Consider the following 57,671-nt stretch of genomic DNA (forward strand, 5'->3'; position numbering starts at 1 on the left):
AACGGGCTGCCAAGGCAAACAAATAGTAAATAACTTTATAAACAACTTAAATCCGATTCTTCCTGATAATTTCTTTCATATTCATTCCAAAAAGGAGTATTCCCGACCGCGGGTGGCTCCTTTTTGCGTTTAAAGACTTTCCAATGTAGTAAGACTTGCAAAATCGCCATAAATCAACGAAAATAAAACTAATTATTTCTTGCAGAAAGAAAAGGAATTACTATGAGTAATGAACCAGATTTAACTAAATTAAATATTGTATTTAACGGGCAAAAAACGCCCCCATTAAAAATTAACCAGCTATTTGACTCCCGGCGGTTCAACCACTTCACGGCAATCACGGGCCACGTAGAAGCTGACTTTGTCAACCAGTACCTCAGCAAGTTTATCCAGGCCGAGGTCGTGATCGGTGCCCAAGAGAACACACGTGGCAAGAGTGCCGAGGAAGTCATCACCAAGGTGGCCTTGACAGATGCGCTGCTGGCCGTGGCTAACAAGAAGCCCGCAAAGCTTTTTGAGGCGCTGAGCAGTAGTAACCAGGCCAACATTTTAAACGGCCTCTTCCAATTTGAATATGCTCCTGTCCAGGCGATCTACTCCCGTTTTTACCTATTAAGCAATCCGGATACTGGTGACACACGGGTTATCCTCGGGAGCATCGATTTAGATCAGGCCTCATTCGACGATAAGCATAACCAGTACAGCGAAATCCTAATTTTTGACAATGATAAGCGCCTGTTTGAAAACTTGATGAACCACTTTAAACATGACGTTAAGCCGGTCTTACGGCCATACTTCTCTGACAACCTTTTGCAGGCGGCCCAGAAGCAGCTTGACGAGAGTGCTAAGGATAAGAGTGCTGGCAGTAGTGTCGTTATTTTGGATAATGATACAACGGACGCAATTGCCGCAGCAGACATGACGGACATCATTAGCCACGACGTCCAGCAGCAAATGGACACTGACATCATCCCCCATGACACCACGATTGCCATGCGGAACGTGACAATGGACCGTTCCCAGGTTAAGGAGGCAATCGAACGGGACACTAAGCAGCACGATACTGTTTACACCCTTCAGAAGACTTCCGTTTCACCACGGGCCGCAAAGCCAAAGATCAAGAGCCGTGAGAAGATATATGAGCAGGTGAAGGAGGCCCTGGTCAGCGGGATGTCGCCACAACAGCGGTCTGCCGAGAAGAAGTACACAACCTTCCTGTATGACCGCCCAATGGAACGTAACCTGGTCAATAATAATAGTGGCCTCTACGTTCCCAACGATGCGGGTACCCACCCGATTCCGTTCGGTAAGCTGGCAACAATTAGCCAGATCCGTGAAAGCCTCAAGAGCATTGACGACGTGATGAAGGGCTACCAAAAGTACGTGATTGATTACAATGACGACTATGGCAAACGCTTCTATGAGGCAATCCTTTACTGTTTTACCGCCCCATTCCTGTGGGAAATCCGGACTAAGGCCAGTCTCAACCCAGAAGATGGTAATGATGTTCCAAACTTCCTGATCTTGGGTGCAACGGCCGGGTCAGGGAAGTCGACCTTACTGAGAATTATCAACCAGTTGACCTGGAATACCGACCGCTCCCTGATTGACTTTGGGACGATCTATCCAGAGGAAACCACCCAGAAGAAGAACAAGACGGTCGAAGCAATTGAGCACTACGTGAAGGAGGGGAGTTCGTACCCCGTCCTCCTCGACGAGATTGAACCCTACTTCTTCCAGCAGGACCAGTACAGTCGGCACCTGGTGGTTGATACGATGAACGAACTCATCAACCATCCCCAAGCAGTCGCTCCCCTGATTGGAACGACAAACTACGACTCTGGGTTCACGATGCTGCGGGAAACGGCCCGCCGGACCTATTACCTGCAAATCGATAAGGTGATTGATGACCGGCTGAAGGGCGAGGCCAACCGTTATATCTATAATGTTCGTCAGACCCTTAACAACACCTTGTTCAAGGATTTCGTGATGCGGATGGCAAACTTACTTGAAGATGACGATACTGCCTGGCGGATGTTTGACCAGAAGACGGGACGCCTGGACTTCCTAGCAAATACCCGGAAGATCTTCAAGTCATACTACGAAATGGCGGGAATTGAAATTCCACCTTACTTTGCCGATACCATCTGTGATGACTTCAAGGAAAGTTCCCGGAACACCTGGGCTAAGCTCTACCTTACCCAGGAAGATGACTTTAAATACCGCAAGGAAGACGACAGTCTCCTCTTCGATATTTCCAAGCTGAATACCTTCAACGGCTTTACCGCTGACAGTATTGAGAAGTACCGGAACGCTTTGCCAATTGAGCTCTGTGTTGACGGCATTAATGGTAAGCGGGGGAAGTTTGTCGAGATTAAGGCACCAGACTTCTTCAAGTGGATTGGTGAACACAACCCTTACGAGGAAGAAGAACAGGCTCAAGAAGATAAAAAAGAAAAGACTGCTGAGAAGCCCGTAAAGAAGCCGAAAAAGAAGAAGGGCTTCTGGGCCCGGTTATTTGGCTAGGACGGTAGCCGTTGGTGAGTTTATTTAGGTTTTCAGGGGATGACCACGATGAAGAAATTATTGAAGATCTTGTTGGGTCTCCTAGTTGGGATTGTTATTATTGGTGCCGGAATTCAGACCTATCTTTTAAGGGGAACAAGGGGGGTTCCGCTAACCAAGGCGGCGTACCGGTCCGATGTTCACTACTCTTCAACCCCCACCATCCTTATTCCTGGCTGGGGCGGCAACACGGTGACTTACCAGAAACTGATTAATTACTATCAAAAGCGCCACATCGCGCAGAAGACCCTTACCGTCTGGATTTCACCATGGGGAAACATCCGGGTCGCTGGCCACCTAAATAAGGGAGATAAGAATGCCCTGATCCAGGTCTTATACGACTGGAACTACGATTCAACATTCCATCCCCAGGTAAAGCAGCTTTCCAAGGCACTAACTTACTTGCATGACCACTATCACCTTGACCGGGCGAACGTGATTGCCCATTCGTACGGCGGAACGGAATTTATGCATGCCTACCTAAGTTCTCCCCAGCTGCAAAAGCACCTGCAGTTGAACAAGGTCGTCTTTTTAGGGGTACCAGTGGAGGAAAGTCTTTCGTCACGGCTGAACTACCACTACCATTTGATCAAGCATTCGCGGGATAAGAACTTTATCTGCCTGCGCAAACAAGCAAAGGAGTGGCAGCCAACCGGGAAGTTAACAATCTATAATTTCATGGGGACTAAGCCCGGGAGTACCCGTACCGACGGCGAAGTACCATTAATCCAGTCGGAAATGCTGAAGTCCTTAGTTAAAGACCACCCGACGATTCAGTACCATCAAAAGGTTTATTCCCAGACCACCCACCGTCAACTGCATGACCGGAAGGTGATTCTTAACCGAATTGCCGACGAATTATGGATGAAGGAGTAAAAGATGAAAAAAGAACATGGTCAGGTAACCGGGGTAATTTGGCGGGGCCCCGCTGATCTAGCAACCTACCAAAAGCTCCGTCAATACGCCCTTAAGAAGGGAATTAGCGTTTCGGCTGCAGCTAAGTTGATTATTAGTCAAACGTTGAACGCAATTGAAAAGTAACTTTAGTAAAGAGAGGATATTGTAAGAGATGACAAAGAGCAAGACTGTTTACTTTTGTGCCGGCTGGTTTACTGATAAGCAGAACAAAGCTTACCAGGACGCCATGGCCGCTATCAAGAAGAACCCAACCATTGATCTGGAGAACTCCTATGTTCCTTTGCAGCACCAGTACAAGGGGCTGCGGGTGGATGAACACCCTGAACTGTTGAAGGACCGGGAGTGGGCAACGGCGACTTACAATGGCGACCGGGTCGGTGTCGCAACGTCTGACATGCTGCTTGCTGTCTATATTCCGGAAGAGGAAGACATCGGCATGGGGGTTGAGCTTGGCATGGCCCAGGCACTTGGTAAGTACATTACGGTCGTCATTCCTGATGAAGACTACGGCAAGCCAATCAACCTAATGAGCTGGGGGATTGCTGACAACTTCATTAAGATGTCAGAATTAGTAGACTATGACTTTAATAAACCAGGCTTCGACTTTTACGCGGGAGCAGTATATTAATAGATATGAGCGGGGAACGATCCCCGCTTTTTTGTTGATCCCTTAATTATAGATATTTTTGTATAATAAGTAATAATACTAATTGACACTGTCGTGGACAACGCTTACAATGTAAGCAGGTGATAGATGAAGAAGGGAGGTAGCTCACCCACAATTCTAGGGGTTGAGCGTTGAATTATGGATAACCAACCACGCGTGTGCATTTTTTCATCATGTCTAGTTGATTTACTTTTTCCAAATGTTGGTAAGGCAATGGTACAGGTTTTGGAACGACTGGGGTGTAAGACCTTTCTGCCAGAAAAGCAGGTTTGTTGCGGTCAGCCAACTTATAACAGTGGTTATGCTAAGGGGTCGTTAAAGACATTCAAAAACGAGATTGATGCCCTCTTAAGCATTGATGCCGACTATATCGTGGGGCCAACAGGTTCTTGTGTCTTCATGATTAAGGAGTATGCCGGGATCTTAGCAGATGACCCGGTCTACGGTCCCCGGGCGAAGAAGCTGGCAGATAAGATTTACGAATTTAGTCAATTTATTTATCGGGTGCTCGGCGTTATTGACTGTGGGGCGGAGTTAAATGCCACCATCACGGTCCACCGTTCCTGTCACATGACCCGCTTACTTGGTGAACGAACAGCACCGTTTGTCCTCTTGGACCATGTCAAGGGAATTAAGCGGGTTCCTCTGCACAACGTTCAACTATGCTGCGGCTTCGGGGGAACGTTCTCGGCTAAGGAGCCGGAATTGTCAACCGCGATGGTCCAAGACAAGGTTAAGAACATCATGGATACGAAGGCCGATATCCTTGTGGGAATGGAAACTTCGTGCCTAATGAATATTGCTGGCTACATGAACCGGCATGGTGACCACATTAAGGTGATGCATATCGCAGAAGTGCTTAACCACGATGTTGACCCAAGTCGGATCAAGTACATCAAAGATACTAACGAACCAGTAGTTCCAGCCAATGGGGAAGGAGTGTTTTAGACGATGGGAATTTCAACAAGTGATAAGCCGTTCATAACCCGGGTTAAGGATGCCGAAGCCGACCACTTCATGCGGGCAGCCGTTGCCAAGGCCCAGGATGCACAGTTCGTCAAGCGGACGCAGGCCCGGCGTGAACTTGGCAACTGGAACGAGTGGCGTGATTTAGCCGAACAGATTCGTCAACACGTCTTAAAATACCTGCCGGACTACCTGGAAGAGTTTGCTGACAATGTCGAAAAGCAGGGTGGCCACGTTTTCTTTGCCAAGGATGAAGATGAAGCTCATAACTTTATCAAGGAATTGGCGATTGCCAAGAAGGCAAAGAACATCGTCAAGTCTAAGTCAATGGTCACTACCGAAATTGATCTTGATAAGATGTTGCTTTCAATTCCGGGCGCTAACCTGTTAGAGAGTGACCTCGCTGAATTCATTCTCCAGGAGGATAACTGGGATGAGCCAACTCACATTGTCTTCCCCACCCTCCACAAAAACCGGGACCAGATTCAAAAGGAGTTCCAAAAGCTTGGCTATGATGGTGATGACGATCCCCAACATGAAGCCCGCTTTGTCCGGGGCTACCTCCGAAAGTACTTTATGAAGGCCGACTTTGGAATCACCGGGTGCAACTTTGCTATTGCCGATAACGGAATGATTAACCTGGATACCAACGAAGGTAACGCCGACATCACGATGGCCATTCCTAAAACCCAAGTGGTTGTAATGGGGATGGAGCGAATCGTCCCAAGTATGAAGGAAGCAGAAGTTCTCGACAACATGCTGGCCCGCAGTGCCGTAGGACAAAAGCTCACTACCTACTGTACCTTCACCGGTCGGAAGAAGGACGGCGAAGTTGATGGCCCAGATGATTTCTGGGTTGTAATTGTCGACGACGGTCGTTCCAAGGCACTGGGAACTGAATTTGAACCAATCCTTCAGTGTATTCGTTGTGGAGCCTGCATGAACGTTTGCCCAGTTTACCGTCAAGTTGGTGGGAAGGGCTATGGATCGATTTACCCTGGTCCGTTAGGAGAAGTCCTTTCTCCAATCTTGGGAGGTTATGAGAAGTTTAAGGACCTTCCTTATGCTTGTTCCCTTTGCGCAGCCTGCACCGAGACTTGTCCGGTGAAGATCCCGCTCCAGCACCTAATCCGTGAGCACCGGATCGTTGAGATGGATGGCAAGCACATGGATCACAGCATGACCAACCTGATCCTAAATATGGTTGGTAAGGGAACCCAATCCCCATTCCTATTCGGTTCTGCCATGAAGATGGCCCATCCCGCAAGCAACATGTTCTCACAAACGGAACAGCCCGGGGCCGTTGAGGGCATGTATGATGAAGGCAAGATTGACTACGTACCAAAGACTGTGCCAAAGTTGATTCATGGTTGGATTGATACGCGGGACGTCCCGCAGCCGGTTAAGGCAAAGGAGAACTTCCGGCATTGGTTTAAAGACCATAAACCAGAAGAGACGGCACCGGTAGTAAAAAAGGAAGGGGGTCATGCTAATGACTAGTCTGCTTGACCAAGCAAATAATAAGGATAATCGTGAACAGTTCTTGAACCGGATTGCAAAGGCCGCTGGCCGGCCGCGTCATGCACTGAAGGACCACCCGTTTAAGCCCCTCAACACCCTTTCTGATGACTTATTAGCGGACAAGAGTCCGGAAGAACTGCTTAACATTGCTATTAAGAACAGTGAATCGGTAAATGCCCAGCTGGTATTAAAACCGGCCGCCCAACTAGCTGATTTTCTTACCACGTATGCTAAGCAGGAAAAGATTAGTCACCTTTTGCTGCCAAACAATACCCCAGAAGAATGGAAAAAGTATGGGCTGACGGAATGGAGCAAGAATCCAGGCGTTGAAAATGTCGCTGTCTGGTCAGATAAACTGAGTCGGCAGGAAAATGAAGAGAACGCCAACCAGGCTGACCTGGCCGTGGGAATGGGTGATTATCTAATTGCTTCCACCGGAACCGTAACAGTAGTTAACCGGCCAGCCCAGGGGCGGGGCTTCGATTACCTTCCAACCCGGTTGCTTTTAATTGTGCCAAAGAGTGGCCTCGTTAAGTCCACACGGGAGGCGGTTAACAAGTATAATGAGCAAACCGCCAATGGCCTGTCGACATCTACGTTTAATTTTATTTCGGGCCCTTCCAATTCGGGTGATATTGAAATGGAATTAGTCGTGGGAGTCCATGGTCCCGTTGAATGTACCTACCTTGTTGTTGAAGATCGGTAAAACAAAATCCCCGGTACCTGTATAATGGATACCAGGGATTTTATTTTGCCCAAATGGAGGAAAAATTAATGTCAAGAACTAATAATCACTCTGAAAAAGATGTAAACCAGCTCTTCTCACGGATTGCTGGGCGTTATGATTTGATGAACAACGTAATTAGCTTGGGAACCCAGGAACTCTGGCGGAAAAAGCTCTTTCAACAATTAAAGGTTAACCCAGGAGCAGACTGTTTGGACCTGTGTTGCGGAACCGGTGACTTAACGATTGAACTGGCGCGGCGGTCAGGGCCGAGTGGCCGGGTAATCGGTCTTGACTTTAACGCTGCCATGCTGGCAATTGCGGATAAGAAGATCCGCCAATTAGACCTCAGCAAGGACATTGAACTGGTCCAGGCCGATGCCATGCACCTGCCATTCCCCGATAACTCCTTCTCAGTAGTGACAATTGGCTTTGGCCTGCGTAATGTTCCGGATGCGGACCAGGTATTAAGGGAGAGTTACCGGGTACTCAAAAAGGGGGGCCAATTTGCCTGCCTCGAGATGTCCCAGCCAACTAATCCTCTTGTAAAGGCTGGCTGGCGGGCATACTTCAGGTTCTTCCCTTGGCTCGCCCAGTTGGCAGGAGCCAGTCGTAAGGACTACCGCTACCTCAAGCAAACGGCCCAGGAGTTTGTATCCGCTAAGCAACTGCTTGCTATGATGGAGGCGGCTGGCTTCAAGGATTGCACCTATTCGCCGCTTAACCTGGGGGCTGCTGCCTTACATATCGGTTATAAGTGAAAGAGATGTTCGATTGCTTCCAACAATCCAGCATGATTATTATCGAACGCGGTGACCTGGTCAGCAACCGCTAGGAGGTCCGGGGTGGCGTTCTTCATTGCTATGCCGCACCCGGCCGCCCGGACCATCTCAATATCGTTTGAGGTGTCCCCAAACGCGGCCACTTCCTGGAGCGAGCCGCCAGTTTGTTTTACAAATTTTTCTAAGCCAGCGGCCTTGTTTACGCCGGCAGGGAGGATGTCGATCCCAAACGCCCCACTGTAGGTGGCGTTAACCTGTGGGAAGGCCCGGTTAATTTTTCGAACAATACTGTTAATCTTTTCCAGACGGGGCCGCTGTTTAAACCAGCTGACGTTGAAATTATAGATGGGCTCCGTAACGTCGGCTAACTGGTGGAAGTATGCATGATGGGGATAAAAGGGGACCGGGACCTTAACGTATTGGTCAGCAATGTACGTTTGGCTAGCTCCCGAAACCGACAGCAGATCTGGGGTCGGAATGGTACCAATGAACCTGAGTAATTCCTTAAGAACAGGGCGCTGGTGGGGATAATCACTGGTCTCCTGACCATTGACGAAGATCCGCCCACCATTTTCAGCCACGAAGTTATTCACTTTTCCCTTGAACATGGTCAGTAAGGCATCTAAACTGTTTCCGCTGGCGATAACGAAGGTGATGCCGCGCTGCTGAAGGGCAGTAATATCTTTAACTAGTCGTTGTTCGTCGTAGTGATCATGATCGTCTAACAGGGTCCCATCAACATCCACGGCAATGTATTTAATCTTCATCATTAGTCCTCCTTATTAGGTTGATTATAACAGGGGAGGCACTTGTTTGCTTTATCTTTTGAAGTGGGGTGCTATAATTAAACTGTTGAGCGCCCTTAGTGTAACGGATAGCACATGAGATTTCGGTCCTCATAATCCGAGTTCGAGTCTCGGGGGGCGCATTTTTTAAGAATTGTGAAGAGTCTTGTGAAATCGTAGAACCGCTGTAAACGCCGTAATGACGGTGCTTTGCAGCGTTTTTTTATTTTATAAGAATTTGATATATTAAAATTCTAATTCCCAGAGTAAAAATCATCAGGCAGGTTATAATATGCTTTTCCTTTATCATTAAACCTACCATCTGGACCAATCAAGCCGTTTTCTTGGTCAAATTGTTCTTCATCGATTTGCCGTTGTACCCACGCATCAGGAGTTCCATCTGGATTAGATCCTGCAGCATGATCTTGCCCAGGTAAAAGAGGATTTCCATTAGGATCATAGCCGTGTACCCGATTATTTTCCTCCTGGGATTTACCAGAGGCGTGTGAAATCTTTGTTGACGAACCATTAGTTTCACTTTGAACGCCTTGATGGCTACTGGTACTGCTCTTCTTATTTGCTTTTTTTCTGTGAATGGACTTTTTCAGACGACTATTTGCTTTAATGAGGCTACTTTCTTCACGTGATTCCGAATTAGTCTTCTGAGACTGTGCTGGTGATTGACATGCCGTAAGCATTGTTAAAGCAAGAGACGCTATCATTAAAGAATGTATTTTCTTCATTCAATTTCTCCTAAAACTATTGACTGTTTTCACTTGATTGAAAGATTTGTTGTTGATGAACTAATGAGTGACCAGGACGTTGATATTGGCGCTGTATAAATGCGGATCGGTACAAAATCTTCATTAAATCCGCTCTGAATTCTGTTTAATTATTCGGTTGTTTTATAATGATGCCGAAAGTTTTTACCGATAATGTGATCTGGATTGTCTTTATTGTGAACAATTGAGCCATAATTCTTAGTTACAGCAGAAGAAATTAGTATAAGCTATTTTTTATTGAGCTTCTTGTCCATCTGTACCACCACTTGTAGCGTTAATATTGTCATTAACATTATAGCTTCCATAATCAGTAGAATTGCTTGGTGAACTAGATGGTTGTTGAATTAAATGCCATTCATACAGCCCGGGTGCGTACATAAAATCCTCATTGCTGCCGTAAGCAGTATGATGTGCCCAATATTGCTGTTCTTCTGGAGATGAATTGTCCCACCACTCTGGATCATAGTCATGCATTGCTTTAGCCGCTTGCTCTTCTTTAGAATCCTTTGCAGTACTTTTGCTCGAAGATGCCTTTGTCCCCGTTTTAACAACAGGAACACTTTTTGCGGACTGACTATCTTGACTTGCTTTGTTTTCTTTGCGCTTATGTTTACTGCTTTTCTTAGCTTTTAACCTTGAGTTCTCAGCTTTAAGTTTACTTATTTTTGAAGACTCCGAGTCTTCCTTTTGCTGATTGCGATTACCACATCCGGATAACGTACCACATAATAAGATAGAGACACAGATTAAAGATATCTTTTTCATTTTCTTTCTCCTCCAGATTTTCTTTCTTTTCGGAATATATTTTTGAATCTTCCAATAATTCTTTAGCTCGTTCAACTTCATCAGCCTGTGCTTGTGCCGCTCCTTGTACTAGGGCTTGTGCATCAGTCGTAAGCGTAGCAAGCTTATAGTTGTTTTGATTGCCGATAACTTTTAACAACGTCTTATTATTTAAACCACGCGAGGACTTTATATAATAAGGGGCACTATTAATAGTTTCTGCGACTTCATTTTCGCATTTAACGTCATTTGCATCTGCAAAGTAAATCTGAAATTCACCTTTTTCAGTATCTAAAGGAACCGTTCCATCACATTTACCTCCTCTAAAGTCGATGAAATAAGGGCCTTGAAAAAGAATGATGATGCCGTGTCCTGATGAAACATTCGGTGTGGATAGTTTGGTGAGAATAAGAGGGTGCGTTGTATAAATTTGTAACGCTGACAAATTATGTTCAATTTTCTTCTTAAATTCATCACTAATTTTCCCCAGGCCAATTTCTTCTCTTGAACAGCCTTATCAAACTCTTCAAAGTTCATAATAATCTTCCCAATAGCTTTTACCGTCAATCACGTTTGGACTTACTATAATTAGTAGCTTGCAATAACTTCTTTTACAATGTTTTCGTTACGCACAGGAGTGTTGTTCTGCCTCATAAATTCCAAGTATTTTACCGAGTATGACTCATTCCCCATGTAATCGAGATAAAAGTTGAATATAGGTAGTTAATCATGAAACGGTTAGCCATGTATTCCATTTTTAACTTCATAACCACTATTCTATTGTATAAGCCCTTCTCATCACAATATGACCCAGTTCGTGAAGAATAACCGTTTTACTTTGCTAAGTATTAATTCCTTATTTACATATAGCTCTGGAAATGAGACATGTCCAGGTGCATCAGCTTGCTAAAGAATTATTGCATTTAATTTTTTAGCAAGCTCTGTTATTTTGTCATTGGCGACCACCAACTACTCCTTATTTTTAAGATAGCTAACCAGTAAGTCTTTCATAACCTTTTTGTCATGGTCGGTGACCGGCTTTCCATTGAATGACGTAATTGGGTCTAAAGCCTTGTCTATCGTCATAACATCTAACTTTTGAGATGTCGGCTTACTATTTGACGTAAGAAGTTTCTCAGGCTTTACATCTAAGACTTTTGATATCTTCCTAAGGGTCTCCATCGTTGGCTCAGTTTTCCCATTATATTGGTAAATGAGATTTCGACTGAGGCCAGCCTTCTTTGCAACTTCTTGCAATGAAAGTCCCTTACTTTTAGAAATTTTTTTTATGTTATCAAATGCTGTCATATAAAGAATTCTCCTGTACTATGGCGGCGATAATCACAGATTTTCCTGTAAAAATGTCGTTATTTACAATAAATTTATTTTTACAATGCCGTTAAATTACTTTGATACAAATGAAAAAGCTAAGCCATAGATATCTGGTAGACACATAATGATTTGCTTTTTCCTTTGTCGCATTTTTATTTTATAGTTGTTCTGTAAATAATACAATTTATTATAGGAAAAATTACAGAAAAGAGGTGCACTTTTTGTCTAAAAAACAGGAACTGAATAAATTAATAGTAAAATTGAAACTGCAATTAAGATAAAGTGATTGGAACGAAAGATGCGACAGAATAAAGATGCTGATCTGCCCACGATTTCTCTGCAATTGATTAACCGAACTATCAAGGGCCAGAACGTTCCCAATTCGTTACTAAATCTACCGTGTCCTAAGCATGAGTCAGTAAGTGATTTTTAAGAATAAAATAGAACCGCTGTCTAGTGATTTAACTAAGCTCATTACTGCAATTAACACATATTAGTCAATTGGTGGTCACGTAATCTTTGAAATTTATCGGCGACTTAATTTGATAAAATAAAGCAACCTTTTTATGAAATTTCAGCAAGCTCGATCTATTTTGCTCCCGGTACTAATCTTTTCTGCCTAATTCCCCAAGAAGAGGATGAATTATGCTAAACTATTGAAGTTAAAGGGAGGGGTATTTTAATGAGTATTGACCTAACGCAAATCAAGAAACAGGCCAAGCAAGGCCTTACTGAGCTGCTCAACCAGGCCCACCTCCAGCAAGGGGATGTCCTCGCAGTGGGCTTGAGTACGAGTGAGGTGCGCGCCGAACGAATTGGTGAAGCCCCAAGTATGGAAATTGGCCGGGCCATCATCAAAACAATCATTGAAACCCTGCGACCGTTAGGCATTCACCTTGCTGTTCAGGGCTGCCAGCACCTGAACCGCGCCCTCGTTGTCGAACGGGCCGTTGCCAAGGAACGCGGGCTCGAAATCGTGATGGTGTACCCGCAGATTCATGCTGGTGGTGCGGGACAAATTGCGGCTTTTGAAAATATGGACGACCCAGTCGAAGTCGAGCACATTCAGGCCGAGGCGGGGATGGACATTGGTGATACGTCCATTGGGATGCAGGTCAAGTTTGTTCAGGTTCCGGTCAGAACCTCAATTAAGGAAATTGGCAATGCTCACACAACCTACCTGCGTTCTCGTCCAAAATATATTGGGGGACCACGAGCAAAATATGAGTGGGATCCCTTCAACAAGAAAAGTTTTGCTAATAACTAGAACTTTTCTTGAATAATTCGTGATAAAATAGAAAAAGATATCTTAAAAATGAATGGTGTTATATAAAAATGAATACAATGAATATCCTAATAATAATTGCGGTTGTCGTCGTAATTATTTTATTGTTTGAGTTCCTACGGCAAGTTCATAATATCCGCAACGGGCGGAATAACGTTAGTAGCGGAAGAGTATTTTTGAACCGGTTCTTGGTTCTGGTCCTGTTAGTAAGCCTGGTTGGTATGGGTGTCTCCGCATATGCGGACCACCACCAAGCGAAAACGGAAGAAGCAACTCCTGCTCCAGCAAAGACCGTTTCTAGTTCTACTCAAGATGACCAGATTATGCTTGACTTTGACAATAAGGTTAGTCTCAACGATAACAATGAGGCCAAGGTCAAGATTAAGGTCTCCCCGGACACCAAAGTTGTTATTCGGGGTAAGCGGACCGACACCAAGTACGCTGAGTTTAAATCTTCAAAGAGTGATGGTACCTTTACGAAGACCGTTACCCTTGATTACTCCGGTGATTACAAAGTGATTGCGACCCGCGGAGACAAGAAGGTCGTCAAGCACTTGACTGTTGAGGACAGCGACTCAGACAGCTCATCGTCGTCTTCTTCTGAGTCATCATCATCTTCTTCCAGCTCTGCAAGCAGTCACAGTTCTTCGACAAGCTCAACGAGCAGCCATAGTAGTAATAACAACAACAGTTCTGCCAATAACTCGACTGGTTCATCAAACAGTTCTAACCGGGCACAAAGCAGTAACGCGGGGGCAAATTACTACCGGCCATCACGGCCAGCAAGTTCGAATAACTACCGGCCAAGCGCACCTGCACAGCAGCCAAATTACTCAGTTAACACTACCGTTGGCGAATAAGCTTATATAATAAAAGTCACCTATCAGTTAATAGGTGGCTTTTTTGTATGAATAAAAAAGAGGCCGACATCAAAGAGGGATGATGTCGACCAGGTGAGATAGGGAAGTCTCACACTAAGTAACACTCAAATGGTTTCTAGGAAAGAGCATTATTTAGATTCTGGGGGAGTTAAGTAGTAAATCCATAAACTACCCTAACACACTTATTATATGATTATTAAAATAAAAGTAAAATTATTTCATTAAATAATATTAAAACCTTTTAAAAGCCGTAAATACAGTATTTTCTCAATGAACTATCGATAAACAAATTGTAAATAATGTCTTACATTCGCCAATCATTTTGCAATCTAGTAGAATAAGAGGGGAATATAAATGGGAGGATCCACGATGCTGACAATATATGATTTCAATAAGCAGCAGATGCTTAACCAACCCGACTTCTTTTCACTGCTGGATGGTTACGATTACTTTGAAGGGGTGTCTTTCGTAAGTAGCTTTAAGATTATTGATCGGGAGCTATTGTCCCGGTTTAAACAAGTTAACCTAATCTTGGGCCTGGAAGATCAGCAGACCAGTCAAGCGATGAACCAATTCTTTAATATCAGTCAACGTGCGAAGGCGTTAGCAAACACCAGTGATAATTTCATTAACCGCCTGGCGGACCAGCCCCTCCATCTTATGTTTACTAAGGGGCCGCTCTTTCACAGCAAGTACTTCATCCTTCGCCAGGAGGGACCACTTCCGCTTATTTAACGGATCAATGAATTTAACGAGGCGGGCAACGAGTTCCAACCACGAATTAATGTGGATGTATTCCGGGGCAACTGACAATCCATTATATCAAGCTCACCATCTGAAGCCGGCTGGCTGGAAATGGACCAGCAGAAGTACAACTTCGAAATTTTGGTCAACAATACGAACGACCATATTTACCGTTACGTCACCCATGAATTAAATGACCGACTGAATAACCTTTCCGGGATCGACGAAAGTAACCTGATAGACGACTATCTAAGCCAAACGAAGGCCATCGTAAAAGACCTGCTTACTCATTTCAACCTAGAAGGGGAGCTCGCAGACATTATCGACGAGAACTACAACTACAAGGTTGATCGTAACCGAATCACCTGGAAGATGCTGATTAGAGATGATGGCTTCCAGCACGTTGCCTTTACATCAGGGGACGATCGTCAGTTTACGGTCTCCAAGGCTATCTTCAACAATCTGAAGGGGAGTGCCTACGAAAATATTAACCAAACCCTCGATAACTATTTCAATATGTTCCCCCGGGAATTAGGAATTGCTATCTACCAGTATGATAATGGGATGATTTTAAATATTGATAAGTTTGACCACTACATTGGTGAACCCCTTATCCGCAACTATTACAACAAGGTTCATAAGAGTGAACGCCAAGATGACCAACTAGTGGAGATGCTCAAGCTCCAGAAAAAGCGCGATGAGCAGAACGCCCAGGTTATTCAGGACCAGACGAAAATTATGAACCAAATGATGAAACAGATGAAGAACCAACAATATACAAAGAAGAAGGGGCTGTTCTCGCGGTTATTCCGGAAATGAATTCAGGAAAATTAGGTAGACTAAAACTAATGTGATCTTAGGTAACAACGTCACTTGGCCGACTTTCAAAAGGAGTTATTATCATGGCCGTCAACCTTATTTATACCGCGAAGAGCGGTAATCAAACCTACTGGACCACTAACAATAGTTTCTCGCGAAAAGACCTTGCCCGCCAGGAATGGCCGGAGCAGCCAGCATTGGAACAGGACGTCTTAGAGCTAATGAGAAAGTTTCCGACGGTCTTTAGGAACCGCCGCCGCGAGCGATTAGCTGCTTTTGACCTTGAAAGAGGGACAATTAGGCCGTTAAAGCTGAGGATTGAACAGTCACAAAAGGACAAATTACCGCAGATTTACCCAATTTCGTTAGCTGATAATAAGGTTTTTGCAATCGCAATTGATAATGCTTCATGTCGGTTTTTCTACAACAGCAGTGGCCGGGACGGATCACTCGTCAGCACCCTCAACCAGACTGTTAAACGGTGGAACGACCAACGAAAGGCGGAGGTGACGGCCGCTAATGTTCAAAATAACCAGCGACTATGGAAAAAATACCCTGCCTTAGATTCCACCCAACTTACGGTGATTGACTTGAGTACCGGGCTCACCGTTTGGCCACGCGATATTGATCACGGGGCCAATCCAAAAGTAGCTGATTTTGATACCAAGCTGGTGATGCGTCTCCATACGCAGCTCTCTGATCACTTTGATCCGGCGGTAAATAATTTGCCAGTCAGTCGGCAACTATGTAGTGACCCCTTACCTGTGGTCGATTTTACTGAATATAATGCGCAGAAGGTCTTTGATGCTTTGTCCTATCTTGCATTGGCACTAACTCAGAAGGAGCAAGTTAACCAGTTGTTGGCCCAATACGACGGTGATATTCTTCAAGACTATCTCCATACAGTGGAAATGGTTGATGTCAGTCAGTTGGACACCGAAAAATTTGCGGAGCACTTGCACCAAGTCCGGCTAAAGCGCCGTCAGGTCAAGGACCTTGCTATTATGTTAGCGGCACTCGCCGACAATTTTGCCCCCGAGAAGATTCTCAAGGCTCTGTGGGGGAACCCGTCACTAAAGAACCAGTATTATATCCGCAACCAGGAGGTCGGGGATGAACTTTTAGAAATGATCCAGAATTAACATTTAGGAGGATTTTGATGCGATTTTTACATACGGCAGATTGGCACATTGGTAAAACCCTCAACGGCTTTAGCTTACTGGATGACCAGCGTGAACTTTTCAAGCAAATTGAGGGCGTAGCAAAGGCAGAACAGGTTGATGCCATTGTCATTGCTGGGGACCTGTATGATTCGAGCATCCCCAACGAGTCAGCCGTTCGTGTTTTAAACAACATGCTTAAGCAGCTCAACCTCACTGATAAATTTCCGGTCCTGGCAATCAGTGGGAACCATGATTCGGCCCCCCGCCTGAGTACGGGAGCCGACTGGTTTTCATTCCAGAACTTCTTCTTACAGACTAGCCTTGAAGGAGCCTTTAACCCGGTAGTCCTGGGAAATACCCAGTTCTTCCTTCTCCCCTTCTTTGGCATCCAAACAGTTCGCAATTATTTCAACGATCCGAAGATTAAGAATGTTGACCTGGCAATGCAGCGAATCGTGGCTGAAATGAAGAAGGCGTTTGCCCCAGATAAGAAGCATGTGCTCGTTGCCCATTTCTTTGCCGCCGGGAGTAAAAGAACAGCGGATTCGGAAACGTTAATTGAGGTTGGGGGGCTTAGTCCAGTTTCGACGGAAACACTGGCACCATTTGATTACGTTGCCCTGGGCCACCTTCACAATAAAAACGCCCTCCATGATGGGCGAATCAAGTATAGCGGTTCACCGATGAAGTTTTCCGTCTCGGAGGCTAAGCAGGAGAAGGGGATGTGGTTAGTGGATACTGAACCCTTCCAGGTCAAGTGGATCCCCCTAAAGCCAGTCCACGATATCCACCTCTTGAAGGGAAGCTTTGCTGATCTTGTTAAAGATGCTGCACAGCAACCGACTGACGATTTCTATGACATTGAATTGACTGATAAGGGAAGAATTCCCGACGTACTTAACCGCTTGCGAGCTTATTATCCTAAGATAGTGGCCCTTCACCGGACTGTTTTCGCACAAATGATCCGTAACCAGGCCAACGCCAAGCGGGCTCAAGCGGCGCCTTTAGACCTTTTAACCGACTTCTATAGCGAAACAACCGGGGACCAGCTATCACCGACCCAATTAAGGGTGGCTAAGTCAACATTAAGTGAAATTGAAGGGAGGAAGTAGGATGCGACCAGAGAATATCATTCTTGACTACTTTGGGCCATATAAGCATGAAGCAATTGACTTTACCCAGTTCTATGACCGCCCCCTTTTTCTTGTCGCCGGAAACACTGGAGCGGGGAAGACGACAATCTTTGATGCTATGTGCTACGCCCTTTTTGGCCAAACAACAAACGATCGTGACCGCTCCGCAACGGACCTGCGTTCCGACTTTGCTCCCGCCGATCAGGAAACCAAGGTATCGTTCACCTTCAACCACCAGGGGACAAGTTATCGGATAACCCGGCGCCCCAAACAGGTTCTTCAAGGCAAGCGGGGGAAATTGATCCAGCACAATCAGGCCGTTAGCCTCATCTACCCGCTAAACTCTTCTGCACCCCACGAGCTAACTAAGGTAAAGGATGTTGATTCTTTTATCGTGGACCTTCTCAACATGACTAAGGACCAGTTTAAGCAGATTGTCCTCTTACCCCAGGGCAAGTTCCGTCAATTCTTAGACTCCAATAGTAATGATAAGGAAGCACTCTTGCGGGACCTCTTCGGGACCAGTCTATACGCTAAATGGTCTGACCAGCTCAAGGGCCAACTCAGGGGCCAGAAAAACAACTGGGAAAAGCAGCGAACACAAATCCAGTCGGCCAAGGAATCCCTTACCCAGGTCGATCCCCAGTTACCAAATAGTCAGTGGGGTAGCGCTGCAGCGGAGTATTCCGCATCGTTGGGCCAACAGCTCAGTAGTTTAAAAGCCAGCCAGCAGCAGCTACAAAAGGATGTTGATGGGTACAATGATCAATTACACAGTGAGCAACAACTCAAAAAGGCATTCCAGGAGCTAGCGGAGGTCAAAAAGAAGGAGAAAGCCCTGCTTGAACAGCGGCCCAGCATTGAGGAGATTTCCCACCGAGTAAACGACCTCCAGTGGTTTCAAAAGCATCAGTTGCTCTATCACCAGTGGCGGTCTGACAAGAAACGTAACGACCAGCTGGAAGACAAAATAGGGGAGTTAAGTACAGAATTAGCCGATACGCATACTAAGCATGCGGCGATGGCTGCAGAGTTGGATAGTCTTCAGGGCCAGGAAGCAAAGATTAACAACTTGAAACGTCAGCATGATCAGCTAAAAGAAGTGCTTCCGCTATTTCAAGATGTTGATGCGGCACGGACAAAGTTGGCGGCACTGACTAAGGAAGTTACGGATAACCGAAAACAGGAAAAAGCTGTCCAGGATAATGTAATCCATTTGACTAGTCAACAGGCACGGCTTACTGACCAACTGAAAATCAAGGACCAGTTGGCTGCAGAAGAGGTCGAAATTGCCAAGAAGCAGGCCGCATACCAGCGCCTGCTTCAGGAAAGCCAGGAACTTAAATTACTGGTCAACAAGCAACTAGCACTTCAGGAGCAGAATAAAGAACTAGCGGATAAACTCCAACGTCAAAAGACTGCTACCGATGACCAAAAGGGCCAATACGCAGATCTTAACGACGCGTACGCCCGCCAGCAAATTGCTGAATTAGCTAGCCGTTTAAAACCGGGTAGTCCATGTCCAGTTTGTGGTGCACTTGACCACCCCCAGCCAGCCCATTTTTCCCAAAACGGACCAGTGGTCACCGAAGGGCAAGTCAAACAGGCCCTTGCCGAGCTACAAAGCTTGCGAACCACTGTTGCCAAACTTAGTGAGCAGCTGCGGCAGGGAGAACGGACCGCTAGTGAGCTGAGTACCCAGATTAATCAATCACGTACGGGGGTTAGTAAGGGTCTCGGTGTTGATAGGCTCCCGAAAGACGATGGGAAGAAACTAATTGCTGACTACGGCGACCAACTCGCACAACAGGAGAAAGACCTGCGAGACCAGCAGAAACAGGTTCACGACTGGCAACATCAATTAAGCGCCGTCAATGATCAGCTAACAGGGCAACAAGATAAGCTCAGCCGGGTCCAGGCGGCCGGTACCCAATTAAGCCGGGATTTAGCGACGAGTCAAACCAGGCTGGACGAAAAGCAGGGGAGGTTGCCGGCTAATTTCACCGACAGTGAAGTCGCTAAAAATCAGCTTAAAAAATGGCAACGAGAAATTGATAAGCATAAGGAACACCTATTAAGTTGCCAGAGTAAAGAACAGGATTTGGCCGAAGAGGTTGCCGTTGTCCGCAGCCAAATTAGTCAAGCAAAGGAAAATCAATCAAAGTTGAAAGAAGAGGTTGGAAAAGCTCATACGGAACTTACCAACGCCCTAAATGATTACCGCCGTGACCTGTCCTGGTCTTTCCTTCAGGAAGCCGCAGAAGACTTAAACGAACTGGAACAATATCAACAAAGGGTTCAAACGTACCAGGGTGCCTTGCACGATACACAAGTCCAGCAGGACCGTCTCCAGGCCCAGATAAAGGGGAAAAAGCAGCCAGATATTGAGAAGACTAAGGCCTCCTTGTCGGCGACCCAACGGCAAGCAGCGGCCATTCAAGAAAAAATTGGCCAAGTGCGGGGACAGCAAAAACTAGCCCAGGAAATCACGGGTAGGTTTGCCCGGCTAATGAGTAATAATCAACAATTAGATGAGCGTATCGGTGAATTACAAGCACTTACCGACGTTGTTGCGGGAAATACAAGTACCCACATCAGTCTGGAGCGCTATGTCCTTCAATCTTATTTCCGGGACGTCTTAATTGTGGCCAATTCGCAATTGGCTCAACTTACGAACGGCCGGTACCAATTTGAGCTTGCTAACGAGAGTCATGGGGCCGGTGCAAAGTGGACGGGCTTAGAGGTCAATATTTACGATGATAATGCCGGTAAAACGCGTAGTGCCCGGACATTATCAGGGGGTGAGAGCTTTATGGCTTCACTGGCCCTTTCCCTAGCTCTCTGTCAGATTATCCAAGAGCAGAGTGGTGGAATCAGCATTGACGCCTTCTTTATTGATGAAGGCTTCGGTTCTTTGGATCAGCAGGCACTGATGGATGCCCTACGCTCATTACAGACGCTTGGTGGCCACCGGATGACTGGGATCATCAGTCACGTTACTGAACTAGAAGACCAGATTCCTGACCAGCTGATTGTCACCGCGCACCAGGGAAGGAGCACGGTCAGCTACCGACATGATTTCTAACGACAAAAGCCACTGCAATCAATTGCTGACTGCAGTGGCTTTTGCTATTCATCGTCGTCTTTTGTTACTTTGCGGGAGACGTTCTTTGCCTGGTCCTCATTGTAGCGGGCTAATAGTATCTGCTGGTACTTGTCCTCAATCACGCTATTAAGGTCCTCATCAGAATCTATCTGTGGTTTTTCTTCCCTAATTTTGTTGAGTACATCATCCGCAAAGCTAAAATTGGGTTTAACCGCCAGTTTGCCGTTCAAGACATCCATTGTTTGATCATAGTCCAACACCGTGAGGTCCCAGGCCGAGCGATCGGCATCCGGTTGGTGCAAAACGTCCTTACTGTTTTTAAGATCCTCGCGAAAACCATTCTCATCATATTCTGCTTCTGCCATTTGTCCGTCAGCCTCCTTATTTCGCTAGTAAATTATATCATTTTATAAGGTCTTCTCCCAGAACGGGTAGGAGTCACAGGTTAAGCGAAGGTGGTAGGGCAATTTCCCCGGTTCTTCACCGTCAAGTTGACAATCCTGCGAGCTACTGATTTGGTATTCAAGCTTACGCGCACGAATTACCCGTGCCTGGCGCGAATAGATCAAGCGACCGCTAGCAAACATTAACATGGCAGCCAGCAGGGACCACCAGTTTATCTTTTCAACGACCACCAGCTCCAGCTCATGGTGGTTAATTTGAGCGTCGGGAGCAAGGACAATGCCGCCCCCGATGTAAGGGTGGTTGCTGGTAATCAGTAGGAACGTCCGGGAAAGAGTAACCACCCCAGTCCCACCTTTAATTACTGTTTGAAAGGTCGGCTGGGTAAAAAACACCCGAATTGCCTTGGCAATGTAGGAAAGCGTTCCGAGATGGTGGTGGTTCAGAAAGCTTTTTAGCCGGGAATGGTTAGTGGCGTGAACAATGGCTGCATCAAAACCAATACCAATGTTGTTTAAGAAGATCCCGTGCTTGCCTGAAGTTAGCTCCTGAAAGCAGCCAATGTTAATTTCCCGCGGTCGGTCGTTTTTTAGAACCTGTTGAAGGGCAATCTGAGGGTCGGTCGATATCCCGTACCCCCGCGCAAAGTCATTACCGGTACCCGCGGGGATGTAGGCCACCATCAACTTTTCATGTTTTGCCTGCTGGTAAAGGCCATCAATTGCCTCATGTAGTGTCCCGTCACCACCGACCACCACCAGACAGTCGTATTTTCGATGTTTGCCGGTCACTCTGGCGATTGCGCGGGGATGGCCGGGATGCTTACTGAAGCAAAAATCATAGTCAACGTTTTCCTTAGCCAGCAAAGTTTGCAACATACGCCAGACATTCGCTGCCTTGCCACTTCCCGCAGCAGGGTTAATTAGGAATAAGTACTTTTTCATGCGCGACGAAACCACTTCCTTTAGCTTAAATTAAACCGGGCCCTTACCGAATCAAAATTCTTAACTGGAGCGGGCGTCTTTTCATGCGAACCAATGAATTTTTCCATCCAAATCATATCATACCAACGATCGAACCTGTAACCGCAACTATGAAAGTGGCCAGCAAGTTGGAAGCCGCGGTGGCGATGGAAAGCAGCGCTGTTTGTATCTAGGTATGGATCATCGTCGCTTTGCGGGTAGCCAATGCAGGCATTGAGGTTTGTAATATTCATTGAACGACAGACGGCCTAAATTTTGTCATATAGTTGTTTACCGATTCCGTGGTGGCGGACAGTTGGCGCAACGTAAATTGATGTCTCAACCGACCAATCATAAGCTTTTCGAGCATGAAATGGTCTGACATAAGCGTATCCGACCAGGCGACCACCTTCAATGGCAACCAGGTACGGGTACCGTTTCAGGGTTTGAACCATCCTTCTTCGGAACTCCATCACCGTGGGAACCGTGTATTCAAAAGTAATCGCCGTCTTCTCGACATAAGGCGCATAAATTGCTAATAACTGCTCAGCATCAGCTGGCTGGGCAACGCGAATCTGTATTGAACGCATGGATAGGCACTTCCTTTTGCAACAATTAAAAATAGTATACATTTCCTAAGTAGGATGTCCAGTAATTACTAATGAAGACGTTGAAGAGGAGGGCCAAAGCTTTAAAATCAACCTGTCATTAAAATTATAGTTTTAATGCAATTCAAAAAACGAACCGCCCCGAAAATATGCTTATTTGCTGCCCATCAGCAAGCTACATTTTAACCATTATCTTGCATTTTCTGTGCACGACACAAAATTATTTTCCCCAGTCTATGCTAAACTTTAAAAGAATAACGGATAAAAATGGAGGCTCTTATGGCAAACAAAAGTAATAACAGAACTTTGATTATGGATGCCGTTGCCAAAATCATCACTAATGATGGCTATGGTAGCGTTTCAATGAGTCAAGTTGCCAAGCTGACTGGATTATCAGTGGCAACTGCTTATAATTACTTTGCGAATAAGCAAGACATGATTATCACTACATACCACGAAGCATGCGAGCGCCTTAATCAGTATATCATCGACCACGTCAGCAAAAACGGTGCCCCGGACGTTAAATTGGCTTCTTATATGCACGCCATCTATGATTTCTCAAAGATACAGCCGACGACTTTTCTGTTCACTAATAGTATCTTCAATAGTCCCATCAACCCTGAAATATCGCAATCTGACCAATGGATTGACTCAATCATGCAGCCCTGGATCAAAATAGCACGTGATGGTATTCAGCAAGGCTATTTTCGGCAAATGGACCCGCTCACATTGATCTACTTAGCATATAGTAACGTGAGCTGTTTTATCGTTGATACCTTTAACCACAACATTTCTCCAGATAGTACATCAATTGATGAAATCATCATTATTTTCTTAAACGGTATTCAAAATCCCAAATATATTAATAATCATTAATCCCAGTATTTGCTGATTATAAAGCAATTATAGGCATGTGACCATTCTCACATTGACATAATATTAATATTCATTTATAATTTATTTGTGAAATAAATGTAAGCGCTTATGTTTAGTTAATTACCACATGTTTATCGATTGCAGGAGGCAACTACTATGAATTCCTTATTTGATCGAACAAGACTAGGAACAATGCGGCTTAAGAACCGCGTGTTCATGTCACCGATGGGCACCACTGGCGAAGCGGATGGCTCCTATAACAATGAAGCCATCAATTACTTTGAAGAACGTGCCAAGGGTGGTGTCGGAATGATCATTACCGGCGCTAACGTCATTTCAACTAAGTTTGAACCCCGGCCATGTACCGAACTCTCTAATTTTCACCATGTGGAAAGGCTTAATATGCTAATTGACCGTTGTCACCACTACGGGGCAAAAGTTTGTGTCCAGCTCTCCCCTGGCCTCGGTCGGCAACAATTCACGGACCCCTTCACCCCACCTTATAGTGCAGGAAGTGTACCGTCCTTCTGGTTTCCAGACCTTAAATGCAAGCCGTTTAGTGAGGAAGATATCCAATACCTAGTTAAAAGGATGGGTTACTCCGCAAGTTTAGCCATTAATGCTGGTGCGGATGCGATTGAGCTTCACGATTACGGTGGCTACTTATTAGATCAGTTTCAGTCCAAGCAGTGGAATAACCGGACTGACGAATACGGCGGCTCGCTCGAAAATCGGATGCGTTTCACCTTACAATGTATTAAGGCCATTCAGGATAATGTACCAGATGGTTTCCCAGTTATTGTTAAGTTCACGCCTGATCAGCGGGTTAAAGGCTTCCGGACCCTGGACGAGGGTCTAAAGATTGCTAAAATCCTTGAAAATGCTGGGGTAACCGCCCTCCACGTTGATACTGGGTGCTATGAACAATGGTATCAGGCAATCACAACGGTTTATAGTCCCGAGGCAAGTAAGCTTGATGTCCAGAAAGCCGTCAAAGAAGTTGTTAGCATCCCCGTCCTTGGTGACGGGAAGCTAAAGAATCCGTTAACTGCCAAGAAGGTCGTAGCCGATGGTGACCTAGACTACGTTGGCCTGGCAAAGCAGATGCTTGCGGACCCGTTCTGGGTTAAGAAGGTCAAGTCCGGCCACACGGACGACATTGTACCTTGCATTGGCTGTAACGAATGTCTTGCTGCCGGCTTTTCTGGAAAGCACTACTACTGCACAGTAAACCCGCTATGTTACGCTGAAAAATCCTTCCGCCTGCCACAAAGAGACGACAAAAAGCGTGCAGTACTCGTAATCGGTGGTGGACCCGCTGGCATGGAAGCGGCAATTACTGCCAAGAAACGCGGGTTTGAGGCAACTATTTGGGAGAAATCCGACCGTCTCGGCGGACTGCTGTGGGCCGCTGGCGCTCCGGAATTTAAGCACGATGTTAAGAACCTGCTTAACTACCTAGTTACCCAATGTAATAAGGACGGGGTAAACGTTATTTACGATAAAGAGGCAACAAAAGCCGACCTTAAACAGGCCCAAGGTCGGTTTGATGAAGTAATCCTTGCTACGGGATCCTCACCAGTCACGACTTCTATCTCCGGAATGAAGGAAAACGCGGCTTTCGCGGTTGAATATCTTAACCACCGTATTGATCGTGGTCACCACGTTGCAGTGATTGGTGCAGGGCTTACGGGAACCGAAACTGCCTGCGATTTGGCCGAACAAGGCTATCAGGTGGACCTGTTCGAACAGCTACCGAATATCCTGCAAAACGCTAACGAGTGCTTAAACAACGAACAACATTTAAAGGCGAAGGTTGCCGCAGATAATATTACCGTCCACACGAGTGCGACAGTTAAAGAGGTCCAAAATGGTCAAGTCACATACCTTGATGACCAACAGCAAGCGCAAACACTGAACTGTGATACTGTTCTGAACGCGATTGGTTTTCAATCAAACGACCAGCTCAGCAATGACCTCTATGCTCTCTTTGACGACCACGCAAATGTTATCGGTGACGCATTGCAGCCACGTAAGATCATGAACGCGATCCACGAAGGTTACCACACTATTAGGACAATGGAATAAAAGCGAAACCCCAGAAAGCACAAAGAGGGCGCTAGCGTTCGGAAAATTCGAACACTAGCGCCCTCTTTATATACTAATACACTATAGCATTTTCAACTATCCAGGAGACTGCCATAGCCTCTCTGGATTCACTTTACCCAAACAACAGATCTAAAACTTGTTCGGTAGTAATATTTTGAATTGGGGTTTTCTGCAACCACTGGTCCAACACCGGACGAATTGTTGCAGGCTGAAACATTTTCCCAGCCAGCGCCTTCTCTAGTCCCTGGACATCCAGGTTACTGAAAAAGTCACCAGTAATATGAATCTGCTTTAAATAACCATGGTCGACGTTCACCGCAAGCTTAACAAGGCCCCCACCTGTAAAGTACTTTTCCTTCGTAATTGCTGTCTGTGGAGTTTGCCCGTAGACAAAGGACGGATTAGCAAAGAGTTTTACCTTGATCGCCTGAATCTCGTCCCGGTCAGTACTAGTCAGCGAATAATTCACTACGTTACCGGCCTGGTTAAGAACCGCCTGCTTTAACTTACTGGCAAACTCTTCCGCAGATAAGCCAGGAAGAAAGTCCCGCAGGTTGAGAACCCGCTGGTGAACAGAAGAGATCTTCTTAGCCTTCAGCTTCATTGGGTCAACATGGAGGGCCGCAGTCATTTCATCTATGTTGGCAGCGAAAAGGAGACTACCGTGGTGAACCACGTAACCATTTCGGTTGTATTGAGCATTCCCGGAAAACTTGCGCCCGTTGATTGTCAGGTCATTTCGACTGGAGCGCTTCAGCGGCAGACCCAGTGCGGTCAAAGCGTTACAGATAATCGTCAGGAAACTATCAAAGTCAATCGTTTGCTTTACTGACGGCTTAATGAAGGAGTATTGGAAGCTCCCCCGATCCGTAAAGATAGTTCCCCCGCCCGATAACCGGCGGGCCACCGTCAAGTGGTGTAAGTCAGCATATTCCAGGTTGACCTCGGCTAACGCGTCCTGGTATTTGCCCAGCATAATGGTGGGGTCAGTTGACCATAGTAAGAAAACGAGGTTGTCAAACCCCTTCTTAGTGAGCCAGTATTCCAAAGCAAAGTTATCAGCTGCCTGGTGCCCCATGCTTTGAATGAAAATCATTACCGGCTTACCCCAACGGAGGCTAATTCAGCACTAGCCTTGTAGGAACTCCGGACAAGTGGTGAACTGGCAACGAACTTGAAGCCCTTATCCATCGCAACGTTATAGTACTTCTGGTAGCGCTCCACGGGGACCCATTCCTTGAGTGGGTAGTGTTTTGGTGAAGGCTGGACATACTGGCCAATGGAAAGGAAGTCAACACCAGCATCAATCAGGTCATCCATCGTCTGGTAAACTTCATCGTCTTTTTCACCCAGGCCCAGCATGATCCCGGTCTTAACGTAGGTTCCTTCATGAGCGTGTTCGTGAGCGTAACGTAAGACGTTCAATGAGTGATCATACGTTGCCCGGTGGTCACGAACCAGTGGTGTAACCCGGCGAACCGTTTCGATGTTGTGGTTAAAGACATCCGGCTGGGCATCCAAGACCCGTTGTACAAGATCGGTCTTGCCCTGGAAATCGGGTGTCAAGACTTCAATTGTCGTGTGGGGTGACAGCTCCCGAATTGCCTTAATAACCCGCACAAACTGGTCAGCCCCGAGGTCGGGAAGGTCATCCCGGTCAGTACTGGTAACACAGACGTGCTTCAGACCTAATTCTTTGATCGCCTTAGCAACCCGCATTGGTTCCTTCAAGTCAACGGGTGCTGGGCGCTTATGGGGAACATCGCAGAAGCGACAGTTCCGCGTACAGTAAGGTCCTAAAATCATAAATGCCGCTGTTCCCGTCCCGAAGCACTCACCAACGTTTGGGCAGTTTGCTTCGGCACAGACGGTATTCAAGTTGAGCTTGTTTAACAGCTTACTAACGTGCTCAACCTTTTCTTCATCATAGCGAACTTTTAACCAACTTGGCTTTTTTGAAGCTAAACTTTCGGTCATAGATAATAGCCAGCCTTTCTATTCATCAACTTCGATTGTTGCAACAACATCCCCAACAGAGACGGGATCGCCTTCGCTGACTTTTTGCTCCTTAAGTACTCCAGCAAAGTCGCTTGGAACTTCGCTAATTACCTTTTCGGTTTCCACTTCAAAGAGCGGGTCACCCTTCTTAATTTGGTCACCGGGTTGTTTCTTCCAAGTACCGAAAAAGTAATCATCAGACTTGGGACTTAACTTGGGCATTTCAATATTCTTTAGCATAATATTCACTTCCATCCATTTTGTCCAATAACAATCCGCCTAAAGTATAGCACCAATCCTTTCTGAACAGTAACCGCTTTCAAAATTAACTGCTTTTTACTTATAATAAAAAGCTAATCAAGGGAATTTGTCCGGATATTTATATGAACGACTTTGGAATAATTAGTTAGCTCACAACTACACTAGTCTCTTAATTGATATTCACATTGTTGGCTGTAAAATGCTAAAATATTAGTATTTGAAATATTGAGATGGAGTTATTATATAATGAATTTTTCATTTGAAAATAAGCGCCCATTAAAGATGCTCTACCTGAAGTACACCCTGGTGTTCATCTTCTTGGCGGCTTGTATTTTTGGGACATACCTGGTGACTGGACACACCTTTATCCTTAGTAAGGATGCTTTGAACCAGCACGTGCCCCTGCTGGCTAATTATCGCCAGGCACTAATCAATTTCTTTCACCATCCGGGCCACTTTTCCTTCTGGTCCTGGCAAATGGGGCTGGGGACCGATACCTTCCAGGTCTATTCCTATTACACAATTGGCGACGTCTTCGCTTACCTCGCCCTCCTCTTTCCGGCCGCTAAGATAACACTAGCTTACCAGGTAATCGGAATTATCCGAATGTACTGTGTTGGCTTAGCCTTTGTTTACTTTGCCCAGCACTTCAAATTCCGTGATAACGTGATATTGGCGGGGGCGATTACCTACATGGTGAACGCCTTCCTCCTTTATGCATGTATTGCTCAGCCCTTCTTCACAACCCCGTTCATCCTCTTCCCATTAATTGTGGTCCAGATTGAACAGGTCCTTCAGGGAGGCAGTGCCTGGCCGCTGACGGGAGTATTCATCTGGATGCTGGTTAGCAACTACTACCTGGCCTTCGTTCTCGGTATCGGCGCCTTTTCCTACCTGGTATTACGGGTCCTGACCCACTACCGCCACCGGCTCAATTACTTACAGACGTTTGCTAAACTCGCCTTTGCCACAATTACTAGTATTCTAGTGTCCGCTGTGATGCTGGTTCCCGAGATCATGGCCATCACCAACTCGACGCGGACTGGTGCCGAGTTTGCCAACGGACTCAAGGTTTACCCGCTCTACTACTACCTCTTTTTACCCAAGCAACTGATCAACGGTGGGCAGTGGTACTTCATGTACTGGACGGCGCTTGGAATCGTGTCAATTGGGTTCATCGCCCTGGTCTACATTTATATGCACTCCCGCCAGTATCCCTTACTGACCATTAGCCTCTTCTGTTCTTTGGTGATGCTTCTCATTCCCGCGGTGGGTGCGTTCTTCAACGGAATGATGTCGGCATCGAACCGGTGGACATTACTGATCTACCTGCCGTTAGCAATGGCCGTCTGCCTGCTGGTCCAGCATGCCCCCGTAATCAGCCGGCACGAACTAAATGTTCTGAGCCTGGCCACCGGGATTTACGTCCTGGTCCTGACCGCCACCTACTTCTTTGACAACAAGGATGACAGTTTTGTACCCGTCATCTTCCTGATCGTTTCCCTAATGGCTCTCTGGGCCGTAAAGATTCAGCCGGCAATCAAACTCGACCGCTACCTGCTTTTGATCATCCTGCTCAATGCTGGATTTAACGCTATCTACTCCGCCTTCCCCGCCAAGGGAAACTTCTCAACCATGATGCTCAGCCGGGGTGAGTACCAGGCCATCACCGCGAATCGCTATGGTGGCCTTGACAAGGGCCTTAAGAAGAACCCCTTTTACCGGGTCTCGACGGTCAGTCAAAACCAAATCATTAATAATAACACTAGTCCCGATGGCCTCGGACCCAACCTCGATAACGACCTAACCTCGGGCTTGCATAATATTGACTCCTACTATTCCCTGCAGAACAAGTACCTCGGTCAATTCAATAACTCCCTGCAGAATAACCAGTACCAGGCGAATATCCCCATCCGGCAGGCCGATGACCGGTCCGTGATGAATAACTTCTTCGGTGTTCGCTACCTCTTTGTCCAGAGCAACGGGAAAAACGCCCTGAAGATCCCGCATGGTTACTTCCTCGATAAGGCAACTGACCCCGTCATCAACTACGACGTTGGCCAGCCGAGCCCAAATAGCATCAAGAACAACAAGAAGTTGCTGGTGCCCACCCAGACAATTCGTTACAAGAGTAACCAGGCCTTCCCACTGATGTATTGGCAAGGTAATTACATCAGTAGAGGTCGTTACCAGCGTTTATCGCCAAGTGAAAAGGAGCGCGCCCTGGCCAGTGGGGTCCTTGTTGATGGCAAGACCAAGGGGATGCGCCCAGCTAAGTTAACCCGGGCCACCGTAATAAAGAGTCAACTGGTTTCAAACCGGCTAAATAAGGTTAACCCTCACCATCTGAAATACACCGATAGCGATGAGTATTACCAACTGCAGTTCCCTGAATTGCAGAATACGGCGGTAGCGCGCCGCTACCGGGGGAGTGAACTGCACATTGAATTTTCCAAGATTAAGTACACCCCATTTACGATGCGCGAGCAAATCAAGTATGACAAGCAACACCTCCAGCAGATGGCCGTTAATCCGGGAAGCGTTATCAACCAGCGTTATAACCAGTATAAGTACTGGCGCTACCACGTCTTGAACGGGTCACCCGACATTAGCTTTAAGCTCAATTATAATAGTAAGTTTGGCACAGCCAGTGTCATCCAGGCCAAGCAAAATGTCCTGTCCCTGTTCAAACGGGTAACAAACTCGACGTTAAACATTGGCTACTACAATGGTAAGCTTCCGGTAAGTTTGAAGTTCCAGCCGTCCAAGCTGGGAAACTACCAGCTCCACTACCGGGTCGTGGCCGTTAAGCTTGGTCGCCATTACGACCAGCAGGTTCAGGCAATCCAACGCCATGCCCTTAGGGACATCCACTTCAGTTGGAATAGCTTCCGGGGCCAAATCACAACAGACCGTTCGGGGGTATTGACCTCCTCGATTCCATACTCAACGGGTTGGTCCGTCAAAGTTGATGACCATCCCGCTAAGACCGTCCGCACCGACCAAGCCTTTCTCGGGGTTTGGCTGCCCCGGGGTAAACACCACGTTACCTTTACCTACCAGGTACCCGGATTATTGACGGGGGCCAAGGTCAGCCTGATTGGCCTCATTTGGCTTTCCTGTGCCGCCCTGGTTTCAATTATCTGGAAGAAGAAGAGTAAGTAAACAACAGAAAAGGTCCACTAACGTTCAAAGAAAATGAACATTAGTGGGCCTTTAATAATTTTGGAAAGCCTGCTAGGCTAAGTGCCGGCGCAGGTACTTAGCTAGTAATGACAATGAGTAACAGACAATGAAGTACAGGACCGCCAGCGCAACGAACATTGGGATAATGTAATTAGTGTTTTGCCCGTAGTCGATTGAATTAATTCCTGACCGGACGATTTCGGCGACCATTGCCGACTCAAAGATTGACATGGCAAGGATGGCGGCCGGAATAATTTCGGGCTTGATTCCAATATTTGGCAAGCCAAAATAGGTGAAGAAAATAATCAACAGTAACGGCAAGTTTCGGATAATATCAATGATAAAACCAACAATTGCGGAAAGGTACTTAAATTTTTCGTAGCGAATAATACCTAGGATGGTTCCTAAAATAAAACTAACAACGATTGAGGCCACGGAGATTTCAATTGTGACCCACAACCCCTGTAAAAGGAAGCGGATGTTGATCCAGGAATAGGCATCAATGAAGTTTTGCATTTGTTCCACCCCCTTAAGCCAGTTTCTTTTCCAGGTGCCGCATGTAATAGCTAAGCGGCAGGGTGATAATCAGGTAGAGCACCCCGACGATGAAGTAGGTCGGCATCGTCTGTAGGGTGTCGTTTGCAATCAAGTTTCCCTGGTACATCAGGTCGAAGCCGGCAACGAAGGCCAGAACGGAGGAGTTCTTTACCAGGTTGATAAACTGGTTACCTAGTGGTGGAATTACGACCTTAAACGCCTGGGGCAGGATGATGTAGCGCATTGCCTGAGTATAGGTCATTCCGTTGGCCAGGGCCCCTTCCAATTGACCCGTTTCAACGGAGTTAATTCCCGCCCGGACCGTTTCGGCAATGAAGGCGGAGGTGTACAGGGTTAGGCCAATCGTGCCCGCCGTAAAACCGTTGATCTTGGCGATATACATGGGCACAATCAGGAAGAAGCCCATCGCAATCACCAGTAAGGGGATGTTCCGAAAGACTTCAACGTAGACACTACCAATTACCCGAATAACCCGTTTCTGTGAGATTTCCAAAAGGGCAAAGAATGTCCCAATAATTAGACTGCCAATCAAGGCAATCACGCTGCAGAGGATGGTGTTCCATAACCCCAACAGGAGCGGTTACCACTGGCTCGAAATTAAATTAATCATTACCGCTTCATCTCCTGGTAATTAAATCCTTTGACATGACCAAACCACTTCAAGAGAAGACGGTTGTAAGTACCGTCTTTTTCAACCTGGTCGAGTGCCCAGTTGAGCTTCTTGCGAAAACGGTTTTGGTTCTTGTTTACCGCAATTCCATAGGGCTCCTTAGTGAAATTACCACCAACCACCTCGTAGTGGGGATTTTCGGCGGCCATCCCGTACAAGATTCCGTTATCCGTCGTCAAGGCATCACCCTGCTTGGACTTCAGGGCGGTCATCGCCTGGGCATAGTCGGATAACTGCAGGACCCGGGCCCGCGGGGCAAACTTCGCCACGTTCATGACGGAATTAGAACCCGAAACCCCTAAGATAACCTTGCCCGGTTTGTTCAAGTCCTGGATATTCTTGATGGGGCTCCCCTTCTTAACTAGCAGGGACTGGCCCGCATCGAAGTATGAATGGGTAAAGTCAACCTGTTTTTCCCGTTCCGGGGTAATGGTCATCGTGGCCATAATCGCATCAATGTTCCCGTTCTTCAGCAAGGGAACCCGGGTCCCACTGGTGACGGGGACAAAGGTACATTTCCCATTGTGGCCCAAGATCTTCTTGGTCAGTGCCTTGTCCAGGTCAATTTCGAAGCCTTCCAGTTTGCCGGTCCGAATGTTTTCGAGACCGAATAAGCGGGTATCGGCTTTTACCCCCCAGGTGATCCTGTTGGTCTTCTGGGCGGTGGTCAAGACATCCTGCTCAGCGACTGACTTTGCCCCACAAGCGGACAAACAGGTCAGTAACACTAACCCCAGGAAGGCGGCTGATATCAAGCGCCAAATCTTACGCATGACTAATCACCCCTCCCTCACAGATGGCCACTGATCTTGCTCATGAATTCGCGGGCCCGGTCGGTAGATGGCTGGTCGCCAAAGAACTTCTCGGTTGAGTCATCCTCAAGAATCTGCCCATCGGCCATGAAAATAACCCGGTCGGCAACCGCCCGCGCAAAGCCCATTTCGTGCGTCACCACCAGCATGGTCAAGTTTGAGTTTTTGGCAATGTCTTTCATAACGTCCAAAACGTCATCAATCATTTCAGGGTCAAGGGCACTTGTCGGTTCGTCAAAGAGGAGACACTTAGGCTTCATTGCTAGGCTTCGGGCAATTGCAATCCGTTGCTTTTGCCCACCCGAGAGCTGGCTCGGCATGCTATCGGCCTTGTTGGCCAGCCCAACCTTATTAAGAAGCTGCATTGCCAATTCATGGTTCTCGTCTTCAGGGCGCTTGAGGACAATCCGCGGCGCCAGCATAATGTTTTCCAGAACGGTCTTGTTTTGGTAGAGGTTGAAGTGTTGAAAGACCATCCCGACGTCCCGACGGAGCTTATTGATATTTGTCTTCTTGTCGGAAAGGTCGTAATTATTAACAATCAGTTTACCGGACTGAATCGGGTCAAGACCGTTGATGGTCCGAATCAAGGTACTTTTTCCTGAACCGGATGGACCAATTAAGACCACCGTTTCTCCGGCATCAACATTCAGGTTGATATTTTTTAGAGCGTGAAATTTTCCATAATATTTTTCAACATTATGGAATTCAATCATTGACATACTATGTACCCCATCCCAATCATAAATTATGTTGTTAAATATGTTATAAACAACGCTTTTAATTATAGGAGTCGCGTTACTATTCGTCAAAGCCATTTTAAGCCGTTGATGACGTCACTTTAGTTCATAAATTACGTAATTTATGGGCCACCCAAAATAGCTTGTTTAGGGGAAATGTGGTTTAATATTATTGAATGAAATAAGCTAGTTAACATAATTCAATTATCGTAATGGGAGATGGTACGATCACTAACCGTGAATTAAAATTTATCAGTAAAAAGATGTCCTATGCCCTGCGCCATAACCCCAAAAAGTATGGAATTAGCCTGAATGAATATGGCTACACCGACCTTGATGACTTCATTGCCGCAATGAACCGGGTCCACCACTTCTCACCTGCCCTGACTAAGGAAACGATTGATGAGGTAATCGCTAGATCAAATAAGAAGCGCTTTGCAATCAGGGGAAACAAGATCTGTGCGCTCTATGGTCATTCCATCCCGGGAATAATTAAGCACCAAGCAGCGGTCCCTCCTGCCATTCTTTTTCATGGCACAGCGCGGCGCTTCATGCCCAGTATCGACAAACTTGGTCTACTGCCGATGCAGCGCCAGTTTGTTCACCTTTCTACTGATGTTGCGACTGCGCGGGCGGTGGGGATGCGTCATGATAGTCACCCCGTAATTCTCCAGGTAGATACAGTGGCCGCCCGCAAAGCAGGCATCGAGTTCTACATCGGTAATGACCAGGTATGGCTTTGTGATGAACTACCAAGCAGATTTTTCAAAGAAATTCAAGGAAATTAGAAAAAGTACTTGCCTATTTACGGACTACTTGGTAGAATAATAAGCGTTCGCTAAAGAGCACTAATAAGTTCGGAAAATAGCTCAGCTTGGTAGAGCACCTGGTTTGGGACCAGGGGGTCGCAGGTTCGAATCCTGTTTTTCCGATAACGACTTAACCGGGAACAGCAACTTCACTTGAAGCTGCTGTTCCCGGTTTATTTTATCCTATTTATTTTCAATCAGTGGCAGGTAAACATTGGCCCACCATTCATGCTTTTCCTGCTCATTAGTTTGACCGTCCCGTTCCCAAGAGACAGGCTTAATCAAATGATCCGGAACCTCGAATAGTCGTTGGCGGCCCTTAACCGGTACCGGCTCGATATGGTAAGACTTCCCCGTTTGAAAGGGCGAAAAACGCCATCCAAAAGTCTTGTCAGGAAAATGGTAGATTCCTTCCAGATTCATGACACATAAGCCGTAGCCGGACAAGTAACCACAAGTTTTGCGGGCATTTGCACATATCAGTACGGGCCCCCGATACTTTGTTTGCCAGCTCCGGTATTCCACCAGTTTTTCACCCCAAGCAACAGCCGCCGCATTTTGGGGATAAAGCGATAAGGCTTTCATATTCTTCCCTTCTTCTACACTTGTTGGTGCCTAACAGTTTATAATAATAAGAAGAGATTTTAAAGGAGGAAAAAATGGAAGCTGATAAGTACCTGAATCTAATTCAAGACGAGCTGAAAAAGCTCCCCGACTACGTAAACGAATACTACCTGGGAACCAACCACGCGGTAACAACGACTTACCAATACCTGACCGAAATTCGCCGTTTCTTTGACTGGCTCCGTATCAGCGGTCTTTGTGACGCCAAAAGCAATCGCGAAATCAGTACCAAGGTGCTTGAAAAACTCCGTCGCAATGACATCATGCTATACATTGACCATTTAAAACACACCCAAAACAGTCAGGGGCACCTCAACTCACCGACCTCAATTAACCGGTCAATCAATGCCCTCCGCTCACTGTTTAAGTTTTTGACGGTCACCGCCGATGTTAATGACGGTGAGTCATACTTTTACCGTAATGTCATGGCCAAGATTGATTCACTAAATGATACCAAAACCCTGAATTACCGTGCCCACACCCTTGCGGCCCATATGTATCGCGGTCAGATGAAGTTTGACTTTATCAACTTCATTAATAATACCTATCCCCAGAAGTGTGACAAGCGGGCCCTTCCAGCATTTAAGCGCAATAAGGAACGTGACGTGGCGATAATTGCCCTAATTCTCGGAACCGGCGTCCGGGTTTCTGAGGCGGCAAACACTAACCTCGCTGACCTCAACATTAAAGAAGGACTCTTAGACGTGGTCAGAAAGGGTGGGCAAAAGGATTCGGTGCCAATTGCTCCCTGGGCAACCCAGTATATTAAGGACTATCTGCTAATTCGGGCTCAGCGTTACCACGCCCTCAAGAAAGATACCGCCCTTTTTCTAACGGTCTACCATGGTGCAACCCGGCGGATGACTGCTAATTCGATTGAACGAATGGTTAAAAAGTATTCAACCGCGTTCGGCCACCCCCTGACGCCCCACAAGCTTCGTCACACCTTGGCTTCAGAAATGTATGAAGTTACTAAAGATCAGGTTCTGGTTGCCCAGCAGCTAGGACAAAAGGGCACCTCGGCCACAGACCTTTACACCCACGTTGATCAGCACCAGCAAAGGGCGGCTTTAAAAGAAATTAGTGATGAAGAAAACAATAAGTAGCTGCTCAAACGGCCGCGATTATCCAGGACTGGATGACCGCGGCCGTTTTTTCTTCCTATTTAAATTTTACTGCCGTTCCGTAAGCAACAACCGACTGCATGTCCGTGCTGATTGAGCCGGAATCGAAACGCATCATCACTACCGCATCGGCCCCCTTTTTATGGGCCTCGTCAGTCATCCTTGAAATTGCCGCTTCCCGAGATTCATGGAGCATCTTAGTGTAGGCCTTAATTTCGCCACCAACGATATTCTTCAGTCCCGCCCCAATATTGCTAAAGACGTTTTTGGACTGGGTCGTGACACCAAATACTTCCCCGATAATTTCATAATCGTGCCCGGGAATTCTTTCGGTTGTGGTAATTAACATAATTTTCCTCCTTGAATATTTCACAGGTTCTGATGTTATTTTACCATAGCGCACAATTAGCTCTGAGCGCAACTAAGATGATCAAGTACCCGTCAAAATGATTTTCAGATCGTCTGAGAGCTAAATACCTTTTTTAATCATTTTTCCAGGGAAAATAATGCTTTGTAAGACTCTTTTGATAAAAGAGTCTTACAATATTTATCGAAGAAGCCCGGTATAATAGGCTTTTAAATCGATGTATTTTTGTGTAAGACTGTTGTATAATTTTTTTAAAAAGTGTCTCACGTAATTAGGCCACTTAATACCCTCCTAATTACTTGAATAAGGAGTTTTGAGTTTTTATGTTATACAATGCAGCTTTAGTTCTTGAAGGTGGCGCCTTTCGTGGCCAGTACACTGCGGGGATCGTTGACACCTTCTTAGCACACCACATTGAATTCCGTAGCGTAATTGGTGTATCCGCCGGTTCACTGTGCGGGGTTAATTTTGTATCTAAGCAGTATGGTCGGGCAGCAAACATCAACATCAACCACCGGCACGACCGGAAGTACATTTCAATGACCCGGATTTTCCGAAAGCAGGTTATTAACCTTGATTACCTCTTTGAAGATCATGGATATTCCTGGCAGAATTTTAACGAGGCAGCCTACCGCCGTTCGGCATCGCACTTCACCGCCGTTGCAACCTCGGTTGAGAGCGGCAAAACTATTCTTTTCAACGATCCCGTTGGTGATGAGTTAACCGCCGCGCTCAAAGCATCATCATCAATGCCCTTCCTGTCAGACCCGCAGCGTACTTCTCAGGGACTCTGCCTTGATGGTGGAATTACTGACTCCATCCCGTATGATGTTGCCCAGCAACAGGGCTATGACAAGATCGTTGTTGTCCGCACCCGGGATGTTAACTACCGCAAGAAGCCTTCCAGTAAGCCTGTTAAGGAACTGTACCACCGCTTTTATAAGGAATATCCGGTCTTTGCTGAAGCGGGGATAATGCGGCCCGTCCGTTATAACCAACAGGTTAACCAGATTAATAAACTCGCCAAAGATGGCCAGCTCTACAACATTGCTCCCAAATCGCCAATTAAGATTAAACGAGTGGAAGGTAACGTTAAGAAGATTCGCCGCCTTTATGAACGGGGGAAAAAGGAAGGCGAGGAGTATTTGCCGGGTCTTATTCGTTACCTAGAGAACTAGTCAAAGGAATGGTAATTATGTCAACTAAGCAAAAAAAACGGATATATGTTCCCAAAAACAAGACCAATGGCCAAATAAAGGGGCGGAAAAAGATTTGGGTAGAAAACGTTAAATTTCTGACCCTGGACGAATACGAAAAGTTAGAGGAGACAATTAAGAAATATTCGCGTCCGGAACTCGTTAACCGCAACCTCCTGATGATCGCGATTGCTCTCAACAATGGTCTCCGTGCTTCTGACGTGGTTACCCTTCGCGTGGGACACGTCTTAAACAAGACTAAGACCCGGGTGATTGAGCAAAAGACCGGTAAGGCAAAGACCCTCTTTTGGAATAATTGTCTGGCGGAAATTATTAACTACCTGAATGACCTCGATTACCATGATGAAAACGACTACCTTTTTCCTGGGAAACAGGATGGCCACTTCTCGGTCCACGGTTTTTATGAAATGCTGCAACGGATGGGGAGGAAGACCGGTGACCCGAAGATTGCCGCCAAACTAGGTACCCACTCCTTTCGGAAGACTTTCGGACGCCAACTATATAAGAAAGGCGTGAACGTAGAAATTATCTCCCAACTATTCAACCACTCATCAGAACGTAATACCCGTCACTATTTGGGGATTGAGCAGGAAGACCTTGATAAAGTTGTTCAGAACTTTAAATTCGAGTAACTGTCATATCGTGCATTATGTCAACTAGCGCTTAGCAATTAGTTGGTGTATAATATATTTAATCAAATAATCGTTTTGCATTAGGGGTGTCTGTTTCCCAGACTGAGATACGGTTAGATCCGTGGACCCTACGAACCTGTTAAGTTGACACTTGCGAAGGAAAATGCACATCTTGTTTAATGACCAGGTTTTTTGACCTGGTCTTTTTTGTTAGGAGGCGGCCAATGAACAAACATATCATTTCCCAACTACGTAACCAGCACCCAATTGTATTCACCATTGCTAACACCGTAACTAGCGGTAAAGTTGCCGACGGACTGAGTGCGCTGGGCATCTCACCGATAATGTCTCTTCAGCCTACTGAAGCTTTAGAACTTGCTAAGCTTGCCCAGGCGGTGGTAATCAACCTGGGTACCCCCTACCAGCCATTAGAAGCCGAATTTGATAACGGTGCCGCGGCTGCAACCAGTCAGGAACACCTCTGGTTCTCGATCCGGTCGCTTGTGGCAGTACTGCTTACCGGGCCCAGCTGGCAAGACAGCTACTGGATCAGTATGCCTTTACAATCATTCGCGGGAACGCAGGTGAGATTGCCGCTTTGGCAGGCGAACAATGGGAAAGTCATGGGATTGATGCTGGTTCGGGTAAAAAGGACCAGGCCGAAGTTGCCCGCCGATGTGCGCACCTGTACCAATGCGTTGTCGTGCTCTCCGGAAAGGAGGACATTATCACTGATGGTAAGGCAATCTACCGAAACCAATGCTCCACCCCCTGGCTGGCGACTAACGTTGGCTCCGGTGACCTTCTCTCGAGTACCATTGGCGCCCTACTCGGCGTCGGCGTTGCACCACTAATCGCGGGACTAATCGGCTGCCGGATAATCACCACTGCTGGCACCAAGGCCGCCCAAGGTGCTAACGGACTCGGCATCTGGCAGGTTCGTTTCTTAGACGCCCTAAGCAATTTTAGCGATCAAGATTTAATGATAGAAAGGATCCTTACTGATGACGAATGATTTTCCACAGGCACTCACGATTGCCGGAACTGATAGTGGCGGAGGCGCCGGAATTGCTGCCGACTTTAAGACCATGCAGGAACGCGGTGCCTTTGCAACAATGGTGGTTGTGGCCGTCACTGCACAGAATACCCTGGGTGTTCAGGACGCCTTCCCAATGCCACCTAAAATGATTGACGAACAGTTTGCTTCGCTGGCGGCGGACCTTAAAATTCGGGCCTGCAAAACGGGGATGTTAGCTGATGTGCCCCGGGTTTTGGCAGTGGTCCGCAACCTCAAAAAGTATAACTTTGGCCCCGTCATCGTTGACCCGGTCATGATTGCGAAGGGTGGTGCCAAGTTATTGAGTGACGATGCAATTGCAACCGTCCGTGACCACCTCCTCCCCCACGCTAGTCTGGTTACCCCAACCTTCCTGAAGCTGAGGAATTAACGAGCCTAAAGATTACTACTGAGAAAGAAATGGAAAAGGCCGGAAAAGCGCTGCAAAACTTAGGCGCAAAAAACGTGCTGGTCAAAGGTGGACACTTCACAAACGCAAATGAGGCTAACGATTTTGTCCTGCTGGAAGACGGGCACAGTTTCTGGCTAACCGCCAACCGGATAAACACGAAGAACACCCACGGCACCGGGGACACAATCTCTTCTTGTATCACGGCTGAGTTAGCCAAGGGCCATTCAATGGAAGAGGCCATCCGAACGGGAAAAGAGTACGTAGAAGCGACAATCAGGAATGGGATTAACGTCGGTCATGGTCACGGGCCATTGAACCACTGGGCAAAGATTGGAAGTGAGCAAAAGTGAAATTCAACCCACGCATGCTTGAGACCTACCTAGTTGGTGGCACCCAGGATGTGAACAACGACCCCGCTGCCTTTCTAGACAAGGTTAAGCAGGCACTAAAAGCAGGGATCACAGCTTTCCAGTACCGGGAAAAAGGCACCAGTAAGTTAACCACAAATGAAAAAGTCGAAATGGCGCGGGCGCTTCGTAAATTGACTCACAAATACGGGGTCCCCCTATTGATTGATGATGATGAGGAACTCGCCCTAAAAGTCGCCGCGGATGGGGTCCACGTTGGCCAAAAAGATCAACGGATTGAGGAAGTCATCCAGCGCGCCCATGGTAAATTAATAATCGGCTATTCTTGCAATCAAGTGGACCAGGTGAAAAAGGCTAATGCACTACCAATCGACTACATTGGTAGTGGCCCGGTCTTTACCACTCACTCAAAAGACGATACGGACCCGGTAATTGGCTTACCAAAGCTAAAGCAGCTGGTTTCCTTAAGTAGCCACCCGGTCGTGGCAATCGGTGGCATCAATTCCGCCAACATGGCCCAGACACTGGCAACTGGGGTTGCTGGCCTTTCTGTCATTTCAATGGTGCTCCAGAGCAAGAATATTGGCTTGACCGTGAGTGAGATGCGTCAGTTGTTTAATCCGCATAGAAAGAATTATGTTAACTAGCTTATGTTAAAAAAGCGGTAAAGGGTTTTCAGCCCCTTACCGCTTTTAATATAAGGAAATTTGCCGAACCAAGTCGTAAGCTTGGGAGAAGAGGACCTCTTCATTCCCGAGAAAGATGCTAGCCTTAAGTATCAGGTCCAGTTCAGTCACTGACATCCCGAGAATATATTTTTCTCGTCTTTCAATCCAGACCGCAGGTTCCTCTTGGACACGAACCCGGTCGTAGAGGTACTTACGAAACTTTTCAACCTCAACCCCATATTGAGCCGCCTCCGCTGTATCAGCAAAGCGGTTTAAGAAGAACTCCCGGTCAAGTTCCTTTTTCGAACTTGGGTAACAAGCAACGAGCTCCTTCTCTAGTGAATGGTAGAGACGAAGCAGGAGGATTACAATCTCCTGCCGTTCTGCAACGTTTTGCACCTTTTTAAGCGCGAATCAACAACCAATGAACGGGTCGTCCCTAGAATACTGATCAGTATTTGCTGTTCCGCCGCACCGGGATTGATTCGCAAAGTTTGTTTAATTTTTGGATTTTCTAAGATCTCAATTGAGCACAGTATTTGCCCATTAAAAAGGTAATGAACTTCCGTCCCAATCAGCTGAATCTGTAGTCGATTAACCTGATTAGCGGGCACATACTTCACGTTCCAGGTTGTAAAGAAAGCCGCTAACCGGGCGAGCAATTCTTTAAATTCCATAGTGGGTTCCCCGTCTGACGCCACCCCATCTCCACCTTTATTATACCGTGAAAATGGTGTTTAAAGATAAAAAAGAGACCTAAAAAGAAGGTCTCTTTCGCATGGTAGGCAATCACTCTAACACCTCTTATCATACCAACTTTGTCATCTTTTCACAACATTAATTGGCCTTTTGTAATAATTTACTGATTGTAATGGACACCGCGACCCCAACTGCCAGTGGCAGGAGAGCCGTGTAATTGAGGTGGCAGACCTCAAATAGCATAAACATTGCCATCAGTGGCGCCTGCTGGGAAGCGGCAAGAAAGAGGGCCGCCCCCAATACGGCTGCCTGCGCGAGAGTTACTGCTGGGATAACCATCATGTAGCCAACGCTGACAAATACGCCTAAAACAGCACCAGCGGCAATTGACGGCGTTAGGATGCCACCATAACCACCACACTTAATTGTCCCAATGGTAATTGCTACCTTCGCTAAAAGGCCGAATAACAAAAGCAAAAGGACACGTTGGTTGACCGTCCCAGTGTTAATAGCAAGCTGGGCCAGGCCGCGGCCATTCCCCATTATTTGTGGATAAAAGCTCGCCACGCTACCGGTAATAAGTGATAAAATCGGTAATTGGACGAGAATATTCTTTTTTGTCGCCCGCTTCTCTTTAGCGAGCTTGACACCCTGCTTAAAAGCGGTCCCCAAAAGGCCACCAACTATTCCCAGAATGACCGCCAGGGGAACTGTCCCGAGGCCAAAATTACGAGAACCAACGAGGTAATATGGTGCATACCCCTTGACGATTGAACCAATCAAGGTTGCAATTACTGACATGGTGAGGCTAACTGCAACCACACGGGCATTCACCTTCTTGTAAAGCAACTCAATGCAGAAAACTGCCCCGGTCAATGGTGCAATATAAACACCCGCAAACCCGGCACCGGCCGCGGCAGCAATCAACAATTTCTGGTCATCATTGCTTAATCGCAGTCGACCGTTTGCAAGCCGCGTCCATTTCTGGGCAATTGCGGCACCGGCTTCCCGTGGCGCCAATTCACGACCAATTGAATTTCCCGTACCGACAAAGAAGATCTGGGTGCAAACGTGAATCAAGGTCTTACCAAGTGGCATTGTTTTCCCGGTTATGGCCTTTCCAATACTTACGGGATGATATTTGCGCTGCAAAAGATACCAGATAACGGCAGCAATAACCCCACCAATCAGAACAGAGATGAGCCGGTGGTGGCCACTAACAAACACGTTTACCGGCACCAGGTTAGTTTCCTTAAAGTCGAGGAAAAACTCCTCCGTGTAGTCTAAGAGGAGACTTAACAATAGAGAACTACAGCCCACTACGGTTCCCAAAACTAGGGTTGCAACTGTCATTGCAAAGTTATTTGATTTATCGTTCATGGGTTCACCGCCTTTTTTATAAACGTCTGTCATTATATCACGGCTTACCCTTTTGCCAAATCAATAAGGAAAATTTATGGATATCAGGTGATTGCTTTTTTATGACTATTCACACTAAAAAGAAATTATTTGCTGGGCTGGCTTGTTGGTTAGTGTTTGCTGGAATACTGGTTGGCGTCGTCACTGGACAAGGATGGGTTCGTGAGTTCGACCGTATCGGTTATGCGATTACCCAGCCGGTTCGACCATGGAAAACAGGTCTGCTGAGCATTATTACAACTTGCGGGGACCCGTTTGTAATTGACATCCTCACCCTCTTTCTTGTCCTCCTACTAGTTTACAAGCGGCGCTTTCGACAGGCCCTCTGGGTAGGTGCTATCCAGTATGTTGGTTACCTCTTAGTTATCGGCATTAAATACAGTGTCCTTCGCGTCCGCCCAATCCATCGTCTTGTTAACGTGGGCGGGTATAGTTTCCCTAGTGGACACACCTTTGCAATATCGATTTTTATGCTGACCATTTTATCCTTATTTTGGCCGGTGCTTAAGAAGCGGTGGCAACGTTACCTGCTAGTGATTGCTGTTATTTCGGTAATTACCCTCGTGATGCTTTCGCGGGTTTACTTACGCGCCCACTTTCCTACGGATGTTACTGCGGGACTACTTTTGGCCCTGGGCTGGTGGTTTTTCTTTACTGTTTTCGATATTTAATTTGTTGTTATTGATTTTAGTTAAAGTAAATAATATCTAATTTGTTTGATTAAGCGAGGAAAAAACGGTAGAATTTAACTATTATCTCTAAACTGTCTGGAGTCAATAATATATGGAAACAGCTTTTCTCTTTACCCTAACCACCATTTTTATCATTGAAAGTGTCTTTGAGGTACGCTATTACGCCCAGGTACGAACGATCTTTCTCCGGTCGGGGCGGGCTGTACCGACCAAAAGGGTCGCCTGGATTATCAAGGTCGAAAACATGTGGAGCTGGGGTTCATGGATTCTTCTTATCTTGATGTTCATCCTTCCAGAACGTTTCACCTTCCTATTGATCTGCGTTATTACCCTAATTGAAACCTGGGTGATTTACGAACTTCGCAACGCCCGTAACTATGCGGAAAAGATTAATAAATAAGTACAAGCAAAAAGCAAGAGGCTGGGAAAATATAGCTTTTCCTCAGCCTCTTGCTTTTTTACGAATTACTTACCTGCTTGCTGGTTTGCCTTTCCATCATCAAGGTAGTTAACCATCTTCAGAAAATTATCAACGTCTAAACTTGCCCGACCAATCAGGACCCCATCGATATCCGGTTTGGCCATTAGGTCCTTTATATTATCAGGGTTCACGCTTCCCCCGTACAGGATCCGAATCTTGTCGGCAATTTCGTAGGTATAGTTATCGGCAATCGTCCGCCGGATTGTCCGGCACCCTTCCTCCGCCAGGGCCACGTTAGCGTGCTGACCAACACCAACCGCCCAGCTCGGCTCATAAGAAATAACGACGTTGCGGATCTGGTCTAAAGAAACCCCGTGGAGGACACTCATAAGTTGTTGGAAGACGTAGTGGATTTCACCATTGACTTCTTTTTGAACCATCGTTTCATCGGTACAGATAATCGGGGTGACCCCCATCTGGAGGGCTGCATTGACCTTCTTGTGGACAGCAGCGTTATTTTCACCAAAGAGGCGCCGCCGCTCAATATGACCCAGCATTGCGTAACTAGTCCCTAAATCACGAAGCCCCCGTAGACTGATTTCACCCGTAAAGGGGCCATTGTATTCTGCCGCTGCGTTTTGGGCAATGATCTTCAAGCCCGAATTACCAGCTGCCTGGACCATACTGTAGAGGGCAAATGCTTGCGGAGCAATTCCGACTTCCACCTTTGCCGGGTCGGGAAGTTTGTCCTTAATCTGGTTTACAAAGTCAACCGACTCCGCAATGTTCTTATGCATTTTCCAATTGGCGGCAATAAATGGTTTTCGCATGATTCTTCCTCCGTCCGCTTTTTCCTCTATTATGGCATACTGGCCACTTAAATGCACTTAGTCTTTCCAGTGTTCCTGCTTAAACTGGGCCCGACCACCTGCCTCTTCCAAAGCATAACGTTGCGGATTCTTCTTGTAGAAATGCTGGTGGTAGTCCTCAGCTGGGTAAAAGGGCTTTGCATCCTCAATTTGGGTTACAATCTTAGCATCCCCAAACTCACTGCTTTCCTGCAGTGCCTGCTTCGACTTTTCCGCAATCCGCCGTTGCTCAGGGCTATTGACGAAGATAACGGGACGGTAGTTATCTCCCCGGTCTTGGAACTGCCCCATTGCATCCGTGGGATCCGTCTGGTGCCAGTAAATCGTGACCAGTTGGTCATAGGAGATAACATCCGAATCAAAGGTAATTTTAACCGCTTCAGTATGCCCCGTCGTCCCGCTGGAAACCTGTTCATAGGTCGGGTTGGCGACGTGCCCACCGGTGTAACCGGAAACAACCTTCTTGATTCCCGGATAAGTGTCAAACGGCTGAACCATACACCAAAAACAGCCACCCGCAAAAATTGCCGTATCTAAACTCATATCAACCACCCTTTTCTCATACTCCCAATTATGTCATTGAGAATTTTACTAATTTTCTATATTTTAGCCATTTACTACCTAAAAACAAAGCAATCCGCTCACGTCAGAACCAGGTGACACAAGCGGATGCTTACCGTAAAATTAAATTTTTACTTTGCTAAGTGGTAACTTTCTTCCTTGCTATCGTAGTCAAATTCAAAGCGACCGCGGTCTGTTTCTACGTAAATCCGGTCATAGGTTGGTTGGTAACCATGCTTATGAAGCTGTACGGTAACCTGGCCGTCAGCAGCGACTTCTACGTAGTATTCGTTGTACTCGCCTTCTTGGTACTTGAAATCAAGACCGTTATCTTGGTAATGTTTATAGGCACCGCAATCACCAAAGAGGCGGAAGGTCATTACCTTCTCCGGCTGGTCGCTAATGTGCTTGACCTTATTACCCCATGGTAAAATCGTATCCTTCTTAATGAAGAGTGGCAGCTTCTCGATTGGGGCATTAACCATAATTGTCTGCTTACCTGAGTATTCAGCGTTGTTCCAGAAGTCGAGCCACTTCCCTGCCGGTAGGTAGACTAGGCGCTTGTCAGCTCCCTGGTTTACGATTGGGGCAACCAGGATGTTAGTCCCCACCATGTATTCATCATTCAGCTGACGAACAGCAGGGTCCTGGTCGTAGTTAAGCACCAGGGGCCGCATTACTGGTAAGCCGGACTCTGTCTCGTGACGCAGTTGGTCATAGAGGTACGGAACAAAGCGGTAACGGAGGTTCAGGTAGTCACGGTAGATATCAAGGGTTTGCCGGTCAAATGCCCATGGCTCCTGGTAGCGGGTCCCCATCTCAGCATGGTTTCTGAAGAGCGGAACAAACAATGAGGCTTCGAGCCACCGGGTAAGCAATTCCGGCGTGGTGTCCTTCTGGAAACCACCAATATCGGTCCCGGCAATTGCAAAGCCACTCATTCCTAAGCTATTCAGCTGGGGGATTGCCAACTGAAGGTGGGACCAGATTGACTGGTTATCACCCGTCCAAACGGTGGAGTACTTCTGGGTACCAGCAAAGGCCGCCCGGGTGATGATGTATGGCCGTTTACCAGTTGCATCCTTCATTCCTTCATAAGCTGCCTGTGCCTGCAAGTGCCCAAAGACGTTGTGCATCTTGGCATGGGTGCTCTTTTGATCACCGTCACTGAAGACCAGGTCCTTTGGCAGTTCGCCATCAAAGGAGGCTGGTTCATCCATATCGTTCCAGACCCCACAGGCCCCCATGTCCGCAAAGAACTTGATGTGCTTTGCCCACCACTTGCGGACTTCTGGACGACCAAAGTCTGGGAAGACCGCGTCACCAGGCCATACCCGGCCGACAAAAACGGTTCCGTCAGGGTTTTCCACAAAGTAGCCCTTTTTGACCCCTTCTTGATAAATGTCGTAGCCATCTTCATCCTTTTTGACTCCGGCATCAAGAATTGGCATTAGGCGAATTCCCCGCTTCTTCATCTCAGCAACAAATTTCTTGGGATCCTGATACTTCGTCGTATCCCAGGTAAAGTCACGGTAACCACGCATGTAGTCAATATCCAGGTGAATAACATCGATTGGCAGGTGGTACTTTGCAAAGCCATCAGCAATGCTCTCTACCCGTTTGTCACTAGTACTGTAACCCCACCGTGACTGCTGGTAACCGAGGACCCACTTCTGTGGCAGCGGGGTAACCCCTGTCAGGTAAGTATAGTTAGCAACAACGTCCTTCAGAGTGTGACCACCTAAGACGTAGTAGTCGATATTCCCGTCAGCTGCAGAATAATAGTAATAGTTCTCGCTTTCCTTACCGAGGTCGAAGTGACTCTTGTAGGTATTGTCAAAGAAGAGGCCATACGGGTGACCGTCTTTGAGACCGTACATCACTGGGATTGACTTGTAGATTCCCTTAACCGATTCGTTATGAACCTGACCAAAATCAACGTTCCAGTTGTCGTAGTCATAACCCCGTTTATCCAGGAAACCAGGCTTGTCACCTAGGCCGTAGAACTGTTCATCCGGACTCAGGGACTTAATGATCTCGTAGTGCCGGTCATCACTCTTCCCTAAGAGGTTAATATCGTGGCCTTCAGCCAGGACCGTAGACTTGTGCTCGTCGTCCAGGTCGTTTGCCAAGGCCTGCCGGCGACCCCGGTAGTCCATTACTAATGGATTACCCTCGCCGTCAAAGAAATCGATGTGACGGCTGTCATAAGCTTTAACGGTCAGATCCGGGGTGCGCACTTCGATGTGGTCCCCCTTATTATCAACCGTGTAGTTTATTTTGTGGTGTTTATCACCCTGGATTGCATAAGAATTAGTCGTGCAGTTCCGGTCCATAAATACGCGAATAATTTGACTAGTTAGGATGTCTAAAACCAAATTATGGCCATCTTCATAGTTCAGCGTTACTTTTGGTTCACTACTCTGGTAGCCAGTTAAGCGATTAGTCATTTTCTTTCTTGCCCCTTCCGGATTTTTTATTAAATGCAATTTCTTTACATTTCTTACTTTACCACTTTTTGCAAACGTTTACAAATACATTATCAATAGAATGTAAGCGTTTGCGTATATTGCAATTATTTAATATAATATGGGTAAGATAACTAGTGGGAGGAGATAAAATATTGAAACCAACTATTAAAAACATTGCGAAGGCTGCTGGTGTTTCCACAGCAACAGTCTCGCGGGCACTTTCCAATAAGGATGCTGTCCTAAAACCGTCTACTGCTAAAAAGATTCGCCAAATTGCCCAGGAAATGGGCTACCACAAGAATGTGGCTGCTTCACAATTGGCTTCCCACATTACAAACACGATTGCAGTAATCATTAACTACCACCAAACTAACTTTTGGAAAGACATCGTTAACGGTATCCTCCAACGAGCCCACGAGTTAAACCACAAGGTGATCATCTTTTCCGCGGGGAATAATGACTCTGCCCGTCTGACTGAGACGGTTAACGAGGCCTTGGAGCACCAGGCAACCGGGATTCTCCTTATTTCCGGTAAGATTGAACCCGCCCAGCTAAAGATCCTTGATAAGGCCCGCATGCCCTACCGCTTAATCTCAATTTATGACCAGCAGCATCCGGAACAACGCTTTATCAGTTCAGATAACGTTGCGATTGGCGAGAAGGCAACCAACTATTTAATTGCCCATGGGCACCAAAAGATTGGGATTGTGGGAATTGACCATTCATCTACCGGGCAGCAGCGGCTCTTTGGTTATCAGCGGGCAATGACGGCCGCCCAACTGACGATTAACCCCCACTGGATTTGCTACGGTGACTATGGTTACCAAAACGGCCAGGAACTTTTCGAAAAGATTGAGGGACACGGGTTAACCGCAGTAATTGCCGGTAGTGACCTGACGGCCGCCGGGCTGATCAAGGCCGCTACCAAGCACCACATCCACCTCCCCGACCAGTTGTCCATTATCTGCATTGACGGTTCCATGATCTGTGAAATCACCAATCCAACCCTCACCAGTGTCACCCAAGACTTCTACCAGATGGGTGTTAAGAGTGTCGTTAACCTTCTTAATAACAAACCCTCACTTTTCATCCCAACGTCAATCCATGAGCGATCAAGTGTCAAGAATATTTAACACAAACAAAAGGACCCAGTCTTCATTGGTTTGAAGGCTGGGTCTTTTTGTCACCTAATTATATTAATTTAGTGAAATTTAAGCTTAATTTCTACGCTTCTTAAATCCAAGTCCAAGGCTACCCGCAAACATTGCGGCAAGAGCACCAGCAACGATGCCCATGTTCCCTTTACGACCAGTTTGTGGTAACTGGCGGTTAGGTTGCTTAGGCGTCTGCGGTTCAGTTGGTGCCGTCAACTGAGTTGGTTGTACTGGATTGGTTGGTTGGGTAGGTCGCGTCGGTTGGGTTGGACTTGTTGGCGCAGTCGGTACTGTCGGCCGTGTTGGTTGCGTTGGCACTGTCGGCTTTGTCGGCTGAGTCGGTACCGTCGGCTTTGTTGGCTGCGTTGGTACTGTTGGCTTTGTCGGCTGCGTCGGCACTGTTGGCTTTGTCGGTTGCGTCGGTACCGTCGGCTTTGTTGGCTGCGTTGGTACTGTTGGCTTTGTCGGCTGAGTCGGCACTGTTGGCTTTGTCGGTTGCGTCGGTACTGTTGGCTTTGTCGGTTGCGTCGGTACCGTTGGCTTTGTTGGCTGTGTCGGTTGCGTCGGTACTGTTGGCTTTGTCGGCTGCGTCGGTACCGTTGGCTTTGTTGGCTGTGTCGGTACTGTTGGTCTAGTCGGCTGCGTCGGTTGGGCCTTCTTGGAATATAGGACTAAGAATTCGAGGTCGGGTGAGTTATGCTCAACGCGTTGAGCTTGAATGACTGACTTATCAGGTGTGTAGTCCCTAATCTCCGGACTGGTTACCGCTTTAAACTCTTGAGCAGGTGTCCACTGACCGTTCCAGACAACAACATTGGTAACCATGTCCTTGTAACCGGTTTGGGTAAACGAAAGTGGCTTGGCTACAAAGTCCGGAGCTGCAGTCTTACCAGTATCCTTGTACCGATAGTGAATAACCTCGTTAACCTTTACTGTCCGGCTCTGTGGCGCATGAGCGTGGAAGTAATAAACGTCAACTTCTCCACCAGGGACATTCGGCTGAGCAGCCTTCTTCTCGACTACCGCAGCATCCTGCTGATTGCTCTTCCGGCTAAATGATGGCAATTTCTCATAACCCAGGAAGGTGAGGTATGGGGACTTAACTGCCGAATAGTCACTAGCTTTAGACGTCACAACCCACGACTTTGCTGGATCCTTGGTTTCTACAAGCAAGTTGTTATTAGCGTCTTTTTTACCAGTAAGGTTATAGCCCACTACCTTATTATTCATTACTTGGTCCACAATTGCGGTTTGCTTCCAGGATACTGGCTGAACAACCTCGTCAGCAAGCTTTGTCTTTTTATTTAATTCTTCGTTGGTTTGGGCATCGAAATACTTAATGACTCGCTGCTCACTGCTAAGGTTCGTTACCACTTTTTTAGCATGCTTAACATGGACAACAAAAATCTGGGAAGGTGCTGCCTGTTGATCTTCAATGTTATCAAAATTGCCAAACTTGTATTGTCCTAGTTTGGCTCCGTCCACCGGATGCTTTTCATTCGTCCTGGAAATGCCAACATAGATGTAATGCTTATTAAGCAAGTCGTTCAATTCCTGCTGGTCATTGCTAAAGGCAATTGCATCCCCGGTTTGACCGGCGGCGTTGATTGGCTGTGCAAGTTTATCCAAAAATGCTTGAGCATCATCATCATGGTACCGAAGCAGGGCCCGCTGGCCACGGTCATAGATCAGGTAAACATCAGTATGATCCTTATCCGCCTTAGTAGAAGGAACAACTTCCTCAATACCCAGCTTCTGAGTTGCCGGCGTAATATACCAGATGTTACCATCCTTGTCCTTAATAGTCTGTCGGTTTTCGTCATTAAAAGAGACGGTTGACTTACTCAATGTGGAGTTTTCACCGGCTTTTGGCTGCCACGTAACTTTTTCTGGCTCCGCTGCGGGGTTGATAACGTAAACCTTGTCATCCCCCTTATTAACATGTAACTTGTTGTCGTTCTTGAATTTCTCTAGGGTTACAACTGCAACAGGCTTACCCTGAGCGTCCTGGTATTGACTACCACTGAAACTAACGGACTGATCGACTTTCTTAGCAAGATCAACCAGCTTGGCCGGGTCGGGTTGATTAGCGTCAGCTTTTTTGTAATAAACCGTCCGCGTGGCTGTCTTGGAGACATGCTGTAGCGCTGCCGTACGGACAAACTGGAGGGTAAAGCTTGTCACATAGGTATAAGGGTCACTAGCCTTCTTAGTCCCCTGTCCGTATGTACCGTAACTTATTGTACCCGTGCTATCATAAAGGTTAGAACCATTATACTTACCACTGGTTAAGGTTCCCTTGGATGCACCAACCAGCTGGTAACCATCTTCTTCAAGTTTCTTAATTGCATCCGACTGGCCGTCAAAAGTAATGTCTGTACTTCCAGAGGCATTTTCTTCATCGTGACCGTTCAAAACACCGACCCCGTGCCTCGTGTCAAGTGATGCAACATCACCCGTATTGGTAATATCTGCAAAGTGAAGGGTTGCCTCGTAAGCGATTTGGTGGGTAAAGCCATTACCACCACCCTGGAAGACTTTCGAAGTTGACTTGTTGATCTGAGTTCCAATACCATCAAACTTTCCTGATGCCCGGTTGTAGGAAATTGAAGGGCCATCACCCGGTTTTGTCCATGAAACCGGCATGTTGTAGTCCAACAGGATATCGAACTGAATAAAGAATGTTGAATGGGGACTCTTAACTGTACTGTCCTCATTGTTACCGACATTTACTGAGAAATTGTGTGACTGCCCATTAGCGTCCGTTGAAAGTTTAACGTGGGCCATGTTACTTTCGTTCAGATGAATACCGTTAACCAGCGGCGGTTCGGTTCCGTCATGCTTTGCCTTCTGCAGGGCCGCCTGATAATCACGCCAGGAAAGCTGCGTTGTCGAATTGTTAACGGTCACTGTCAAGTGGTCTTTCAGGAACTGTTCAAATGCCGGGTCTTCGTTAACAAAGACACCGTTTACGCAGTCAGTAATCTTACTATACGATTTATAGATGCTTACCCGCTGACCGTTCCCGTCGACGGCATTTGGCTGGTAGACCCGGAAGACCTTAATGGTATCCGGCAGCATCGTCTGGCCCTTTGACAGGTAAGCCGTAAAGTCTGCGGTCTGCAGGGGGCTGAGGGTCGTACCTTTGGTGTTACCCGCCTTCCCGTAGTTCCATTCAATCATGTACTGCATTACTTCGCGGTTGTCAGCTTCCTTGCCTGTCGTTGCCTTTGTACCGCTAAGAATATCATGGGTATTATCAAAGTTCGTCTTTACTTTATGAACATCCTTGGCTGCCCAACCATGGGCAATTTCGTCGGCGACAACATTGTCCTTATAAGGGATAATAATCGGCTTGACCGTCGTTGTGTTAACGGTGGTGCTCCCCCGCTTTGTTGTGATGACCAGTGGCGTAGGCGTATTATTCTTTACATCATCGGCGTATTGCAGGGCAAAGTGCAAGTCAAAGTTGATGTCCAAATCTTTACCCACGTTCGACTTAACCGTAAAGGTCCCATTGCCATTGTTTGTAGCAGTCAGGTCATTGCTCAGCTGCTTGCTAACGCCGGTTTCCCAGTCAACAACTGTCCACTGACTCGGATTACTGTAAGAAATCGTGATTGGTTGACCAGCTGGTAAACGATCATTCTGGTAATTGACCGTCACTTGAACATTGTCATTACGAGCCATTACTTGCTGACCGTCGGCGCTGCCGCAGGAGTAGCCGTCGTTTCACCCGTCGTTGCCGGTGTAGTCGGGGTATCAGCATCTGCCTGGGCACCGCCCACAAAAAACGTAACCCCCAATAAAACAGAAGCCACGCCGACAGTCAGTTTGCGGAGCGCAAACCGCTGCCGTTGGGGCTCCATTCGCTTCATATACTCATTTTGATTATTCTTTGACATAGAACTTACCTTCTCCCATAACATTCATGTTTACATTGGCACCTAATTCCACTTATTTGCCATTGAAAATGCAACCATAAATCATCATGAAAACTATACTTCCATTGCGGGTGATAGTCAAGATAGGGGTTGGTAATAAACACTGTCAAATAGCGCCTTATGACCATTAATAGGGCCCATAGAACATCAAAAAGGCAATATTTAAATTAGCTTATATGAAATAAATATCAACATTCATGTTATCGACTTAAAAGTAATTTTTGTCTATTATCAATAAATTTGTATAATATAAAAAGGATGCCATCCCGTCATTTCAACGGTTAAGCATCCTTTTCTATTGATTAAATTTATAAATCCGTTTACTTAGCTTCTTCACTAGCCTTTTGTACCGTGACCCCTTCATGAATTCTTGGAACAACGAGGGCCCCGACCAGAAGTGATAATCCAGCGATCAGCATCATCATTGTTTGGTTGTGCCCCACGAGTGGGAAAATGATGAAGCTGCATAGGGAGGCCAGGATCTGGGGAACACAGATTCCGACATTAAACAGGCCAAGGTAGGCTCCTTCGTTCTTCCCGTTTAATGAGGAAGTCAGTAGGGTAAATGGAATCGTGTTAATACTAAAGTTAGCAATTCCAAAGAGAATCATTGCGATGATTGAGAGAGTCTTGGAAGTGATAAACGCCATGCTGCCGAGACCGATAGCACCGAGGACCATCCCCAAAACATACCATTTCTTCCGGGAGTTAGCCTTGGCTTTGGCGTAGAGCAGGCCCCAAATAATACCAGCGATACTGTAAACGGCGGTTAAGATCCCATACCAGTTACCAGCGGCCTGGTAGCCGGCAGAGCTGACGTCAGTGGTGTGCCAGATATTCTTGGCAACCGTCCCGGTCGTGTAAGTCCAAACATACATAATTGCAAACCAAGAGAATAATTGGACCAGGTTGATTTCCCAGAAGGACCGGGGTGCCTGCTTAACGAGCTTCCAGAGACTGACCTTCTCGTGCGCCTCATTGACGTCGATGTGGTGGTAATTGGCATAAGTCTTCGGATCGTATTCCTTAACGTTGAAGACGGTCCACAGTCCCGTAATCAGCAGGACAGCAGCGGCACAGAGGTAAGCCCAAATAACAGTGTGCGGAACAACTCCCCGCTTAGCCGTGTTGGACATCCCAAACGCGGTGAACAGGAACGGCAGGATCGTGGCGAGAATTGCCCCACCATTAGAGAAGACCTGTTGCCATGACCAAGCGGCGTTCTTTTGCTTGTTGTTAACCATGTCACCAACCAGCATCCGTAATGGCTGCATGCAGACGTTGGAGAACAGGTCCATGAAACAGATAGCAACGGCGGCGTAGGTCATTGCGGCCAGCGAACCATACCCGAAGCCAAACGACCCGGAAAACGGTAGCATGATCAAGACTAAGGCCGCAATTGGGGTCCCAAAGAGGAGGTATGGTAACCGCCGACCGAAGCGGTTCCAGGTCCGGTCAGACAGTTGACCCAAGATCGGCTGAACAATCATTCCCATTAACGGTGGGAAGATGAAGAAGAAGCCGAGGCTGTTTGGGTTAGCACCAATCGTCTGACAAATCCGGCTCATTTGTGAGCTTTGCAGTGAGAAAGCCATGTTAATTCCAAAGAAGGCAAATGTAATTGAGAAAATTTGGCTCTTGGATAATGACGGCATCCCCGCATCAAGATCAATTCGATTATCTTCGTTAGTCTTTTTATCCATAATAACTATCTCCCAACTTAGTATTGGTAAACCTTTGCTTCATAAGGACGAATCGTCTCGCCCGCATCATCAGCATAGTTAGTAATTAAAAGTTTGGCACCGTCCGGAACGTCGTAGTGGCGTTGCAGTGTTTGGTCGGTGTAGTTGGTAATGACGAGCAGGGTGGTATCAGCATTTTGCCGGCGGTAGGCAAATACAGCTGGATCATCCTCGTTGCCAGCGACCAATTGAAAATCACCGTTAGTAATTACCGGAAGCTCATGACGGAGTTTAATCAACTTCTGGTAGTAATAGAAGATTGAGTTTTGGTCCGCCAGCGCCTTTTCGACGTTGATGGTCGGGTAGTTCGGGTTGACCTTTTCCCATGGCGTTCCAGTGGAGAAGCCCGCATTCTTGCTATCATCCCATTGCATTGGTGTCCGCGCGTTGTCCCGACTATGCATTGCCAGATACTTCAGCATCGTTTTTCCATCAAGGAGGTGCTGGTCGTCAACGAGCTGGTGGTATGCGTTAATCGACTCAAGGTCAACGTAATCTGCGAGCTTGTCGAAGTAGACGTTTGTCATTCCAATCTCTTCACCCTCGTAAATATATGGGGTTCCTTGCTGGAAATGCAGCATGGTTGCCAGCATCTTGGCAGACTTTAGACGATTTTCTTCGTTACTGTCATCACCGAAGCGGGAGACAACCCGCGGCTGGTCGTGGTTATTCCAGTAAAGGGAGTTCCAAGCGGTCCCCATCAGGCCCTTCTGCCACTTTGTGAAGTTAGCCCGCAGGTCAACCAGCTTCGTCTTCTGATCGTTCCACTTCCCCAGTGCCGGGTTACTATTGCCATCGAGCCCCATGTGTTCAAACTGGAAGATCATGTTAAGCTCCTTATTATCCAGGTTAGCGTATGCCTTAGCCTGTTCCGGTGTGGTCCCGGGCATTTCGCCGACCGTAATCATCTTATGCTTACTCATGACATTACGGTTCATCTCCTGCAGGAACTCGTGCATCCGCGGACCATTAGGTACAAGTTTTTCAACGTTGGCGTACTTTTCATCCCCCGTCAGTGGCCCATCAGTGAGTTCCTTTGGCTTGGAGATCAGGTTGATAACGTCCATCCGGAAGCCATCAACACCCTTGGCAGCCCACCAGTTCATCATATCGTAAACACTGTGGCGAACGTTTGGATTTTCCCAGTTCAAGTCGGGTTGCTGGGGAGCAAAGAGGTGGAGGTAGTACTGGTCGGTTTCCGGATCGTACTTCCAAGCCGGTCCCGAGAAGTAGGAACCCCAATTATTGGGTTCCTTACCATTCTTACCATCCCGCCAAATGTAGTAATCCCGATACGGGTTATCCTTGCTCTTCTTGGATTCTTCAAACCACTTGTGCTGGTCAGAGGTGTGGTTGACAACCAGGTCCATCACCAACTTCATTCCGCGGTGGTGGATACCATTAATTAATTCCTGGAAATCAGCCATGTTACCTAAGGTTGGGTTGATTGCCTGGTAGTCACTAATGTCGTACCCGTTATCAACTTGGGGCGACTTGTAGATCGGGTTCAACCAGATAATGTCAACTCCAAGCTTCTTGAGGTAGTCTAAGCGGTTAATGATTCCCCGGAGGTCACCAACTCCATCACCATTACTATCCTGAAAACTCTTCGGGTAAATTTGGTAAACAACCGAGTTATTCCACCAATGTTTATTTTCCATCAATAACAGCACCTTTCATTCCATGATTGCTTTATGTAACCGTTTGCATTTCCTACAATTCAAATAATAACACTATCATCCAGATAATCAACCCTAATTATGTAAACGCATTCATTTTTATATAAGTTCTTAGTAAAATTAACTCTACAAGCTTATATTACTGAACTTTTTTACTGTCCTATTGTACTTTAATGCCCGGTTTGTCTTATAATAAAAAGGAAATTGCAAAAAAGAAGGAATTATAATGCTCGATAGTCTAACCAGCCTAATCCTGGTGTTTGCATTTGGTTACGGCCTATCACGGAATTTTAAAAAGGGGAACTATGCTTATTCCTTTGTTATGTATGCTGGTGCGGTCATCTTTTACGCCAACCTTTATCATACATTAAGCGGGAGCTTGGCGTTTTGTACGATGATGGTTGCCCTATTTTTAGCAATTATTTTGGCCATTGTCTTTATCTACCGCGCCATCCAAGCAGATAACGGGAACCGCCATTACTGGGGAGCAACCGCTTTGTGTGGGATTTCAATTATCCTCGTAATTATCTTTAAGTTCATTCTCTAACTACGGAAGAAGGGACAAATCTTACAAAGCAGTTGAGTAGCTTGACAATCGGCCGGA

At 46.7% G+C, this 57,671-nt stretch carries 54 protein-coding genes, 2 tRNA genes, 3 pseudogenes and 1 riboswitch; of the genes and pseudogenes, 32 read left to right on the forward strand and 27 right to left on the reverse strand.

Features of this window, described 5'->3' with window-relative positions; translation table 11 throughout:
- Positions 1–222 precede the first annotated feature (222 nt).
- From QOS01_RS04965 to ubiE, 8 genes are all read left to right on the forward strand, one after another.
- Complete coding sequence (locus QOS01_RS04965; RefSeq protein ID WP_283621355.1) at positions 223–2,526, forward strand: P-loop NTPase family protein; 2,304 nt, start codon at positions 223–225, stop codon at positions 2,524–2,526.
- A 48-nt stretch (positions 2,527–2,574) separates the two neighbouring features.
- Positions 2,575–3,441, forward strand: a complete 867-nt coding sequence (locus QOS01_RS04970; RefSeq protein ID WP_283621356.1) for an alpha/beta hydrolase — start codon at positions 2,575–2,577, stop codon at positions 3,439–3,441.
- A gap of 3 nt (positions 3,442–3,444) precedes the next feature.
- Positions 3,445–3,606, forward strand: a complete 162-nt coding sequence (locus QOS01_RS04975; protein WP_283621357.1) for a hypothetical protein — start codon at positions 3,445–3,447, stop codon at positions 3,604–3,606.
- Between the two features lie 28 nt (positions 3,607–3,634).
- Entirely contained in the window at positions 3,635–4,111 is a 477-nt protein-coding gene (locus tag QOS01_RS04980; RefSeq protein WP_283621358.1) for a nucleoside 2-deoxyribosyltransferase, read from the forward strand.
- Between the two features lie 177 nt (positions 4,112–4,288).
- Positions 4,289–5,098 carry a (Fe-S)-binding protein gene (locus QOS01_RS04985; protein WP_283621359.1) on the forward strand — a complete coding sequence of 270 codons (810 nt, stop codon included), beginning with the start codon at positions 4,289–4,291 and terminating at the stop codon, positions 5,096–5,098.
- 3 nt (positions 5,099–5,101) lie between these two features.
- Positions 5,102–6,616, forward strand: coding sequence for a LutB/LldF family L-lactate oxidation iron-sulfur protein (locus tag QOS01_RS04990; RefSeq protein ID WP_283621360.1), 1,515 nt, complete (start codon positions 5,102–5,104; stop codon positions 6,614–6,616).
- Complete coding sequence (locus QOS01_RS04995; protein WP_283621361.1) at positions 6,609–7,343, forward strand: LutC/YkgG family protein; 735 nt, start codon at positions 6,609–6,611, stop codon at positions 7,341–7,343. Before QOS01_RS04990 ends, QOS01_RS04995 begins: the two co-directional genes overlap by 8 nt.
- 68 nt (positions 7,344–7,411) lie before the next feature.
- Complete coding sequence (gene ubiE, locus QOS01_RS05000) at positions 7,412–8,122, forward strand: bifunctional demethylmenaquinone methyltransferase/2-methoxy-6-polyprenyl-1,4-benzoquinol methylase UbiE (protein WP_283621362.1); 711 nt, start codon at positions 7,412–7,414, stop codon at positions 8,120–8,122.
- Here the strand turns inward: ubiE and QOS01_RS05005 are convergent.
- Positions 8,113–8,910, reverse strand: a complete 798-nt coding sequence (locus tag QOS01_RS05005) for an HAD family hydrolase (protein ID WP_283621363.1) — start codon at positions 8,908–8,910, stop codon at positions 8,113–8,115. The genes ubiE and QOS01_RS05005 overlap by 10 nt on opposite strands.
- 89 nt (positions 8,911–8,999) lie before the next feature.
- On the opposite strand from QOS01_RS05005, the gene QOS01_RS05010 reads away from it, so the two are divergent.
- A tRNA-Arg gene (locus QOS01_RS05010) sits at positions 9,000–9,071 on the forward strand.
- A 111-nt stretch (positions 9,072–9,182) separates the two neighbouring features.
- Here the strand turns inward: QOS01_RS05010 and QOS01_RS05015 are convergent.
- The 4 genes from QOS01_RS05015 to QOS01_RS05030 form a co-directional block, all read right to left on the reverse strand.
- Positions 9,183–9,671, reverse strand: coding sequence for a hypothetical protein (locus QOS01_RS05015; protein ID WP_283621364.1), 489 nt, complete (start codon positions 9,669–9,671; stop codon positions 9,183–9,185).
- Between the two features lie 273 nt (positions 9,672–9,944).
- A complete protein-coding gene (locus QOS01_RS05020) occupies positions 9,945–10,475 on the reverse strand; it encodes a hypothetical protein (RefSeq protein WP_283621365.1) in 531 nt (176 codons plus the stop codon).
- Positions 10,411–10,938, reverse strand: a complete 528-nt coding sequence (locus QOS01_RS05025; protein WP_283621366.1) for a hypothetical protein — start codon at positions 10,936–10,938, stop codon at positions 10,411–10,413. The genes QOS01_RS05020 and QOS01_RS05025 overlap by 65 nt, the downstream gene beginning before the upstream one ends.
- 524 nt (positions 10,939–11,462) lie before the next feature.
- Positions 11,463–11,801: a helix-turn-helix domain-containing protein gene (locus tag QOS01_RS05030; RefSeq protein ID WP_283621367.1), complete on the reverse strand. Its 339-nt coding sequence runs from the start codon at positions 11,799–11,801 to the stop codon at positions 11,463–11,465.
- A 706-nt stretch (positions 11,802–12,507) separates the two neighbouring features.
- On the opposite strand from QOS01_RS05030, the gene QOS01_RS05035 reads away from it, so the two are divergent.
- The 7 genes from QOS01_RS05035 (at position 12,508) to QOS01_RS05065 (ending at position 20,935) form a co-directional block, all read left to right on the forward strand.
- Positions 12,508–13,092, forward strand: coding sequence for a TIGR01440 family protein (locus QOS01_RS05035; protein ID WP_283621368.1), 585 nt, complete (start codon positions 12,508–12,510; stop codon positions 13,090–13,092).
- A gap of 68 nt (positions 13,093–13,160) precedes the next feature.
- Positions 13,161–13,970, forward strand: a complete 810-nt coding sequence (locus QOS01_RS05040) for a hypothetical protein (RefSeq protein ID WP_283621369.1) — start codon at positions 13,161–13,163, stop codon at positions 13,968–13,970.
- Between the two features lie 390 nt (positions 13,971–14,360).
- Positions 14,361–14,726 carry a hypothetical protein gene (locus QOS01_RS05045; protein ID WP_283621370.1) on the forward strand — a complete coding sequence of 122 codons (366 nt, stop codon included), beginning with the start codon at positions 14,361–14,363 and terminating at the stop codon, positions 14,724–14,726.
- A 120-nt stretch (positions 14,727–14,846) separates the two neighbouring features.
- On the forward strand, positions 14,847–15,554 hold the full coding sequence (locus QOS01_RS05050; RefSeq protein WP_283621371.1) for a hypothetical protein: 708 nt from the start codon (positions 14,847–14,849) through the stop codon (positions 15,552–15,554).
- An 83-nt stretch (positions 15,555–15,637) separates the two neighbouring features.
- A complete protein-coding gene (locus QOS01_RS05055; RefSeq protein WP_283621372.1) occupies positions 15,638–16,696 on the forward strand; it encodes a hypothetical protein in 1,059 nt (352 codons plus the stop codon).
- A 17-nt stretch (positions 16,697–16,713) separates the two neighbouring features.
- A complete protein-coding gene (locus tag QOS01_RS05060) occupies positions 16,714–17,829 on the forward strand; it encodes an exonuclease SbcCD subunit D (RefSeq protein ID WP_283621373.1) in 1,116 nt (371 codons plus the stop codon).
- A 1-nt stretch (position 17,830) separates the two neighbouring features.
- Complete coding sequence (locus tag QOS01_RS05065; protein ID WP_283621374.1) at positions 17,831–20,935, forward strand: AAA family ATPase; 3,105 nt, start codon at positions 17,831–17,833, stop codon at positions 20,933–20,935.
- Between the two features lie 44 nt (positions 20,936–20,979).
- Here QOS01_RS05065 and QOS01_RS05070 read toward each other — a convergent pair whose 3' ends face one another.
- The 3 genes and pseudogenes from QOS01_RS05070 to QOS01_RS05080 all read right to left on the reverse strand — a co-directional run bounded on the left by QOS01_RS05070 (position 20,980) and on the right by QOS01_RS05080 (position 22,910).
- Positions 20,980–21,321, reverse strand: a complete 342-nt coding sequence (locus QOS01_RS05070; protein ID WP_283621375.1) for a hypothetical protein — start codon at positions 21,319–21,321, stop codon at positions 20,980–20,982.
- Positions 21,322–21,363: 42 nt separating this feature from the next.
- The gene (locus QOS01_RS05075; protein WP_283621376.1) at positions 21,364–22,302 is read right to left on the reverse strand and encodes a diacylglycerol/lipid kinase family protein; all 939 of its coding nucleotides are present in this window, start codon (positions 22,300–22,302) and stop codon (positions 21,364–21,366) included.
- Between the two features lie 20 nt (positions 22,303–22,322).
- Positions 22,323–22,910, reverse strand: a pseudogene (locus QOS01_RS05080) (N-acetyltransferase family protein).
- A gap of 297 nt (positions 22,911–23,207) precedes the next feature.
- On the opposite strand from QOS01_RS05080, the gene QOS01_RS05085 reads away from it, so the two are divergent.
- Both QOS01_RS05085 and QOS01_RS05090 read left to right on the forward strand, forming a co-directional pair.
- Entirely contained in the window at positions 23,208–23,804 is a 597-nt protein-coding gene (locus QOS01_RS05085) for a TetR/AcrR family transcriptional regulator (RefSeq protein ID WP_283621377.1), read from the forward strand.
- 156 nt (positions 23,805–23,960) lie between these two features.
- Positions 23,961–25,892, forward strand: a complete 1,932-nt coding sequence (locus QOS01_RS05090; RefSeq protein ID WP_283621378.1) for an NAD(P)/FAD-dependent oxidoreductase — start codon at positions 23,961–23,963, stop codon at positions 25,890–25,892.
- Positions 25,893–26,025: 133 nt separating this feature from the next.
- On the opposite strand, the gene QOS01_RS05095 is transcribed toward QOS01_RS05090, so the two are convergent.
- The 3 genes from QOS01_RS05095 to QOS01_RS05105 are packed head-to-tail and all read right to left on the reverse strand — an operon-like array spanning position 26,026 to position 28,151.
- Positions 26,026–27,009 carry a lipoate--protein ligase gene (locus QOS01_RS05095; RefSeq protein ID WP_283621379.1) on the reverse strand — a complete coding sequence of 328 codons (984 nt, stop codon included), beginning with the start codon at positions 27,007–27,009 and terminating at the stop codon, positions 26,026–26,028.
- Positions 27,009–27,890 (reverse strand): lipoyl synthase, encoded by an 882-nt coding sequence (gene lipA / locus QOS01_RS05100; RefSeq protein ID WP_283621380.1) that lies wholly within the window; start codon positions 27,888–27,890, stop codon positions 27,009–27,011. The genes QOS01_RS05095 and lipA overlap by 1 nt, the downstream gene beginning before the upstream one ends.
- 18 nt (positions 27,891–27,908) lie before the next feature.
- Positions 27,909–28,151: a biotin/lipoyl-containing protein gene (locus QOS01_RS05105; RefSeq protein WP_283621381.1), complete on the reverse strand. Its 243-nt coding sequence runs from the start codon at positions 28,149–28,151 to the stop codon at positions 27,909–27,911.
- 267 nt (positions 28,152–28,418) lie between these two features.
- Between QOS01_RS05105 and QOS01_RS05110 the strand changes: the two genes are divergently transcribed.
- The gene (locus tag QOS01_RS05110) at positions 28,419–31,337 is read left to right on the forward strand and encodes a YfhO family protein (RefSeq protein ID WP_283621382.1); all 2,919 of its coding nucleotides are present in this window, start codon (positions 28,419–28,421) and stop codon (positions 31,335–31,337) included.
- 72 nt (positions 31,338–31,409) lie between these two features.
- Here the strand turns inward: QOS01_RS05110 and QOS01_RS05115 are convergent, their stop codons facing one another.
- The 4 genes from QOS01_RS05115 to QOS01_RS05130 are packed head-to-tail and all read right to left on the reverse strand — an operon-like array spanning position 31,410 to position 34,120.
- Positions 31,410–31,874 carry an ABC transporter permease subunit gene (locus QOS01_RS05115; protein WP_283621383.1) on the reverse strand — a complete coding sequence of 155 codons (465 nt, stop codon included), beginning with the start codon at positions 31,872–31,874 and terminating at the stop codon, positions 31,410–31,412.
- 13 nt (positions 31,875–31,887) lie between these two features.
- A complete protein-coding gene (locus QOS01_RS05120) occupies positions 31,888–32,490 on the reverse strand; it encodes an amino acid ABC transporter permease (RefSeq protein ID WP_283621407.1) in 603 nt (200 codons plus the stop codon).
- Positions 32,491–32,525: 35 nt separating this feature from the next.
- Positions 32,526–33,359, reverse strand: a complete 834-nt coding sequence (locus QOS01_RS05125) for a transporter substrate-binding domain-containing protein (RefSeq protein WP_283621384.1) — start codon at positions 33,357–33,359, stop codon at positions 32,526–32,528.
- A 17-nt stretch (positions 33,360–33,376) separates the two neighbouring features.
- Positions 33,377–34,120 carry an amino acid ABC transporter ATP-binding protein gene (locus QOS01_RS05130; RefSeq protein WP_283621385.1) on the reverse strand — a complete coding sequence of 248 codons (744 nt, stop codon included), beginning with the start codon at positions 34,118–34,120 and terminating at the stop codon, positions 33,377–33,379.
- Between the two features lie 230 nt (positions 34,121–34,350).
- Between QOS01_RS05130 and QOS01_RS05135 the strand changes: the two genes are divergently transcribed.
- Together QOS01_RS05135 and QOS01_RS05140 are read left to right on the forward strand one after the other, a co-directional pair.
- The gene (locus QOS01_RS05135; RefSeq protein WP_283621386.1) at positions 34,351–34,926 is read left to right on the forward strand and encodes an RNA 2'-phosphotransferase; all 576 of its coding nucleotides are present in this window, start codon (positions 34,351–34,353) and stop codon (positions 34,924–34,926) included.
- Between the two features lie 70 nt (positions 34,927–34,996).
- A tRNA-Pro gene (locus QOS01_RS05140) sits at positions 34,997–35,070 on the forward strand.
- Positions 35,071–35,130: 60 nt separating this feature from the next.
- On the opposite strand, the gene QOS01_RS05145 is transcribed toward QOS01_RS05140, so the two are convergent.
- Positions 35,131–35,532: an ASCH domain-containing protein gene (locus tag QOS01_RS05145; protein ID WP_283621387.1), complete on the reverse strand. Its 402-nt coding sequence runs from the start codon at positions 35,530–35,532 to the stop codon at positions 35,131–35,133.
- Positions 35,533–35,606: 74 nt separating this feature from the next.
- On the opposite strand from QOS01_RS05145, the gene xerS reads away from it, so the two are divergent.
- Entirely contained in the window at positions 35,607–36,677 is a 1,071-nt protein-coding gene (gene xerS, locus QOS01_RS05150) for a tyrosine recombinase XerS (RefSeq protein ID WP_283621388.1), read from the forward strand.
- A 55-nt stretch (positions 36,678–36,732) separates the two neighbouring features.
- Here the strand turns inward: xerS and QOS01_RS05155 are convergent, their stop codons facing one another.
- Positions 36,733–37,044: a heavy metal-binding domain-containing protein gene (locus tag QOS01_RS05155; protein ID WP_283621389.1), complete on the reverse strand. Its 312-nt coding sequence runs from the start codon at positions 37,042–37,044 to the stop codon at positions 36,733–36,735.
- Between the two features lie 341 nt (positions 37,045–37,385).
- Here QOS01_RS05155 and QOS01_RS05160 point away from each other — a divergent pair, with 341 nt between their 5' ends.
- From QOS01_RS05160 to thiE, 6 genes and pseudogenes are all read left to right on the forward strand, one after another.
- Positions 37,386–38,240: a patatin-like phospholipase family protein gene (locus QOS01_RS05160; RefSeq protein WP_283621390.1), complete on the forward strand. Its 855-nt coding sequence runs from the start codon at positions 37,386–37,388 to the stop codon at positions 38,238–38,240.
- Between the two features lie 17 nt (positions 38,241–38,257).
- Positions 38,258–38,911: a site-specific integrase gene (locus QOS01_RS05165; protein WP_047767022.1), complete on the forward strand. Its 654-nt coding sequence runs from the start codon at positions 38,258–38,260 to the stop codon at positions 38,909–38,911.
- Between the two features lie 72 nt (positions 38,912–38,983).
- A riboswitch (TPP riboswitch) is annotated at positions 38,984–39,090 on the forward strand.
- A 45-nt stretch (positions 39,091–39,135) separates the two neighbouring features.
- Positions 39,136–39,273: pseudogene (locus QOS01_RS05170) on the forward strand (hydroxyethylthiazole kinase); the annotation flags it as partial.
- A 119-nt stretch (positions 39,274–39,392) separates the two neighbouring features.
- Positions 39,393–39,926 carry a hydroxyethylthiazole kinase gene (locus QOS01_RS05175; RefSeq protein WP_283621408.1) on the forward strand — a complete coding sequence of 178 codons (534 nt, stop codon included), beginning with the start codon at positions 39,393–39,395 and terminating at the stop codon, positions 39,924–39,926.
- Positions 39,916–40,730, forward strand: a pseudogene (thiD, locus tag QOS01_RS05180) (bifunctional hydroxymethylpyrimidine kinase/phosphomethylpyrimidine kinase). The gene QOS01_RS05175 and the pseudogene thiD overlap by 11 nt, the downstream one beginning before the upstream one ends.
- Entirely contained in the window at positions 40,727–41,395 is a 669-nt protein-coding gene (gene thiE / locus QOS01_RS05185; RefSeq protein WP_283621391.1) for a thiamine phosphate synthase, read from the forward strand. The pseudogene thiD and the gene thiE overlap by 4 nt, the downstream one beginning before the upstream one ends.
- Positions 41,396–41,440: 45 nt before the next feature.
- On the opposite strand, the gene QOS01_RS05190 is transcribed toward thiE, so the two are convergent.
- The 3 genes from QOS01_RS05190 to QOS01_RS05200 form a co-directional block, all read right to left on the reverse strand.
- Complete coding sequence (locus QOS01_RS05190; protein ID WP_283621392.1) at positions 41,441–41,815, reverse strand: hypothetical protein; 375 nt, start codon at positions 41,813–41,815, stop codon at positions 41,441–41,443.
- Positions 41,782–42,093 (reverse strand): hypothetical protein, encoded by a 312-nt coding sequence (locus QOS01_RS05195; RefSeq protein WP_283621393.1) that lies wholly within the window; start codon positions 42,091–42,093, stop codon positions 41,782–41,784. Before QOS01_RS05195 ends, QOS01_RS05190 begins: the two co-directional genes overlap by 34 nt.
- A 160-nt stretch (positions 42,094–42,253) precedes the next feature.
- Positions 42,254–43,495: a chloride channel protein gene (locus QOS01_RS05200; RefSeq protein ID WP_283621394.1), complete on the reverse strand. Its 1,242-nt coding sequence runs from the start codon at positions 43,493–43,495 to the stop codon at positions 42,254–42,256.
- Positions 43,496–43,596: 101 nt separating this feature from the next.
- Between QOS01_RS05200 and QOS01_RS05205 the strand changes: the two genes are divergently transcribed.
- Both QOS01_RS05205 and QOS01_RS05210 read left to right on the forward strand, forming a co-directional pair.
- Positions 43,597–44,205 carry a phosphatase PAP2 family protein gene (locus tag QOS01_RS05205; RefSeq protein ID WP_283621395.1) on the forward strand — a complete coding sequence of 203 codons (609 nt, stop codon included), beginning with the start codon at positions 43,597–43,599 and terminating at the stop codon, positions 44,203–44,205.
- 112 nt (positions 44,206–44,317) lie between these two features.
- Complete coding sequence (locus QOS01_RS05210) at positions 44,318–44,626, forward strand: hypothetical protein (RefSeq protein ID WP_283621396.1); 309 nt, start codon at positions 44,318–44,320, stop codon at positions 44,624–44,626.
- A gap of 65 nt (positions 44,627–44,691) precedes the next feature.
- Here QOS01_RS05210 and tpiA read toward each other — a convergent pair whose 3' ends face one another.
- The 3 genes from tpiA to QOS01_RS05225 form a co-directional block, all read right to left on the reverse strand.
- Positions 44,692–45,477, reverse strand: a complete 786-nt coding sequence (gene tpiA / locus QOS01_RS05215) for a triose-phosphate isomerase (protein WP_283621397.1) — start codon at positions 45,475–45,477, stop codon at positions 44,692–44,694.
- Between the two features lie 57 nt (positions 45,478–45,534).
- Entirely contained in the window at positions 45,535–46,059 is a 525-nt protein-coding gene (msrA, locus tag QOS01_RS05220) for a peptide-methionine (S)-S-oxide reductase MsrA (RefSeq protein ID WP_283621398.1), read from the reverse strand.
- Between the two features lie 149 nt (positions 46,060–46,208).
- The gene (locus QOS01_RS05225) at positions 46,209–48,527 is read right to left on the reverse strand and encodes a glycoside hydrolase family 31 protein (RefSeq protein WP_283621399.1); all 2,319 of its coding nucleotides are present in this window, start codon (positions 48,525–48,527) and stop codon (positions 46,209–46,211) included.
- A 173-nt stretch (positions 48,528–48,700) separates the two neighbouring features.
- Here QOS01_RS05225 and QOS01_RS05230 point away from each other — a divergent pair, with 173 nt between their 5' ends.
- On the forward strand, positions 48,701–49,681 hold the full coding sequence (locus QOS01_RS05230) for a LacI family DNA-binding transcriptional regulator (protein ID WP_283621400.1): 981 nt from the start codon (positions 48,701–48,703) through the stop codon (positions 49,679–49,681).
- Between the two features lie 84 nt (positions 49,682–49,765).
- On the opposite strand, the gene QOS01_RS05235 is transcribed toward QOS01_RS05230, so the two are convergent.
- The 4 genes from QOS01_RS05235 to QOS01_RS05250 form a co-directional block, all read right to left on the reverse strand.
- Positions 49,766–53,392, reverse strand: a complete 3,627-nt coding sequence (locus QOS01_RS05235; RefSeq protein WP_283621401.1) for a mucin-binding protein — start codon at positions 53,390–53,392, stop codon at positions 49,766–49,768.
- A complete protein-coding gene (locus QOS01_RS05240) occupies positions 53,392–53,607 on the reverse strand; it encodes a YSIRK-type signal peptide-containing protein (RefSeq protein WP_283621402.1) in 216 nt (71 codons plus the stop codon). Before QOS01_RS05240 ends, QOS01_RS05235 begins: the two co-directional genes overlap by 1 nt.
- A gap of 359 nt (positions 53,608–53,966) precedes the next feature.
- Positions 53,967–55,349: an SLC45 family MFS transporter gene (locus QOS01_RS05245; protein WP_283621403.1), complete on the reverse strand. Its 1,383-nt coding sequence runs from the start codon at positions 55,347–55,349 to the stop codon at positions 53,967–53,969.
- 17 nt (positions 55,350–55,366) lie between these two features.
- Positions 55,367–57,049: an alpha-glucosidase gene (locus QOS01_RS05250; RefSeq protein ID WP_283621404.1), complete on the reverse strand. Its 1,683-nt coding sequence runs from the start codon at positions 57,047–57,049 to the stop codon at positions 55,367–55,369.
- A gap of 244 nt (positions 57,050–57,293) precedes the next feature.
- Here QOS01_RS05250 and QOS01_RS05255 point away from each other — a divergent pair, with 244 nt between their 5' ends.
- Positions 57,294–57,614, forward strand: coding sequence for a hypothetical protein (locus QOS01_RS05255; RefSeq protein WP_283621405.1), 321 nt, complete (start codon positions 57,294–57,296; stop codon positions 57,612–57,614).
- The last annotated feature ends 57 nt before the right edge of the window (positions 57,615–57,671 follow it).

The organism is Limosilactobacillus avium (assembly GCF_947381485.1).
GTDB lineage: Bacteria > Bacillota > Bacilli > Lactobacillales > Lactobacillaceae > Limosilactobacillus > Limosilactobacillus avium.

Bases quoted from the DNA above. Each gene is read 5' to 3' on its own strand.
- QOS01_RS04965 (WP_283621355.1), top strand. From the start codon at position 223: ATGAGTAATGAACCAGATTTAACTAAATTAAATATTGTATTTAACGGG.
- QOS01_RS04970 (WP_283621356.1), top strand. From the start codon at position 2,575: ATGAAGAAATTATTGAAGATCTTGTTGGGTCTCCTAGTTGGGATTGTT.
- QOS01_RS04975 (WP_283621357.1), top strand. From the start codon at position 3,445: ATGAAAAAAGAACATGGTCAGGTAACCGGGGTAATTTGGCGGGGCCCC.
- QOS01_RS04980 (WP_283621358.1), top strand. From the start codon at position 3,635: ATGACAAAGAGCAAGACTGTTTACTTTTGTGCCGGCTGGTTTACTGAT.
- QOS01_RS04985 (WP_283621359.1), top strand. From the start codon at position 4,289: ATGGATAACCAACCACGCGTGTGCATTTTTTCATCATGTCTAGTTGAT.
- QOS01_RS04990 (WP_283621360.1), top strand. From the start codon at position 5,102: ATGGGAATTTCAACAAGTGATAAGCCGTTCATAACCCGGGTTAAGGAT.
- QOS01_RS04995 (WP_283621361.1), top strand. From the start codon at position 6,609: ATGACTAGTCTGCTTGACCAAGCAAATAATAAGGATAATCGTGAACAG.
- ubiE (WP_283621362.1), top strand. From the start codon at position 7,412: ATGTCAAGAACTAATAATCACTCTGAAAAAGATGTAAACCAGCTCTTC.
- QOS01_RS05005 (WP_283621363.1), bottom strand. From the start codon at position 8,910: ATGAAGATTAAATACATTGCCGTGGATGTTGATGGGACCCTGTTAGAC.
- QOS01_RS05015 (WP_283621364.1), bottom strand. From the start codon at position 9,671: ATGAAGAAAATACATTCTTTAATGATAGCGTCTCTTGCTTTAACAATG.
- QOS01_RS05020 (WP_283621365.1), bottom strand. From the start codon at position 10,475: ATGAAAAAGATATCTTTAATCTGTGTCTCTATCTTATTATGTGGTACG.
- QOS01_RS05030 (WP_283621367.1), bottom strand. From the start codon at position 11,801: ATGACAGCATTTGATAACATAAAAAAAATTTCTAAAAGTAAGGGACTT.
- QOS01_RS05035 (WP_283621368.1), top strand. From the start codon at position 12,508: ATGAGTATTGACCTAACGCAAATCAAGAAACAGGCCAAGCAAGGCCTT.
- QOS01_RS05040 (WP_283621369.1), top strand. From the start codon at position 13,161: ATGAATACAATGAATATCCTAATAATAATTGCGGTTGTCGTCGTAATT.
- QOS01_RS05045 (WP_283621370.1), top strand. From the start codon at position 14,361: ATGCTGACAATATATGATTTCAATAAGCAGCAGATGCTTAACCAACCC.
- QOS01_RS05050 (WP_283621371.1), top strand. From the start codon at position 14,847: ATGGACCAGCAGAAGTACAACTTCGAAATTTTGGTCAACAATACGAAC.
- QOS01_RS05055 (WP_283621372.1), top strand. From the start codon at position 15,638: ATGGCCGTCAACCTTATTTATACCGCGAAGAGCGGTAATCAAACCTAC.
- QOS01_RS05060 (WP_283621373.1), top strand. From the start codon at position 16,714: ATGCGATTTTTACATACGGCAGATTGGCACATTGGTAAAACCCTCAAC.
- QOS01_RS05065 (WP_283621374.1), top strand. From the start codon at position 17,831: ATGCGACCAGAGAATATCATTCTTGACTACTTTGGGCCATATAAGCAT.
- QOS01_RS05070 (WP_283621375.1), bottom strand. From the start codon at position 21,321: ATGGCAGAAGCAGAATATGATGAGAATGGTTTTCGCGAGGATCTTAAA.
- QOS01_RS05075 (WP_283621376.1), bottom strand. From the start codon at position 22,302: ATGAAAAAGTACTTATTCCTAATTAACCCTGCTGCGGGAAGTGGCAAG.
- QOS01_RS05085 (WP_283621377.1), top strand. From the start codon at position 23,208: ATGGCAAACAAAAGTAATAACAGAACTTTGATTATGGATGCCGTTGCC.
- QOS01_RS05090 (WP_283621378.1), top strand. From the start codon at position 23,961: ATGAATTCCTTATTTGATCGAACAAGACTAGGAACAATGCGGCTTAAG.
- QOS01_RS05095 (WP_283621379.1), bottom strand. From the start codon at position 27,009: ATGATTTTCATTCAAAGCATGGGGCACCAGGCAGCTGATAACTTTGCT.
- lipA (WP_283621380.1), bottom strand. From the start codon at position 27,890: ATGACCGAAAGTTTAGCTTCAAAAAAGCCAAGTTGGTTAAAAGTTCGC.
- QOS01_RS05105 (WP_283621381.1), bottom strand. From the start codon at position 28,151: ATGCTAAAGAATATTGAAATGCCCAAGTTAAGTCCCAAGTCTGATGAT.
- QOS01_RS05110 (WP_283621382.1), top strand. From the start codon at position 28,419: ATGAATTTTTCATTTGAAAATAAGCGCCCATTAAAGATGCTCTACCTG.
- QOS01_RS05115 (WP_283621383.1), bottom strand. From the start codon at position 31,874: ATGCAAAACTTCATTGATGCCTATTCCTGGATCAACATCCGCTTCCTT.
- QOS01_RS05125 (WP_283621384.1), bottom strand. From the start codon at position 33,359: ATGCGTAAGATTTGGCGCTTGATATCAGCCGCCTTCCTGGGGTTAGTG.
- QOS01_RS05130 (WP_283621385.1), bottom strand. From the start codon at position 34,120: ATGTCAATGATTGAATTCCATAATGTTGAAAAATATTATGGAAAATTT.
- QOS01_RS05135 (WP_283621386.1), top strand. From the start codon at position 34,351: ATGGGAGATGGTACGATCACTAACCGTGAATTAAAATTTATCAGTAAA.
- QOS01_RS05145 (WP_283621387.1), bottom strand. From the start codon at position 35,532: ATGAAAGCCTTATCGCTTTATCCCCAAAATGCGGCGGCTGTTGCTTGG.
- xerS (WP_283621388.1), top strand. From the start codon at position 35,607: ATGGAAGCTGATAAGTACCTGAATCTAATTCAAGACGAGCTGAAAAAG.
- QOS01_RS05155 (WP_283621389.1), bottom strand. From the start codon at position 37,044: ATGTTAATTACCACAACCGAAAGAATTCCCGGGCACGATTATGAAATT.
- QOS01_RS05160 (WP_283621390.1), top strand. From the start codon at position 37,386: ATGTTATACAATGCAGCTTTAGTTCTTGAAGGTGGCGCCTTTCGTGGC.
- QOS01_RS05165 (WP_047767022.1), top strand. From the start codon at position 38,258: ATGTCAACTAAGCAAAAAAAACGGATATATGTTCCCAAAAACAAGACC.
- QOS01_RS05195 (WP_283621393.1), bottom strand. From the start codon at position 42,093: ATGGAATTTAAAGAATTGCTCGCCCGGTTAGCGGCTTTCTTTACAACC.
- QOS01_RS05200 (WP_283621394.1), bottom strand. From the start codon at position 43,495: ATGAACGATAAATCAAATAACTTTGCAATGACAGTTGCAACCCTAGTT.
- QOS01_RS05205 (WP_283621395.1), top strand. From the start codon at position 43,597: ATGACTATTCACACTAAAAAGAAATTATTTGCTGGGCTGGCTTGTTGG.
- QOS01_RS05210 (WP_283621396.1), top strand. From the start codon at position 44,318: ATGGAAACAGCTTTTCTCTTTACCCTAACCACCATTTTTATCATTGAA.
- tpiA (WP_283621397.1), bottom strand. From the start codon at position 45,477: ATGCGAAAACCATTTATTGCCGCCAATTGGAAAATGCATAAGAACATT.
- msrA (WP_283621398.1), bottom strand. From the start codon at position 46,059: ATGAGTTTAGATACGGCAATTTTTGCGGGTGGCTGTTTTTGGTGTATG.
- QOS01_RS05225 (WP_283621399.1), bottom strand. From the start codon at position 48,527: ATGACTAATCGCTTAACTGGCTACCAGAGTAGTGAACCAAAAGTAACG.
- QOS01_RS05235 (WP_283621401.1), bottom strand. From the start codon at position 53,392: ATGGCTCGTAATGACAATGTTCAAGTGACGGTCAATTACCAGAATGAT.
- QOS01_RS05240 (WP_283621402.1), bottom strand. From the start codon at position 53,607: ATGTCAAAGAATAATCAAAATGAGTATATGAAGCGAATGGAGCCCCAA.
- QOS01_RS05245 (WP_283621403.1), bottom strand. From the start codon at position 55,349: ATGGATAAAAAGACTAACGAAGATAATCGAATTGATCTTGATGCGGGG.
- QOS01_RS05250 (WP_283621404.1), bottom strand. From the start codon at position 57,049: ATGGAAAATAAACATTGGTGGAATAACTCGGTTGTTTACCAAATTTAC.
- QOS01_RS05255 (WP_283621405.1), top strand. From the start codon at position 57,294: ATGCTCGATAGTCTAACCAGCCTAATCCTGGTGTTTGCATTTGGTTAC.